This is a genomic window from Pantoea sp. ARC270 (genome assembly GCF_003236725.1).
In the GTDB taxonomy this organism is placed as follows: domain Bacteria; phylum Pseudomonadota; class Gammaproteobacteria; order Enterobacterales; family Enterobacteriaceae; genus Pantoea; species Pantoea anthophila.
The window spans coordinates 1-57671 of sequence record NZ_PUGA01000030.1 but is presented as its reverse complement, the minus strand read 5'-3'; the positions used below and the strand labels follow the sequence as shown (position 1 = coordinate 57671).

Genomic DNA, 57671 nt, shown 5'->3' with positions numbered 1-57671 from the left:
AACGCCAGCGTCAGATGCAGGCTGGCGGCGGCCACCGGCTGGCCCGCCTCCGCAGGGAAGGTGTCGGCCCGCCAGCGCACCAGCTGTTGCTGCATCGCGTCAGGCAGGCTGATGGCAAAAAATAAGCGTTGTGTCGCCATGGCGCTCTCCGGCAAATATCACGGATGGATGCTACAATGCGCGCCATCTTAGCACAGGCAGAAGCGGAGTTTGCTGTGAGCGATTTACCGGTCAGCGCGGTGCTGCCTGACATTCTGGCGGCGCTGAGCCACGCCCCTCAAATCCTGCTGGCCGCACCGACGGGGGCGGGCAAATCGACCTGGCTGCCGCTGCAGCTATTACAGCAGGCGGCGCTGCCGGGGCGAATCATTATGCTGGAACCACGGCGGCTGGCGGCGCGCAACGTAGCGCAACGGCTGGCGGAGCAGCTCGGCGAGCAGCCGGGGGCGACGGTAGGATTCAGGATGCGCGGCGAAAGCTGCGTCGGACCAGAGACGCGACTGGAAGTGGTGACCGAAGGCATGCTGACGCGCATGCTTCAGCACGACCCGATGCTGGAGGGTGTGTCGCTGGTGATCCTGGATGAGTTTCACGAGCGCAGCCTGCAGGCCGATCTGGCGCTGGCGCTGCTGCTTGATGTGCAGCAGGGGCTGCGCGACGACCTCAGAATCCTGCTGATGTCCGCCACGCTGGACAATGCCCGGCTGGCGGCGCTGCTGCCCGACGCCCCGCTGATCGTCTCAGAAGGACGCAGCTTTCCGGTGGAGCGGCGCTATGCGTCGCTGAACCAGACGGTGCGTTTCGAAGAGGCGGTAGCGCGTGAAGTTGCCCAGCTGCTGCGGGAGGAGAGCGGTTCGCTGCTGCTGTTTCTGCCGGGCGTGGCGGAGATCGAACGGGTGAAGCGCGAACTGGAAGCGCGCATCAGCGACGACGTGGATCTGACGCCGCTCTACGGTGCGCTGCCGCTGGCGGCACAGCGCCGGGCAATTCAGCCCGCCCCGGCCGGACGCCGCAAAGTGGTGCTCGCCACCAATATTGCCGAAACCAGTCTGACCATTGAGGGGATCCGGCTGGTGGTCGACAGCGCACTGGAACGCAGCGCCCTGTTCGATGCCCGCAGTGGCGTGACGCGTCTGCAGACCCAGCGCATCAGCCAGGCGTCGATGATCCAGCGTGCGGGCCGCGCCGGGCGCCTGATGCCGGGGATCTGCCTGCATTTACTGCCGCAGGAGCAGGCCGCCCGCGCGGCCGCGCAGATCGAGCCGGAGATCATGAACAGCGATCTCTCCTCGCTGTGGCTGGATCTGCTGCAGTGGGGCTGCACCCAGCCGCAACAGCTGCAGTGGCTGGATCAGCCACCGGTGAAAAACCTGGCGGCGGCCCGGCAGCAGTTAACCCGTCTGGGGGCACTGGATGACCATGGCCTGCTGAATACCCTGGGGCGACGCATGGCACAGCTGGGCAGCGATCCGCGCCTGGCGGCGATGCTCTGTGCGGCGGGCGACGAGGCGGATGCGGTCGCCAGCGCCGCACTGCTGGTGGCGATTCTGGAAGAGCCACCCCGCAGCGGCAGCGCCGATCTGCGCGATGCGCTGCACCGGCCTCAGGCACACTGGCAGCGGCGGGCGCAGCAGTGGCAGCAGCGACTGAAGGTGCGAGGCGGACGGGTCGATGAGGATCGTTTCGCTGGCTTGCTGGCGGTGGGGTTTGGCGATCGGCTGGCGCGGCGACGCGACCAGAGCGGCCGCTATCAGCTCGCCAACGGGCTGGGGGCCAGGCTGGATGAGCAGGATGGCCTGACGCGTCATGAATGGCTGATCGCGCCTGCCCTGTTACAGAGCAGCGCCGCGCCGGATGCCCGGATGCTGCTGGCTCTGCCGGTCGACATTGAGGCGCTGTGCCAGCAGCGGCCCGCCCTGGTTGAGCGCCGCACCGAGGTTGAGTGGGATGAAGAGAAGGGCACGCTGCGCGCCCTGAAGCGTGAGCAGATTGGCGCACTGATACTCCGGACGCAGCCGATGGCAAAGCCGGAACCGGCGGTGCTGCACGCGGCGATGCTGCGCTGGATTGCGGAAAAGGGGCTATCCGTGCTCGGCTGGACGTCAGAGGCAGAGCAGCTGCGGGTGCGTATCCAGTGTGCGGCGCAGTGGCTGCCGGAAGAGGGCTGGCCTGGTGTCGATGATGCGGCACTGCTTGAACGTCTGCCGGAGTGGCTGCTGCCGCAGATGACCACGGTGCGCGATCTCCGCAGCCTGCAGGCGGTAAACCTGACCTCCGCACTCTTACATTTACTCACATGGTCACAACGTCAGCGGCTGGATAGTGCGCTGCCAACTCATTACACTGTGCCGACCGGAAGCCGGCTGCCGATTCGCTACGATGCGGAGAAGCCGCCCGCGCTGGCGGTACGGATTCAGGAGATGTTTGGCGAAGCGCAGAACCCCACCGTAGCGGAAGGCCGCATCCCGCTGGTGCTGGAGCTGTTATCGCCCGCCCAGCGGCCGTTGCAGATTACCCGCGATCTGGCGGCGTTCTGGCGCGGTGCCTGGCCGGAGGTCAGGAAAGAGATGAAGGGACGGTATCCGAAACACCTCTGGCCCGACGATCCGGCTACCGCCTTGCCAACAAGGCGAACCAAAAAAATGTCCCCGCAGGGTTGAGTCCACTGGATCGAATTCAGAGGGTTCTGCCATGCGTTATGCGAGAAAGCAGTTAGAGTAGCGGCGCTGCCGTAAGCACTGCCTGGAGAAGAAAAGTAATGTCTGGGAACGATCGCGAACCAATAGGGCGCAAAGGTAAAGCGTTGCCGCCGCGCAGCAGTGCGGGGCGGGGACGACGCAGGGATATCGAACAGGATATCGACCAGGACGATTTTAATGATGACGAGGAGGAAGCGCCGGTGCCACGTAAAGGTAAAGGTGGAAAACCGCCGCGCGGCAAACGCCGTTGGCTGGGATGGGTAATTAAACTGTTCCTGGTGTTTGTGGTGGTTATGGCCGCGTGGGGCATCTACCTCGACTCGGAAATTCGCAGCCGTATCGACGGTAAAGTGTGGCAACTGCCCGCCACCGTCTATGGCCGCATGGTCAGCCTCGAACCGGGCATGGCCTACAACAAAAGTGAAATGGTCGCCCTGCTGGAAGGCACCCAGTATCGCGAAGTGTCGCGCATTACCCGTCCCGGCGAGTTCTCGGTGAAGGGCAACACGATTGAGCTGCTGCGTCGTCCGTTTGATTTCCCCGACAGTAAAGAGGGGCAGATCCATGCACGCATGAGCTTCAGCAAGGATGAGCTGAGCGAGATCAAAAACCTCGAAACCGGTCGCGATTTTGGCTTCTTCCGCCTCGATCCCCGGCTGATCACCATGCTGCAGTCGCCTAATGGCGAACAGCGACTCTTCGTGCCCCGCGCCGGTTTCCCGGATCTGCTGGTCGATACGCTGATTGCCACCGAAGATCGCCATTTCTATGAGCATGACGGCATCAGCCCTTACTCGATTGGCCGTGCCTTCCTGGCGAACATCACCGCCGGCAAAGCGGTGCAGGGCGGCAGTACGCTGACGCAGCAGCTGGTGAAGAACCTGTTCCTCACCAACGAGCGTTCGCTGTGGCGAAAAGCGCGTGAAGCCTACATGGCGGTGATCATGGATGCGCGCTACAGCAAAGATCGCATCCTGGAGCTCTACCTGAACGAGGTCTATCTCGGCCAGGCGGGCAGCGATCAGATCCGCGGTTTCCCGCTGGCGAGCCTCTACTACTTTGGCCGTCCGGTCGATGAGCTGAGTCTGGATCAGCAGGCGATGCTGGTCGGCATGGTAAAAGGTGCCTCGCTCTACAACCCATGGCGCAACCCGAAACTGGCGCTGGAGCGACGCAACCTGGTGCTGCGCCTGCTGCAGCAGCAGAAGGTGATCGATCAGGAGCTGTATGACATGTTGTCGGCGCGTCCGCTGGGCGTGCAGCCAAAAGGCGGCGTGATCACGCCGCAGCCTGCCTTTATGCAGATGGTGCGTAACGAACTGCAGGCGAAACTGGGTGATAAGATCAAAGATCTCTCCGGGGTGAAAATCTTCACCACGCTGGATCCGGTGTCGCAGGATGCGGCGGAAAAAGCGGTGGTTGACGGGATTCCGACGCTGAAAAAACAGCGCGGCCTGAAGGATCTGGAAACGGCGATGGTGGTGGTTGACCGCTTCAGTGGCGAAGTGCGCGCCATGGTCGGCGGTGCCGATCCGCAGTACGCCGGGTACAACCGTGCGCTGCAGGCGCGCCGTTCGATTGGCTCACTGGCGAAGCCGGCGACCTATCTGACCGCGCTGAGCCAGCCTAACAGCTACCGTCTCAACAGCTGGATCGCCGATGAGCCGATTGCGCTGAAACAGCCCAACGGCAGCCTCTGGAAACCGATGAACGACGATCGTCGCTTCAGCGGCAAAGTGATGCTGGTGGATGCGCTCACCAACTCCATGAACGTGCCGACGGTGAACCTCGGTATGACGCTGGGGCTGGATGCGGTGGTGGACACCTGGACGAAGCTGGGCGTGGCGAAGGATCAGCTCAATCCGGTACCAGCCATGCTGCTGGGTGCACTGAACCTGACGCCGGTTGAAGTGGCGCAGGCGTTCCAGTCGATTGCCAGCGGCGGTAACCGCGCTGAGCTCTCGGCGGTACGGTCGGTGATCGCCGAAGATGGCAGCGTGCTCTATCAGAGCTATCCGCAGGCGCAGCGCGTGGAACCGGCTCAGGCCGCCTATCTGACGCTCTATACCCTGCAGCAGGTCGCCGATCATGGCACCGCCCGTGCGCTGGGTGCGCGTTTCCCGAATGCGCATCTGGCCGGGAAAACCGGGACCACCAACGATCTGATCGACAGCTGGTTTGCCGGTATTGATGGCAAAGAAGTGGCGATCACCTGGGTGGGACGCGACAACAACCAGCCGACCAAACTCTACGGTGCCAGCGGTGCGATGCAGATCTACCGTCGCTACCTCGATAATCAGGCGCCAATGCCGCTGCAGCTGACGCCGCCGGAAGATGTCTCGCTGATGAACATCGACTCTGCCGGTAACTTTGTCTGCGGCACGGGCAGCAGTACCTGGCGCGCGCTGCCGGTCTGGGCGCTGGATCCAAATGCGCTGTGTCAGCAACAGCAGCAACAGGTTCAGCAGCAGCAACAGCTGTTCGATCAGCAGCAGCAGCAGCAGCAGCAACAGCAGCAGCCGACCCAGCAACCGCAGGAGCAGAAAGAGAGCGACGGCGTAGCAGGGTGGATAAAAGATATGTTTGGCAAATAAATCGGCCAGATGGGTTAAAAAGGGCGCTTCGGCGCCCTTTTTTTGTGGTCTTTTATTACTCTTCAATCGCCCCGCAAACGGCGTCAACGCTGGGATTTGTTCTTGCAGTGCCCGCTGCAGTTCGCATATTATCTAATCCGTTATAATAATCATTATCGTTTCGATTCGCTCGCCTGAGCCTATTTTAAGAGACACTTTTATGAATGCGCGAACGCGTTTTGCCGACAACACCAAAAAAACATTTTCCCGACCGCTTCTGGGCGTCATGATCTCGCTCAGCCTGAGCACCTCGCTGTATGCCGCGCAGACGGAGACGATGGTCGTCTCGGCAGAAGGCGGCAGTGGGGTCGAAGCCGAAAGCCCCTGGGGCCCGGCGCCGACGATCGCCGCGAAGCGCAGCGCTACCGGCACCAAAACCGATACCCCAATCGAAAAAAATCCGCAGTCCGTCTCCGTGGTGACCCGCGAAGAGATGGAGATGCGCAACGTGACCAGCGTCAAAGGGGCGTTTAACTACACGCCTGGCGTGCTGACCGGCAACCGGGGCAGCTCAGACGTGATCGATGCGTTGTCGATCCGCGGCTTCAGCGAAACCAACACCAACCAGTATCTGGATGGCCTGAAACTGCAGGGGGATAGCTTCTCCGAGTTTGCCCTCGACCCTTACTTCCTGGAGCGCGCCGAACTGCTGCGCGGTCCGGTTTCGGTGCTCTACGGTAAAAGCAATCCCGGCGGCGTAGTCGCGCTGGTGAGTAAGCGCCCGACGCAGGAGACCCTGCGTGAAGTCCAGTTCCAGATGGGTAACGATAACCTCTTCTCAACCGGCTTTGATTTCGGCGGCGCGCTGGATGATGACGGCGTTTATAGCTATCGACTGACCGGCCAGGCGCGCAGTCAGGATGCGCAGCAGGCGATGAACAAAGAGAAGCGCTACACCATCGCGCCCGCATTCAGCTGGCGTCCCGATGAGCGGACCCGCATTGACCTGCTGACCTATTTCCAGAACGAGCCGGAAACCGGCTATTACGGCTGGCTGCCGCGGCAGGGCACGGTCGTGCCGATCACCCGCGCGGATGGCCGTGGATATAAGCTGCCGACCAACTTCGATGAAGGCGAGCAGAGCAACAAGATCTCCCGCACCACCAAAATGGTGGGCTACAGCGCCGAGCACAGCGTTGACGACACCTGGACGCTGCGTCAGAACCTGCGCTACGCCGATCTGCGCACCGACTACCGCAGTATTTATGGCAATGGTCTTATCCCGGGGACGCAGATAATATCCCGTGGCTCTGCGCTTTCCCATGAGAAGCTGAACCAGTTCGCGGTGGATAACCAGGCGCAGGCAAAATTTGCTACCGGGCGGGTGGATCATACGCTGTTGCTGGGCGTGGACTTCCAGCGTACCCGCAACGATATCGACGCACAGTATGGTGCTGCATCCAGCCTGGATGCCGTCAATCCGCAATATGGCAATGACAGTGTGACATCCTACGGCCCTTATCAGCACCTTAATAAGCAGCGTCAGACTGGCCTTTATACGCAGGATCAAATGGAGTGGAACCGCTGGGTGCTGACGCTGGGTGGACGCTACGACTACGCCATGACCTCGGTTTACGATCGGGTGAAGAATAGCGTTGATCGCCAGAACGACCAGGCCTTCACCTGGCGGGGCGGTCTGAACTATGTGTTTGATAACGGTATCGCGCCTTACTTCAGCTACAGCGAAGCCTTTATTCCTAATGCGGGTGGGACCTATGACGGTCAGGCTTTTGATCCGTCACGTGCGAAGCAGTATGAAGCGGGCGTGAAGTATGTGCCGAAAGATCGTCCGGTAGTGCTCACCGCCGCGCTGTATCAACTGACCAAAACTAAAAACCTGACCGCCGATCCGGACACGAAAAATCATCCCAATGCCAGCGTACAGAGCGGTGAGATTCGTTCACGCGGCGTTGAGCTGGAAGCCAAAGCGGCGCTGAATGCCAACGTCAACCTGACCGCCTCATATACCTACACCGATGCGGAATATACCGAAGACACGCTGCTGAAAGGCAAAACGCCGGTGCAGGTGCCGAAGCATATGGCCTCACTCTGGAGCGACTACACCTTCCATGAAACTGCGCTGTCAGGCGTGACGCTGGGCGCCGGGGTACGGTATGTAGGCGAAAGTCAGGGGCTTTACAGCAGCGGCGCTGAGCAGAACCAGAACTTTAAGGTTGCCGGTTACACCACGGTGGATGCGGCGCTGAAATATGATCTGGGCCGTTTCGGATTGCCAGGCTCGTCGGTGGGCGTTAACGTCAACAACCTGTTTAACCGCGAGTATGTCGCCAGTTGCTATCGTGAATACGCCTGCTACTGGGGTGCAGAGCGCCAGATTGTCGGTACCGCCACCTTCAGATTCTGATTTAACCGGGCGCTGCGGCGCCCGTTCACAGGGATTATCATGCCGTATCCGCACGCAGAAGAGGCCACCTTTACGCTGGATAACGCCAGCTTTGAGGTCCCGGGCCGAACCCTCCTCCAGCCACTTTCACTGACTTTTCCACCAGGCAAAATGACTGCGCTGATTGGTCACAACGGTTCAGGTAAGTCGACGCTATTGAAAATGCTGGGTCGTCATCATGGTGCCAGCCACGGCGAGGTACGTCTGAATCAGCAGCCGGTCGGGCGCTGGAACAGTAAAGCCTTTGCCCGTCAGGTCGCCTATCTGCCGCAGCAGCTACCGGCAGCCGAAGGCATGACGGTTCGTGAGCTGGTGGCGATTGGCCGCTATCCCTGGCACGGCGCGCTGGGCCGCTTTGGTCAGGAAGATCGCGACCGGGTGGAGGATGCGATTACGCAGGTGGGGCTTAAACCCTTTGCCGGTCGGCTGGTGGACAGCCTATCGGGCGGTGAACGCCAGCGCGCCTGGCTGGCCATGATGGTGGCGCAGAACAGCCGCTGCCTGCTGCTCGATGAACCCACCTCGGCGCTGGATATTGCTCATCAGGTTGAGGTGCTGGCGCTGATCAAAAATCTCAGTGAGCAGCGCGGCTTGACCGTGATTGCGGTGCTGCATGATATCAATATGGCAGCACGCTATTGCGATCATCTGGTGGCGCTGCGTCAGGGAACAATGATTGCCGAAGGTGACGCAGAGGCCATTATGCAGGCTGAGGTGCTGGGTGCGATTTATGGCATCCCGATGGGGATTTTACCGCACCCGCAGGGTGGCGCACCGGTCAGTTTTGTCTGTTAAGGAAAGGATGATGCCCGATCTTTCTCGCCGCCGCCTGATGCTGGCACTGGCGGCCTCGCCACTCTTTTGTGCGCTTCCCCTGCGTGCCGCGACGCCGAACCTTAGCCGGATTATCGCGCTGGAGTGGTTACCCACCGAATTGCTGATGGCGCTGGGTATCACACCTTACGGCGTGGCCGATCTGCATAACTACAACATCTGGGTCGGGGAGCCGCCGCTGCCGGCGGGCGTGACGGATGTCGGTCTGCGCACGGAACCCAATCTTGAGCTGATGGTACAGATGCAGCCGTCGCTGATCCTCTGCTCCAACGGCTACGGCCCCTCGAAAGAAAAACTGATGCGCATCGCGCCGATCATGGGCTTTGACCTGCAAAGCGGCGACGGCAAACCCCTGACCGCCGCCCGGGCATCGCTGCGCCAGCTGGCTGCGCGGCTTGGGGTCAGCGAGCGGGCGGAGCAGCATCTGCGCGAGGTCGACGCTCAGCTTGCGGCAGCGCGGCAGCGTCTGGCACCCTATGCCGGACGCACCCTCCTGCTGATGTCGCTGCTCGACAGCCGTCATGCCATCACCTTCGGCAAAAACAGTCTGTTTCTGGAAGTGATGACGCTGCTGGGCCTGAAAAATGGCTGGCAGGGCGAAACCAACTTCTGGGGCAGCGCGGTGGTGGGCATCGAACAGCTGGCGCAGGCCGGGGATGTGCAGGCAATCTGCTTCGATCACGACAACGATGCCGATATGGCACAGCTGATGCGCAGCCCGCTGTGGCAGTCGCTGCCGTTTGTGCGCGCCGGACGTTTTCAGCGCGTTCCGGCGGTCTGGTATTACGGTGCGACGCTCTCGGCGCTGCACTTTGTTCGCGTGCTGGAACGCGCGCTGGAGACGCAATGATGCGCCATGCCCTGTTTCCTCTCCTGCTGCTTAGCCTGCTGTTTCTGCTGGCGCTCAGCCTGACGCTGGTCAATCTGCAACAGGCCCTGCCGCCCGCCGACTGGGCGCAGGCGCTCTGGTCACCGGCTGCCGATAACCTGTCGCAGATGGTGTTTCACTACAGCCTGCTGCCGCGCACCGTACTGGCGCTGCTGGTCGGTGCCGGACTGGGGCTGGCCGGTCTGCTGTTTCAGCAGATCCTGCGCAATCCGCTGGCGGAGCCGACCACGCTGGGCGTCTCGTCCGGGGCGCAGCTTGGGATCACCGTGGCGACGCTCTGGCATCTGCCCGGCGGCGCGCTGACCCAGCAGTTTGCCGCGCTCAGCGGCGCGGTGCTGGTGGGGGCGCTGGTGCTGGGTGTGGCCTGGGGCAAGCGTCTGTCGCCGGTCACGCTGATTCTGGCCGGCCTGGTGCTGAGTCTCTACAGCGGCTCGGTCAATCAAATCTTCGCTATCTTCAATCACGATCAGCTGCAGAACATGTTTCTGTGGAGCACCGGCGCACTGAATCAGATGAGCTGGGACAATGTGCAGCAACTCTGGCCGCGCCTGCTGCTGGCCTTTGTGCTGGCCCTGGCGCTGCTGCGTCCGCTGACGCTGATGGGGCTGGATGATAGTGTGGCGAAGAATCTGGGCCTCGCGCTCTCTGTGGCGCGCATTGGCGGCCTTGCGCTGGCCATCCTGCTCAGCGCCCAGCTGGTGGATGTGGCCGGGGTCATCGGTTTTATCGGGCTGTTCGCTCCTCTGCTGGCGAAGCTGCTGGGGGGACGACGGCTAATCACCCGGATGGTGCTGGCTCCCCTGACGGGCGCGCTGCTGCTCTGGCTGGCGGACAGCGGCGTGCTGTGGCTCAGCACGCACTGGCGTGATATTCCGACCGGTACAGCCACCGCGCTGCTGGGCGTGCCCATCCTGCTGTGGCTGCTACCGCGTCTGCGAACCGGCTCCGTGCCGCCCGCCCTGAATCAGGGTGACAACGTGCCCGCCGAGCGGCAGAACCTGCTGCACTGGGCGCTGATCGGCATCGCCGTGCTGGCCCTGCTGGCCTGGGTCGGCCTGGCCGGGGGACGGGATGCGCAGGGCTGGAGCTGGTCAGCGGGTGAGATGCTGCATTCACTGCTGCCGTGGCGTGCGCCGCGGGTGCTGGCTGCGCTGGTGACCGGCCTGATGCTGGGCGTGGCGGGCAGCCTGATCCAGCGGCTGACCGGCAATCCGATGGCCAGCCCGGAAGTGCTGGGCATCAGTTCCGGTGCCGCCTGTGGTGTGGTCGTCATGATGTTTCTCGTGCCGGGGGATGCACTGGCGTGGCTGCTGCCTGCCGGTGCGCTGGGGGCGGCGCTGACGCTGCTGGTGATTATGCTGGTCGCCAGCCGGGGGGGATTCTCGCCGGAGCGGATGCTGCTGGCAGGTATGGCGCTGAACAGCGCCTTTGTCACGCTGCTGATGCTGCTGCTGGCCAGTGGCGATCCGCGCATGGGCGACCTGCTGAGCTGGATCTCCGGCTCGACCTATAACATCAGCGGCCGTCAGGCGATGCAGAGCGCGCTCTGCGCGCTGGTGCTGGTCGCGCTGGCACCGCTCGCCAGTCGCTGGCTGACCCTGCTGCCGCTGGGCAGTGTCACCGCGCGCTCGGCCGGCATCGCATTAACACCGGTGCGGCTGAGTCTGCTGCTGCTGGCGGCCGCGCTGACTGCCAGCGCGACGCTGACTATCGGTCCGCTGAGCTTTGTCGGGCTGATGGCTCCGCATATGGCGCGGATGCTGGGCTTCCGGCGGGCTCTGCCGCAGATGGTGCTGTCAGGATTGCTGGGAGCGGGGTTGATGGTGCTGGCGGACTGGTGCGGGCGGATGCTGGCCTTTCCGGATCAGATCCCAGCCGGGCTGATGGCGACGTTTTTAGGCGCGCCTTACTTTATCTGGCTGTTGCGGCGTTCAGTTTAATAAGACCGGCGCCGCCGCCGGTCTGAGAGTATTGACAAAATCTGGTCCGACTCGCTGTCAGACCGAGCCTGCGCAGGGAACACAGTCAGATCGGAAAGACGCAAAAGCCGTCATCCCTGACACGCTCGGCCCGCGCCATCCCTGGCGCGGGACGCTTTCCTCCTCTGCCTGTGTTCCCTGCGCATTGAGTTTCGTGTTGCTGTGAGATCCTGGATCGGATGCTACTGCCGATCTGCATCTCTACTGCAGCCTGTTACAGCTTCGCGAAACAACGACGCGCGGCATCGATGGTGTGCTGAATATCCACTTCGCTGTGTGCCAGCGACATAAAGCCCGCTTCATAAGCCGATGGAGCAAAGTAAACGCCTTCCTCCAGCATCAGGTGGAAGAAGGTTTTAAAGCGCTCCACATCGCAACGGGTCACGTCCGCGTAACAGGTCACGCTGTCAGCGTCGGTGAAGAAAAAGCCGAACATGCCGCCAACGTGGTTCACCACCAGCGGGATATTCTGCTCTTTCGCCACGTCACGCAGACCTTCAGCCAGCTGACGGGTCAGCGCATCCAGTTTCTCATGGGTGCCCGGCTGTGCAAGCTGAGTCAGACAGGCGTAGCCCGCCGCCATCGCGATCGGGTTACCGGAGAGCGTACCCGCCTGATAAACCGGACCGGTCGGGGCCAGCGCCGCCATCACTTCGCGACGGCCACCGAATGCGCCTACCGGCATACCGCCACCGATGATTTTACCCAGGCAGGTAAGATCGGGACGGACATTGTAGTGAGCCTGCGCGCCGCCCAGCGCAACGCGGAAACCGGTCATCACTTCGTCAATAATCAGCAGCGCACCAAACTCGTCGCACAGGGCGCGCAGGCCCGGCAGAAACTCAGGCTGTGGCGGAATGCAGTTCATGTTGCCCGCGACCGGCTCAACGATAATGGCGGCAATCGCCTCAGGGTATTGCTCAAACGCGCTGCGCACCGAGTCGAGGTCGTTAAAGGTGCAGGTCAGGGTATGTTTGGCGAAATCGGCCGGGACACCCGGCGAGTTTGGCTGACCGAGGGTCAGGGCACCGGAACCCGCTTTCACCAGCAGATGATCGGCGTGGCCGTGATAGCAGCCTTCAAACTTGATGATTTTGTCGCGGCCGGTAAAGCCACGCGCCAGACGAATCGCGCTCATGGTCGCTTCGGTGCCGGAGTTCACCATCCGCACCATCTCCATGCTCGGCACCAGATCGCACACCAGCTGCGCCATGGTCACTTCCATGCCGGTCGGTGCGCCAAAGCTCAGGCCACGCCCGGCCGCTTCAATCACCGCATCGCGGATCGCCGCGTTGTTGTGACCCAGTACCATCGGGCCCCATGAGCCGACATAATCGATATAGGCTTTGCCATCGGCGTCATAGAGACAGGCTCCGTCAGCGTGATCGATAAACAGCGGAACGCCGCCCACACCGGTAAATGCGCGTACTGGCGAGTTTACGCCACCCGGGATCAGGCGTTGTGCCTCGGCAAACAGTTGTTCGGACTTACTCATTTTCGGCTCCAGCGGTTCAGAAAAATAGGGTGCCATTCTACGGAAGAGGGGCAGCCGGCGAAAGGTGGTTTCACCCGCAGCGCCCCTTACAGAGGGGAAAGCGGCACAGAGTGCGAAGGGCAGAGCTTGATTGCGCTGAGGTGCTGACTGATAATAGCGTAATTAAGGTCGTTTTCTGACCTGGACGTTTAGCGGAGTAAAACATGAGTGATGAAGTAGTAGCACTGCCGTTGCAGTTTACCGACGCCGCAGCCAACAAGGTCAAGAACCTCATTGCCGATGAAGAGAACCCGGCGCTGAAACTGCGTGTCTATATCACCGGTGGCGGTTGCAGCGGTTTCCAGTATGGCTTCACCTTTGATGACCAGCTGAACGATGGCGACATGACGATTGAAAAGCAGGGCGTCTCGCTGGTGGTTGACCCGATGAGCCTGCAATATCTGGTGGGGGGATCGGTGGATTACACCGAAGGGCTGGAAGGTTCGCGCTTCATCGTGACCAACCCGAATGCGAAAACCACCTGTGGCTGTGGCTCCTCTTTCAGTATCTGATGATGCAGGCCGTCACGCTGACGGCCTCGTTTACCACTCTACCGTTACCAGACGGATTCCCTGCTTCTGACTTCCCTCTGTCCGGCTCTGGCTCTCTGTAATGCGCGGCTGCGCACTGGCCTGTCTGCCACAATCAACCTGCGGTGCGGGCTGACCACGTGCCGTGTTGATTTCACAGCGTGAATAGATGACAAGCCTGGCGCCTATAGAGCCAGTGATCGATCCCGCACAGGCAGATCCGGCGATCGTCAGCCCTATGGCCAGCAGCAGTGCTCTGGTCATGTGAAGTTCCTGGTGTTTAAAAAGGCGCCGGGGCGCTAAAAGGAGGGCGAGCATACGTGGCTCGCCCGTCTCTGTTATTGATTAACGGCAAAAAGTGTGGCGGCTTTAATCAATTCGCTGATTTATCGATCGGGATGCAGGGCCGCACAGAGTTGCTGCGCCGCCAGCAGCAGTCGCGGGCCAGGGCGGCTAAGCCAGTCCTCGTTGATGGCGATCACCGGCACCCTGAGCTGCGGCTGCCAGAATGTCCGGATATTCTCCGCCTGCTGCGCATCGCCGCCCGTCACTATCGCCTGAGGATGGCGCATCAAAACCTGCTCGCGGCTCACCTGCGGCCAGCTGACGCGGCTGTCAGCAAAGATATTCCTGCCCCCGCAGAGGGTAACCATCTCATTCTGCATCGTCTCTCTGGCGGCGGTGAACAGCGGCTGCTGGCCAAACTGCAAAAAAAGCGGAACCGCAGCCAGGTGAGTATAGCGCTGGCGCAGCGCCGCCGCCTGCTGATGTAACTGCCGGGCCGCGCGGGCCGCCTGCTCCGGCCTGGGGCTCCAGTGCCCCAGATCGGCCAGCGCCGCGATCATCTCATCCAGCGTCCGCGGATCGATCCACTTAACCGATACACCGAGCTGCTGTAACTGGGCGATCTGCCGCTGCGGATTGCCGCCCCGCCAGGCCAGAACCAGATCGGGTTTAAGCTGCAGGATCCGTTCTGTTCTGATGCCCTGCCAGTCGGCAACCTGTTCAATCTGTTTTGCCTGTGGCGGATAGTCGGACCAGGCGCTGACCGCAATCGGGGTGATCCCGGCGGCAAAGGCGAGTTCGGTGAGATGGGGAGCAAGGGTAATAACGCGAGGTGGGGAAGCCAGCAGGCTGCCGCTCAACAGCAGCAGCCAGCAGAAGAGCAGGGTTTTAGCCACGCGCCAGATGCGCCAGCAGGTTCTCCACCATCAGTGAAGATTGCTTTGCTGCCACGCTGAGGAACTCATCAAAACTGAGGTGCGACGCTTTGTCGGCCACGTCAGAGATGGCACGCACCACCACAAATGGCACCTGGAACTGATGGCAGACGTGACCGATGGCGGTCGCTTCCATCTCAACCGCAATCGCCTGCGGGAACTGACTGCGAATGCGCGCCAGCGGTTCGGCGCCATTAATAAAGGCATCTCCGCTGACCACCAGGCCGCGCACGGCATTCAGATCAAGCTGTTTAATGCAGGCTTCCGCTGCGGCGATGAGGGTGCTGTCTGCCACGAACGCGGCCGGACACCCCGCCATCTGACCCGGCTCGTAGCCAAAGGCCGTGACGTCCGCATCGTGATAACGCACTTCTTCAGAGACCACGATATCGCCCACGCTGAGCGACGGCGCTAATCCACCCGCAGAGCCGGTGTTGATCACGACGTCAGGCTTGCAGAGTTGCAGCAGCAGCGTGGTACCCAGCGCGGCAGAGGTTTTACCAATGCCCGATTTCAGCAGTGCCACCTCAACGCCCTGCAGGGTGCCGGTATAAATTTCACAACCCGCCAGCGACAGCGTTTGACGGTTTTCAATTTTGTCGCGCAGCAGTGTGACTTCCTGCTCCATCGCGCCAATAATGCCTGCTTTCATAGTGAGTCCCGCTAATGTAAAAAATGAAAAATTAGGGCATAGTTTAGCATGGCATTCAGGGGATTAATTCACGAAAAAATAAGGGGTAATCCATGTCGGCGATCAATTTCAGGAAGAAGATCAGCTTCTCGCGCCCTTATACCAGTCGAAAAGATCCGGAAGGCGAATATTACATTACCCGCCATTTTGAGAGCGACCGCGGGCGGATTATCAACTCCGCCGCTATCCGTCGCCTGCAGCAGAAAACCCAGGTGTTCCCGCTGGAGCGCAACGCCGCCGTCCGCTCCCGCTTGACGCACTCGCTGGAGGTTCAGCAGACCGGCCGCTACATCACCAAAGAGATCCTGCAGACGCTGAAGATGCAGGGCGGGCTGGCGCAGTATGGTCTGGATGAGTTAGAGGGAGCGTTTGAAAGCCTGATAGAGATGGCGTGTCTGCTGCACGACGTCGGCAATCCGCCGTTTGGCCACTTTGGCGAGGCGGCGATCAACGACTGGTTTGAAGAAAATCTGCCTGCCGAACTGGTTGATCCGCTGGTGGCCGGTGTGGAAGGGGAGGCGCAGCGTCAGGCTTTTGATCAGCTCAACGCCACCATCCGCCAGGATCTCTGCCATTTTGAAGGCAACGCCCAGGCCATTCGCATGGTGCATACGCTGCTGCAACTCAATCTCAGCTATTCTCAGGTTGCCTGCATCCTGAAATATACAGCCCCCGCCTGGTGGCAGGGTGAAAAACCCGCCGAATTTAGCGTATTGATGAAGAAACCGGGTTTTTATCTCTCTGAACAGGATTATATTACCGAGCTGCGTGCTGCCACTAATATGAAAGAGCACCACCGCTTTCCGCTCACCTATATAATGGAAGCCGCGGATGATATCTCCTATTGTATTGCCGATTTGGACGACGCTGTAGAAAAAGATATCTTCAATGTTGAGAGTTTGTATGAATTTCTCAATAAAGCTTGGGGGCCGGTTAAAAATAATGACGCTTTCAGCCGGACGATTGGCGAAGCCTGGCGTGAAGCCTGTAATAAAAAACGCCGCAGCCGCAGCGATCAATTTTTTATGTCATTACGCGTAAATGTTCAGAGTGTATTGGTCAGCTATGCGGTCAAGCGTTTTGTTGATAATCTGCCTGCCATATTCGACGGTAGTTTCAACCATGCGCTGCTGGAAGATGAGGGTGAAGAGGGGCGTTTGCTGCAGCTGTTTAAGACCGTCGCCCGTCAGCAGGTCTTTAACCATTCTGAAGTGGAACAGCTGGAACTGCAGGGTTATCGGGTCATCAGGGGCCTGCTGGAGATCTATCAGCCGCTGATGCGCCTCAACTACGAAGCCTTTACCACGCTGATAAATGAAGATTTCCTGCGTCAGCATCCCATCGAAACCCGGCTTTTTCATAAGCTCTCCGGTAAACACCGCAAAGCGTATTTACATAAGATGCGTAACCTGGTGGTGGAGCATAAATATCAGCGGCTGTTGTGGGAGCGTTATTATCGCTTCCGCCTTATTCAGGATTATATCAGCGGCATGACCGATCTCTATGCCTGGGATGAGTACCGGCGGCTGATGGCCGTAGAATAAGCCGCCAATTGTAAAGAGCGCGAATAAATTTTTACTTTTGCCTGAAACTTTTTAAGGAACTTCGCGCTAAAACATTTATCTCACCTTTCGACCACAGCAATGGTCTGAACAGTAATCTTACAGAGAAATGAAAAATGAAAAAAAAGACCTTAGTATTAAGTGCGCTGGCGTTAAGCCTGAGCATGGCGCTCGCCCCTGTTACTGTTTCTGCTGCGCAAACGGCCTCTTCAGATAGCCAGCAACTGCCAAGTCTGGCTCCAATGCTGGAGAAGGTCATGCCGTCTGTGGTCAGTATCAGCGTCGAGGGTACCACCACGGTTAAAACTCCCCGCATGCCACAACAGTTTCAGCAATTCTTTGGCGACAATTCGCCTTTCTGCCAGGACGGCTCTCCGTTCCAGGGCTCACCAATGTGCCAGGACGGTGGTAACGGCGGAGCGCCAGGCCCGGATACCCAGCAGGAGAAATTCCGCGCGCTGGGATCGGGCGTCATCATTAACGCCGAAAAAGGCTATGTGGTCACCAACAACCATGTAGTGAACAACGCCACCAAAATTCAGGTGCAGCTGAGCGATGGCCGTCGCTATGACGCCAAAGTCATTGGCAAAGATCCGAGCTCCGATATTGCGCTGGTACAGCTGCAGGACGCTAAAAACCTGACCGCGGTGAAGATCGCCGACTCTGACAGCCTGCGGGTAGGTGACTACACCGTGGCCATCGGTAACCCTTACGGACTGGGCGAAACCGTGACGTCAGGTATCGTCTCTGCGCTGGGACGCAGCGGCCTGAACGTGGAAAATTATGAGAACTTTATTCAGACCGATGCGGCGATCAACCGGGGTAACTCCGGCGGCGCGCTGGTTAACCTCAACGGTGAGCTGATCGGAATTAACACCGCGATTCTGGCACCGGATGGCGGCAACATCGGTATCGGCTTTGCTATCCCCAGCAACATGGTGAAAAACCTGACGGCGCAGATGGTGGAGTTTGGTCAGGTGAAACGGGGTGAGCTGGGCGTGCAGGGGACAGAGCTGAACTCCGAGCTGGCTAAAGCGATGAAGGTGGACGCGCAGCGCGGTGCCTTTGTCAGCCAGGTGCTGCCGGGCTCGGCTGCTGCGAAAGCGGGTATCAAAGCCGGTGACGTAATCGTCTCCATGAACGGTAAACCGCTGAGCAGCTTTGCTTCGCTGCGTGCGGAAGTGGGCTCACTGCCGGTAGGCACCACCCTGAAGCTGGGCCTGCTGCGTGACGGCAAGCCGCTTGACGTCTCTGTCCAGCTGCAGCAGAGCAGCCAGGCGAAAGTTCAGTCGGCAACCATCTATACCGGCATTGAAGGTGCCGACCTCAGCAATATCGAAACGGGCACCAAAGGTGTGCGGGTGGATAACGTCAAACCGGGCAGTGCCGCGGCGCGTATCGGCCTGAAGAAGGGCGACGTGATTCAGGGCGTTAACCAGCAGGTGGTGACCAACCTGGGCGAGCTGCGTAAAGTCCTCGACACCAAACCGTCGGTTCTGGCGCTGAACGTGAAGCGTGGTGACAATACGCTCTATCTGCTGATGCAGTAAGCGACGCGTAATAACCTCTCAGGCGGACTGCGGTCCGCCTTTTTTATGCCCGCTCTCTGCCGTGGCAGAGTGTGATAGTGACCGCAAATCCGGGAAATCAGCGCCCGCCTCTGTGCAATTGCACAATGCTCCGCGCGCGACGCCTGCGTATTCTGTTGCTCCCCTATTTTTTCAGGAGTAATGGATGGCTGCCTATCACCTTGATGCCCGGCTGGCGCAGAATATCGTGGCGCGCACCATGAGAATTATCGACAGCAATGTCAACGTGATGGACGCGCGGGGCCGCATCATTGGCAGCGGCGATCCTGAACGCGTTGGAGAGTTGCACGAAGGCGCACTGCTGGTACTCTCTCAGGGACGCGTGGTGGACATTGATGACGCCGTGGCTAAACATCTGCACGGCGTGCGGCCAGGCATCAACCTGCCGCTGCGCCTGGATGGCGATATTGCGGGTGTGATTGGCCTGACCGGCGAACCGCTGTCGCTGCGTCATTATGGCGAGCTGGTCTGTATGGCGGCAGAGATGATGCTGGAGCAGGCGCGACTGCTACACATGCTGGCCCAGGATAGCCGCCTGCGCGAAGAGTTGGTGCTGAATCTGATCCGCAGTGACACGCTGTCGCCGCAGCTGACCGAGTGGGCGCAGCGGCTCGGCATCGACCTCAATCAGCCTCGCGTTGCCGCTGTCATCGAGGTGGACAGCGGCCAGCTCGGCGTAGACAGCGCCATGTCAGAGTTGCAGCAGCTGCAGACACTGCTGACCACGCCGGAGCGCGATAATCTGATCGCCATTGTTTCGCTGACCGAAATGGTGGTGCTGAAACCCGCCCTGAATGCGCATGGACGCCACGATCAGGAGGATCATCGCCGCCGCATCGAGCAGTTGCTACAGCGGATGAAAGAGCGTGGGCATCTGCGGATGCGTATTGCACTCGGCAATGTTTTTACCGGGCCTGGCAGCATTGCGCGCTCCTATCGCACTGCCCGCACCACCATGATGGTCGGCAAGCAGCGGATGCCGGGATTACGCAGCTACTTCTATCAGGATCTGGTGCTGCCGGTGCTGCTCGACAGCCTGCGAGGCGGCTGGCAGGCGAATGAGCTGGCGCGGCCACTGGCAAAGCTTAAAAGCATGGATAACAACGGCCTGCTGCGTCGTACGCTGATGGCCTGGTTTACCCACAACGTGCAGCCGGGCGCCACTGCGCGCGCGCTGTTTATCCATCGCAACACGCTGGAGTACCGGCTGAACCGGATTTCTGAACTGACCGGGCTTAACCTGGGGCAGTTTGATGACAGGCTGCTGCTCTATGTGGCGCTGCAGCTGGATGAGCAGGGATAACACGCAAACAGCGGGCATAAAAAAGGCCAGCAGTGCTGGCCTTTCCGATCGGGCAGGGAATTAACGACCGTTACGGGTTAATTTTTCCAGGTCCGATTCAATCTCACTGATTTTGTGAGAAACCACGCTTTCCAGATGACGCAGGTCATCCAGAATTTTGCGTTTCAGATCCACTTCAACCTGGTCACGCTGGCAAATCTGGTCCAGTTCGTCGATGACATAACGCAGATTCGGGCTGATCTCCTGAACTTCTTTATAGCCCTGGGTCGCGTGATCGGCCACGACGGTTTTGCGCTGACGCGGATATTTGAATTTGACGCTTTTCGCGAAAAATTCACCTTTATCTTTGCGGAAGTAGATTTTCAGAATGTCGTTATTCGCTTCCTGACGCAGGCTGTAGCGATCGATGTCGTCCGGATTACTGATTCCTAAGCTTTTCAGATTGTCATACATGGCGTTGTTTCCATCAAAAGTGAGAAGCGCGCAGTCTTGTTCATGACGTCAGACAACTGTAGACATAAATCAGCGGGATGAACATTGCGCGATAGGATTTAACTGGCGCGGATTATGACCTGGATGAAATCTAAACGCACCCGTTCCTTCGCGGCGCGAATCAGGTTGATTTGGAATGGCTGTAAAGAAAAGATGACGGGCTGGTTTCCAGCCCGTCACTGACATCAGTCGATGGTGCGCAGCAGTTCGTTGATACCGGTTTTGCTCAGGGTTTTCGCGTCAACCTTCTTCACGATCACCGCACAGTAGAGGCTGTAGCTGCCATCTTTAGACGGCAGGTTACCGGAAACGACGACCGAACCGGCAGGAACGCGGCCATAATGGACTTCGCCGGTTTCGCGGTCATAAATTTTGGTGCTCTGACCGATATAGACGCCCATTGAGATCACGGAGCCTTCTTCAACAATCACGCCTTCAACGATTTCAGAGCGTGCGCCAATGAAGCAGTTGTCTTCGATAATGGTCGGGTTTGCCTGCAGCGGTTCCAGCACGCCACCGATTCCCACGCCACCTGAGAGGTGAACGTTTTTGCCGATCTGCGCACAGGAGCCGACGGTCGCCCAGGTGTCCACCATGGTGCCTTCATCCACGAAAGCGCCGATGTTGACATAAGAGGGCATCAGCACCGTGTTACGGGCAATGAACGCGCCCTGACGCACTGCCGCAGGCGGCACCACGCGGAAACCGGCGGCTTTAAAACGCGCCTCATCCCAGCCAGCAAACTTCATCGGGACCTTGTCGTAAAAACGGGTTTCTGCCCCTTCCATGACCTGATTGTCGTTGATGCGGAAAGAGAGCAGCACTGCTTTTTTCAGCCACTGATGCGTTACCCACTCGCCGTCGATCTTTTCAGAAACGCGCAGTTCGCCGCTATCCAGCAGGGCAATCACCTGGTTGATGGCATCACGGGTTTCGCTGTCAACGCTGACGGGGGTAATGTCCGCGCGACGTTCAAAGGCGGATTCGATAACGCTCTGTAACTGTTGCATATTTTTTTCCTGATCGGTCATGTGCAATGCCGGGCACTCTCCCGGCACAAATAAAAATAGAGGATGATAAATCGTGTCTGGTCACACTTTATCGTTTGGATTAAGGGCCTCTGTCAACCGTTGTTGCAATGCTTTGCGCATTTCTTCGTCCAGCGCCTGCCGCTCACTGTTAGCCAGAATAAAGAGATCTTCGACCCGCTCGCCGATGGTGCTGATGCGCGCGCCGTGCAGTGAAACGCCGAGATCGGCAAAGACTTCACCAACCCGGGCCAGCAGACCTGGCTGGTCCAGCGCCACCAGTTCCAGGTAGCTGCGCCGGTCGGTGTGGGTCGGCAGGAAATTGACCTCGGTGTCCACACTGAAGTGCCGGAGTTTGGCTGACGGTCGGCGGGTGCGCGGCGGCACCCACTGCGACTGGGTTATCGCCTGCTCCAGCGCCTGAATAATCATCGGATGGCGATCCGGGGAGAGCGGACTGCCATCGGGTTCCAGCACAATAAAGGTATCCATGGCCATGCCGTCGCGGCTGGTGAAGATCTGAGCGTCATGGACGCTGAGATTGCGGCGGTCCAGTTCACCGGCGACAGCGGCAAACAGGTGGGGGCGATCAGGGCTCCAGATAAAAATCTCCGTTCCGCCGCGCGTGGCCTGCGGGCTGACCAGCACCAGCGGCTTCTTCAGGTCATGCACCAGCAGATGGCGGGCATGCCAGGCGATCTGATTGGGCGTATGGCGCAGGAAGTAGTCAGCGCGGCAGCGATTCCAGATCTGATGCAGGCGCTCCTCATCTATATTGTCCATCCGCAGCAGCGCCAGCGCCTGCAGACGATGATGGCGCACCCGCTCGCGCAGATCCGGACTGTTCTCCATGCCACGACGCAGCTGCTTCTCCGTGGCGAAAAAGAGTTCGCGCAGCAGGCTCTGCTTCCAGCTGTTCCAGAGGCTCTCGTTGGTGGCGCAGATATCGGCCACCGTCAGGCAGACCAGATAGCGCAGCCGGTTTTCGTTCTGCATCACCTCCGCGAACTGCTGGATGACCGTCGGATCCTGAATATCGCGCCGCTGAGCCGTGACCGACATCAGCAGATGATGGCGCACCAGCCAGGCCACCAGTTGTGTTTCCCGCGAGTTGAGGCCGTGCATTTCCGCGAAGTCGAGCGCGTCCTGTGCGCCGAGAATCGAGTGGTCACCGCCGCGCCCCTTGGCGATGTCATGCAGCAGCGCGGCCATCAGCAGCAGCTCCTGCTGAGGCAGGCGCGGCCACAGCTCGACGCACAGCGGATGCTGCGGACGGGTAGACTCGCTGGCGAAGCTCTCCAGCTTCTGCAGGACGCGAATGGTGTGCTCATCCACGGTGTAGGCGTGGAACAGATCAAACTGCATCTGGCCGACAATATGGCCCCACAACGGCGTATAGGCCCACAGCACGCTGTGGCGATGCATCGGCACCAGCGCCCGGCTGACCGCGCCAGGGTGGCGCAGAATCGACATAAACGTGCGGCGCGCCTCCGGGATCTGACACAGCGGCTGTTTCAGATGGCGGCGGGCATGGCGCAGGTGACGCAGGGTGGTGGAGTAGATGCCTTTGATGTTCTCGTTGCGCACCATGACATAGAACATGCGCAGGATCGCCTGCGGCTCACGGGTGAACAGCGTTTCATCACGCAGGTCGATCAGGTCGCCACGCAGCTGAAAATCGTCATCGACAGGTCTGGGCTTCTCATTGGTGGAGAGCGCCAGAATCGCCTCATCAAACAGCTGTAACAGCATCTGGTTCAGTTCACCGATGCGTCGCGTGCCCCTGTAGAAATCCTTCATCATCCGCTCGACCGGCTCGTTGCCTTCGCCCTGATAGTTCAGGCGCTGCGCCACGCTGAGCTGGCGATCAAACAGCAGGCGGTTATCGTAGCGGGGCAGGGAGAGGTGCAGCGCAAAGCGGATGCGCCAGAGAAACGCCTGGCATTCGTTGAGTTCGCTGCGCTCTGCCTCAGTGAGAAAGCCAAAGCCGACCATCTCATCCAGCGTGGTGGCACCGAAATGGCGTCGGGCGACCCATTGCAGCGTATGAATGTCACGCAGGCCGCCGGGGCTGCTTTTAATATCCGGCTCAAGGTTGTAGCTGGTGCCGTGATAACGTTTGTGGCGCTCCTGCTGCTCTTCGATTTTGGCGGCAAAAAAGCGGGATGAGGGCCAGAAGCCGTCGCTGAAGACGTTCTTCTGCAACTCCAGGAACAGCGCCACGTCGCCGGTCAGCATGCGTGACTCAATCAGATTGGTGGCGACGGTGAGGTCAGATAACCCCTCCAGCAGACACTCCTCCAGCGTGCGCACGCTGTGGCCCACTTCCAGCCGGAGATCCCACATCAGGGTCAGCAGTTCGCTGGTGCGCTGCGCCGCCTGGTCATCCAGCGGCTGACGGCTGAGGATCAGCACATCGATGTCAGAGAGCGGGTGGAGTTCGGCCCGCCCATAGCCGCCCACGGCCACCAGCGCGATGGCGGGCATCGCATCGAAGCCAAAGAAGCGCCACAGGCGGCGCAGCAGCCGATCGATAAACAGCGTGCGGGCATCAATCAGCTGTTCCACGGCTTCACCGGCGTCGAACGCTGCAGCCAGATGCTGCTGAAACTGCTCCAGCCGCGGCTTCAGCAGCTCGCGCGTCAGCTGATCGTCACCCCATTCGGCCGGTGAATCGACCAGACCGTTTTTTACCTCTTCCGACAGGCTCACGCTCATGCTGCTCTTCTCTTTTTTAGCCAAAAAAAAGCCGGCACATGGCCGGCTTGATCTCTATCCGGGGAATTACCCCTCGGCGACGAGCACAGCAGGCAGCGTGTCGTCTTTGCGCAGGGTTAAAATCTCGCAGCCGTTTTCCGTCACCACAATAGTATGCTCATACTGCGCGGACAAGCTGCGATCTTTGGTTTTTACCGTCCAGCCATCTTTCATGGTGCGGATGCGGTAATCACCGGCATTGACCATCGGTTCAACGGTAAAGGTCATGCCCGCCTGCAGCACGACGCCGCTGTCATCCGCATCGTAATGCAGCACCTGCGGCTCTTCGTGGAACCCTTTACCGATGCCGTGACCGCAATATTCACGCACCACGGAGAAGTCATTCGCTTCCACATACTTCTGGATAGCCCGGCCCAGCTCGCGCAGACGGATGCCTGGCTTGATCAGACGCAGTGAAAGATAGAGGCTCTCCTGGGTCACGCGGCAGAGGCGCTCGCCCTGAATGGTCGGTTTGCCGACAATAAACATCTTCGAGGTATCGCCGTGGTACTCATCTTTGATAACGGTGACGTCAATGTTGACGATATCGCCATCCTTTAACGGGCGATCGTCGCTCGGGATACCGTGGCACACCACTTCGTTCACCGAAATGCAGACCGACTTTGGAAAGCCGTGATAGCCGAGGCAGGCAGAAACAGCCTGCTGCTTTTGGGTAATGTGATCGTGGCAGATGCGGTCCAGTTCACCGGTGGTCACACCCGGTTTAACGTGCGGTTCGATCATCTCCAGCACTTCGGCGGCCAGGCGGCCCGCGACGCGCATTTTTTCGATTTCTTCAGCTGTTTTGATTGAAATTGGCATTAAATTAATCCGCATTTGTCGAAATTTTCGACAATAATAAGTTCTGTGCTGTCATGTTAGCAGCCAGAAAATGGGCTGCCAAATAGAGAACGCGCTGGCTTCCGTCAGCGATCATTTATTGGCGTCCCCCGGCGGTTTGTGGTATAAAGCGCGCCGACGATTCTCTGTATGGCCGTTTTGGTCAGCAGGAAACGCATAACTCTCATTATGTGTAATAAAACACACATGTATCGACACATACGCCGGGGTGCCTTGAAAGAGGTCGGTCGTATGGGATACATGGAGGCCCAACCCCAAATCAAATTTCAGAGGTAATCATGGCAACTGTTTCCATGCGCGACATGCTCCAGGCTGGTGTTCACTTCGGTCACCAGACCCGTTACTGGAACCCAAAAATGAAGCCATTCATTTTTGGTGCACGTAACAAGGTTCACATCATCAACCTGGAAAAAACCGTTCCTATGTTCAACGAAGCTCTGGCTGAACTGAACAAGATCGCTTCCCGTAAAGGTAAGATCCTGATCGTAGGTACCAAGCGCGCTGCTGCTGAAGCGGTAAAAGAGTCTGCACTGAGCTGCGACCAGTTCTTCGTAAACCACCGCTGGTTAGGTGGCATGCTGACTAACTGGAAAACCGTGCGTCAGTCAATCAAGCGTCTGAAAGATCTGGAGACTCAGTCTCAGGATGGTACTTTCGACAAACTGACCAAAAAAGAAGCGCTGATGCGTGCGCGTGAGCTGGCCAAGCTGGAAAACAGCCTGGGCGGTATCAAAGACATGGGCGGTCTGCCAGACGCGCTGTTTGTTGTTGATGCTGACCACGAACACATCGCAATCAAAGAAGCAAACAACCTGGGTATCCCGGTATTTGCTATCGTTGATACCAACTCTGATCCAGATGGCGTTGATTTCGTTATCCCAGGTAACGACGACGCAATCCGTGCTGTAAGCCTGTACCTGAATGCCGTTGCGACCACCGTTCGCGAAGGCCGTTCTCAGGATCTGGCTGAGCAAGCTGAAGAAGCGTCTTTAGAAAACGCTTAATAAGGTTTGCTCTGCATAAGAGCCCTTAGTATTCAGATGTGATCTGTAAGGGGCCTGTACTGGCCCCTTTATTTTATCTAAGTCTGTAACGCCCCCCTGTCGGACGGCGGGACAGAGTAAATTTTCCGCAAATAAGTGTCTGCTGGTGCACATGTACTCAGGCACGAACCGAGGATTCTGGAATGGCTGACATTACCGCTGCATTGGTAAAAGAACTGCGCGAGCGTACTGGCGCTGGCATGATGGACTGCAAAAAAGCGCTGACCGAAGCGAACGGCGACATTGAGCTGGCGATTGAGAACATGCGTAAGTCTGGCGCAATCAAAGCAGCGAAAAAAGCAGGTAACGTTGCGGCTGATGGCGTGATCAAAACCAAGATCGTTGGCGACTACGGCGTGATTCTGGAAGTAAACTGCCAGACTGACTTCGTCGCAAAAGATGGCGGTTTCCAGGCATTCGCAGACAAAGTTCTGGACGCGGCTGCAGCCGATCGCGTAACCGATGTAGAAGTTCTGAAAGCGCAGTTCGAAGAAGAGCGCGTTGCACTGGTTGCTAAAATCGGTGAGAACATCAACATCCGTCGCGTAGCAATCCTGGAAGGCGCAGAGCTGGGCAGCTACCTGCACGGCGCACGTATCGGCGTACTGGTTTCAGCGAAAGGCGCTAACGAAGATCTGATCAAACAGATCGCTATGCACGTTGCGGCAAGCAAGCCTGAATTCGTTAAGCCAGAAGACGTTTCTGCTGACGTGGTTGAGAAAGAGTACCAGGTTCAGCTGGACATCGCGATGCAGTCTGGCAAGCCAAAAGAGATCGCAGAGAAGATGGTTGAAGGCCGCATGAAGAAATTCACCGGCGAAGTCTCTCTGACTGGTCAGGCTTTCGTTATCGACCCAAGCAAAACCGTTGGCCAGGCTCTGAAAGAGCAGGGCGCTGACGTCATCAACTTCATCCGCTTCGAAGTGGGCGAAGGCATCGAGAAAGTTGAGTCTGACTTCGCTGCAGAAGTTGCAGCCATGTCCAAGCAGTCTTAATGCTCTGAAAGAACCGCCAGATGGCGGTTCTTTTTTGTCTGTGAACCGCAACAGACACATTTTCAGTTTCATCCCAATAGCAATTTCATTGCGGTAAGCGGATGATCGATCACAATTTACTTCTCCTTTACACCCTATCTTCCAGGAAGAACTGACCATGGCGACCAACGCAAAACCTGTTTATCAACGTATCCTGCTTAAACTCAGCGGTGAAGCCCTGCAAGGCGCTGAAGGTTTTGGTATCGACGCGAGTGTGCTGGACCGTATGGCACAAGAGGTAAAAGAGCTGGTTGAGCTGGGCATCCAGGTTGGCGTTGTGATCGGCGGGGGTAACCTGTTCCGCGGAGCGGGCCTGGCGCAGGCCGGGATGAACCGCGTTGTGGGTGACCACATGGGTATGCTGGCTACCGTAATGAACGGCCTGGCGATGCGTGATGCGCTGCACCGCGCCTATGTGAATGCCCGCCTGATGTCAGCGATTCCACTGAATGGCGTCTGCGATAACTACAGCTGGGCAGAGGCGATCAGCCTGCTGCGTAACAACCGCGTGGTGATCTTCTCCGCCGGTACCGGCAATCCGTTCTTCACTACCGATTCTGCGGCCTGCCTGCGCGGCATTGAGATCGAAGCGGATGTGGTCCTGAAAGCGACCAAAGTGGATGGCGTCTATTCCGCCGATCCGGTGAAAAACCCGGATGCGACCCTGTATGAGCAACTGACCTATACTGAAGTGCTGGATCAGGAGCTGAAAGTGATGGATCTTGCGGCCTTTACCCTGGCGCGTGACCACAAACTGCCTATCCGTGTTTTCAACATGAATAAGCCAGGCGCGCTGCGTCGCGTAGTGATGGGTGAAAAAGAAGGCACCCTGATTACGCATTAATACCCGAGGCGAGATAAAATAAGGTATATTCTGTCAGCGCGATGATGACGCATCGCGCACCAGTCAGGATTATCGATGATTATCGATCCCGCTTCCGGCCAGGCCGGAACTGGCCAGGTCAAACCGAATCCAAGGGTTTCAACGTGATTAACGACATCAAAAAAGATGCTGACACGCGCATGGAAAAATGCGTTGAAGCATTCAAAAACACCATCAGCAAAGTGCGCACGGGTCGTGCTTCCCCTTCGCTGCTTGACGGCATCGTCGTCGAATATTACGGCACGCCGACGCCACTGCGTCAGCTGGCTTCCGTCACTGTGGAAGACTCACGCACGCTGAAAATCAACGTGTTTGATCGCACCCTGAGTGCGGCAGTTGAAAAAGCGATCATGAAGTCCGATCTCGGTCTGAACCCAAGTTCAGCCGGCAGCGACATCCGTGTTCCGCTGCCTGCGCTGACCGAAGAGCGTCGTAAAGATCTGATTAAAATCGTGCGCGGCGAAGCCGAGCAGGGCCGTGTGTCGGTACGTAACGTCCGTCGTGATGCCAACGATAAAATCAAAGCGCTGCTGAAAGATAAAGAGATCAGCGAAGACGACGAACGTCGTGCGCAGGATGAAATCCAGAAAATGACGGATGCTTACATCAAGAAAGTGGATGCTGCACTGTCAGAAAAAGAGACGGAGCTGATGGATTTCTAATCCCATCGCTGCCGGAAAAAACGCCGTACAGAGAGGTATTCGTATGAATGCGACATCTGGCGGCGTTTTACATTGTGCCACTGTGCACGCTGACTTCACACGGATAGCTTCATGAAGCGATTAACTCTGCTGGGATCAACCGGCTCAATCGGCACCAGCACGCTGGCGGTGGTTCGCGCCAATCCGGCGCTCTATCAGATTACAGCACTGGTGGCCGGTCATAACGTGGCGCTGATGGCCGAACAGTGTGCAGCCTTTACCCCGCGCTACGCCTGCATGGCAGACGAAGCCTCCGCTGCTGCGTTGCGTGAGCGACTGAGAGCAATCAGGGTCAATACTGAAGTGCTCTCCGGCGTTCAGGCAGCCTGTGAGCTGGCCGCGCTGGATGAAGTGGATCAGGTGATGGCGGCGATCGTTGGCGCCTCCGGCCTGCTGCCGACGCTGGCAGCCATCCGTGCCGGAAAAACCGTGCTGCTGGCGAACAAAGAGTCCCTTGTCACCTGCGGCCGTTTGTTTATGGAGGCCGTGCGTCATCATCACGCACAGTTACTACCGGTCGACAGCGAGCATAACGCCATTTTTCAGAGTTTACCGGCTACCATCCAGCATCAGTTAGGTTACGCTGACCTGCGGGATAATGGCATCGAGTCGATTATCCTTACGGGATCAGGTGGTCCTTTTCGTGACACAGATTTAGCCGATCTCAGCGCCATGTCGCCCGATCAGGCCTGTGCTCATCCGAACTGGTCGATGGGGAGAAAAATCTCTGTCGACTCGGCCACCATGATGAATAAAGGTCTTGAGTACATTGAAGCCCGTTGGTTGTTCAACGCCAGCGCAGCGCAGATGGAAGTGATACTCCACCCGCAGTCGGTGATTCACTCCATGGTGCGATACTGCGATGGCAGCGTGCTGGCTCAGTTAGGTTCACCGGATATGCGTACGCCCATTGCTCACAGCATGGCCTGGCCTTCGCGCATCAATGCAGGCGTGACGCCGCTGGATTTCACCCGCATGTCGGCGCTGACGTTTGCTGAACCTGACTTTAATCGCTACCCCTGTCTGAAGCTGGCCATTGATGCCTGCGAAGCAGGGCAGGCGGCCACCACCACGCTCAATGCAGCCAACGAGGTTGCCGTTGCGGCTTTCCTGAATCACCAGATCCGCTTTACCGACATCGCTGCGCTGAACAGTGCGGTGCTGGCGGCACAGGTGTGTGCGGAACCGGATTCGGTGGACGCTGTCCTTGAAATCGATCGCTCTGCGCGCGCGCGGGCAACAGAAATGTTGTCGCGCTTCACGTCGTGACGCCGATCGATATGAGGCCATTTGTTCGCTTCAGGTGAAAATGGTATAGTCGCTGGCTCGCGTTTCACGGTCTGTCACCGAATTCGGTGTGGCCCGACACTGAGAATCTGTCGGGATTTGAATCGGGCGCAATGTATTCAGAAACCACAGCATTTCTGATGAAAGGAATTGGTTAAGCGTTATGTCGTCTCACAATCACAACAACACTGATGACCAGCAGGGAAACGGTCCGCGCCACGTCGCTATCATCATGGATGGCAACGGTCGCTGGGCCAAAAATCAGGGAAAATTGCGCATTTCAGGCCACAAAGCGGGCGTCAAATCGGTACGTCGTGCCGTCAGCTTTGCTGTCAGCAACAATCTCGAAGCCCTGACGCTTTACGCCTTCAGCAGTGAAAACTGGAGCCGTCCGGCGCAGGAAGTCACCGCGTTAATGGAACTGTTTGTCTGGGCACTCGACAGTGAAGTGAAGAGCCTGCACAAACACAACGTCCGGTTACGCGTCATTGGCGATACCAGCCGTTTCAGCCCGCGTATTCAGGAACGTATTCGCCGTTCTGAGACGCTGACTGCAAATAATAGTGGCCTGACGCTCAACATTGCTGCCAACTATGGCGGCCGTTGGGATATTATCGAAGGCGTGAAAAAACTGGCTGAACAGGTTCAGGAAGGCTTACTGCGTCCTGACCAGATTACCGAAGAGAGCCTGACGTCGCAGCTCTGTATGCAGGAGCTGGCGCCAGTGGATTTAGTGATAAGGACCGGGGGAGAGCATCGGATTAGCAACTTCCTGCTGTGGCAGATTGCCTATGCTGAATTCTATTTTACCGATGTGCTCTGGCCGGATTTCGATGAACACGTTTTTGAAGGTGCACTGAATGCATTCTCTCTGCGGGAGCGTCGTTTTGGCGGCGCTGCACCAGGCGGCGCCTGAGCAATCTGGGGGTAACCTTTGCTGAAGTCTCGTCTGATTACCGCGTTAATTTTAATTCCGCTGGTAATAGCTGCACTGTTCTGGTTACCACCTGTGGGTTTCGCAATTACCACCATCATTATCTGTATGCTGGCCGCCTGGGAATGGGGTCAGCTGGCAGGGATGGCATCCCGTCAGCAGCGCGTCTGGCTGGCGGTTCTTTGTGGTCTCTTACTGGCCCTGATGCAGTTTACCCTGCCTCCTTATCAGCATGATGTGCATCTGCCGCAGGTGGCGACATCGCTCTGGGCGTCGCTGGTGTGGTGGGTCGTTGCGCTGCTGCTGGTTCTCTCCTATCCCGCTTCGGCCGCCTTCTGGCGCCATTCACGTCCGCTTCGCCTGCTGTTTGGTCTCTTAACCCTGGTGCCTTTTTTCTGGGGCATGATGGCGCTGCGTCAGTATCACTATGAAACCGATCACTTCGCCGGGGCCTGGTGGCTGCTGTTTGTCATGCTGCTGGTGTGGGGCGCGGATTCAGGGGCCTACATGTTTGGCAAGATGTTCGGCAAACACAAGCTGGCGCCAAAGGTCTCACCGGGTAAAACCTGGGAAGGTTTTCTGGGCGGTCTGGTCTCTTCCGCGCTGATTGCGCTGCTGTTCGCAACGCTGGCCCCTCTGACGGTGTCAGCTGGCACGCTGGTGGTCTGCGCGGTGATTGCGACGCTGGCGTCGGTGCTGGGTGATCTCACCGAAAGTATGTTCAAACGCGAAGCGGGCATCAAAGACAGCGGTAATCTGATCCCCGGTCACGGCGGGATTCTGGATCGCATTGATAGTCTGACTGCGGCAGTGCCGGTGTTTGCCTGTTTATTGCTGCTGGTGTTTCGCACCCTTTAAGGACAGGCAAAGATGTTGAGCATAATCTGGAGTTTTGTCGCCTTTATCGTTGCGCTGGGCGTGCTGATTACCGTCCATGAATTTGGCCATTTCTGGGTCGCCCGTCGCTGCGGCGTCAAAATTGAACGCTTTTCCATCGGTTTCGGTAAATCACTCTGGCGGCGTCGTGACCGCCAGGGCACCGAGTTTGTCATCGCGCTGATTCCCCTTGGCGGCTACGTGAAAATGCTCGACGAGCGTGTCGAGAGCGTGCCCGCCGAACTGCGTCATCAGGCTTTCAACAACAAAGCCGTCTGGCAGCGCGCTTCCATCATTGCGGCGGGTCCTGTCGCTAACTTCCTCTTTGCCATCTTTGCCTACTGGGTTGTGTTTATTCACGGCGTGCCGGGTGTGCGTCCGGTAATCGGTGAAATTTTAAACGGTTCGGTCGCGGCGGAAGCGCAAATTGCACCCGGTATGGAACTTAAGGCGGTTGACGGTATCGAAACGCCTGACTGGGATGCTGTGCGGATGGCGCTGGTGGGTAAAATCGGTGACAGCAGCACAACCCTGACGGTGGCACGATTTGGCGAGGACGCGACCCAGGAGAAACAGCTGGATTTGCGTAACTGGCAGTTTGAGCCAGACAAGCAGGATCCGGTTGTCGCGCTGGGCATCCGGCCACGTGGTCCGCAGATTGAGACCACACTGGCAGAAGTGCAGGCGAACTCGCCAGCCAGTGAAGCCGGTTTGCAAGCTGGCGACAGGATCGTTAAAGTCGATGGTCAGCCATTATCGCAGTGGCAGACTTTTGTCACGCAGGTCCGGGATAACCCGGGCAAAAGCATGGCGCTTGAGGTGGATCGCGGCGGTGATGCAATTACGCTGACCATGACGCCAGAAGCCAGATCGGGCAGCAAAGGCGAAGGATTTGCGGGTGTTATCCCGCGCATTGTCCCGCTGCCGGAAGAGTACAGAACGGTAAGACAGTATGGCGCGTTTGCGGCTATCGGTGAGGCCAGTGTAAAAACCTGGCAGCTGATGAAGCTTACCGTTTCTATGCTGGGCAAGTTAATCACGGGTGATGTGAAGCTGAACAACCTGAGCGGGCCAATCTCGATTGCGCAGGGTGCAGGGTTGTCAGCAGAGTATGGGTTGATTTACTACCTGATGTTCCTGGCGCTGATCAGCGTCAACCTGGGCATCATCAACCTGTTCCCATTGCCGGTTTTAGATGGTGGGCATCTGCTCTTCCTGGCGATCGAAAAGATCAAAGGTGGACCGGTGTCCGAGCGAGTTCAGGACTTTAGTTATCGCATCGGTTCGATTTTGCTGGTGCTGTTAATGGGGCTTGCACTTTTCAATGATTTCTCCCGTTTGTAACCGCTGGAACGCGAACATTCAGGGGATGTGTTAGGAAAACGCATAATAACGATGGCGATGAAAAAGTTGCTCATAGCGTCGCTGCTGTTTAGCAGCGCCACCGTTTACGGTGCAGACGATTTCGTGGTGAAGGATATTCATTTCGAAGGGCTGCAGCGAGTCGCCGTCGGCGCGGCTCTGCTGAGCATGCCAGTTCGGGTTGGCGATACGGTGAATGACGATGATGTCAGAAACACCATTCGCTCACTGTTCGCGACTGGCAACTTTGAGGATGTTCAGGTCCTGCGAGACGGTACAACGCTGATTGTCCAGGTCAAAGAACGTCCTACCATTGCCAGCATTACCTTCACCGGTAACAAAGCGGTGAAAGAGGATCAGCTGAAACAGAATCTGGAAGCCTCCGGTGTGCGTGTCGGCGAAGCGCTTGACCGCACCACGCTCTCTTCTATCGAAAAGGGCCTGGAGGATTTCTACTACAGCGTCGGTAAATATACGGCCAACGTGAAAGCGGTGGTCACGCCACTGCCGCGTAACCGTGTCGATCTGAAGCTGGTCTTTACGGAGGGTGTCTCTGCCAAAATTCAGCAGATCAACATCGTTGGTAACAAGGCGTTCAGTTCTGATGAACTGATCTCCCGCTTCCAGCTGCGCGATGAAGTGCCATGGTGGAACGTGGTCGGCGACCGTAAATACCAGAAACAGAAACTGGCCGGTGACCTCGAAACCCTGCGCAGCTTCTATCTGGATCGCGGCTATGCCCGCTTTAATATCGATTCGACCCAGGTCAGCCTGACGCCGGATAAAAAAGGCATCTACATCACGGTCAACATCACTGAAGGCGATCAGTACAAAATCGCCGGCGTGATCGTGAATGGCAGCATGGCAGGCCACTCAGCAGAGATTGAACATCTGACCAAAATTCCGGCAGGCGAGCTCTATAACGGCGCCAAAGTCACGAAGATGGAAGATGACATCAAGAAACTGCTGGGCCGCTACGGCTACGCCTATCCGCGCGTCGTGACACAGCCTGAAATCAACGATGCTGATAAGACTGTCAAACTGCACATCAACGTCGATGCCGGTAACCGCTACTACGTGCGTCACGTTCGCTTTGAAGGTAACGACACCTCAAAAGATGCGGTGCTGCGTCGTGAAATGCGTCAGATGGAAGGGGCCTGGCTGGGCAGCGACCTGGTCGAGCAGGGCAAAGAGCGTCTGAACCGCACCGGTTACTTTGAAAACGTCGATGTGGATACCCAGCGCGTGCCGGGTTCACCGGATCAGGTTGATGTGGTCTACAAGGTTAAAGAGCGCAACACCGGGACCTTCAACTTCGGCGTCGGTTACGGCACCGAGAGTGGCGTAAGCTTCCAGGTCGGGGTCACGCAGGATAACTGGCTGGGCACCGGTAATACCGTCGGCATCAGCGGTACCAAAAATGACTATCAGACCTATGCTGAGTTCTCGCTGACTGACCCTTACTTCACCGTAGATGGGGTGAGTCTGGGTGGTCGTCTGTTCTATAACGACTTTAAAGCGGACAATGCCGACCTCTCTGACTATACCAACAAGAGTTATGGTCTGGATGGCACGCTGGGCTTCCCGGTTAACGAAAACAACACACTGCGTGTCGGTCTGGGCTATGTCCACAACGACCTCTCCAACATGCAGCCGCAGGTGGCGATGTGGCGTTATCTGGATTCAGTCGGCAAGCCGCAGCAGCTGGATGATAAAGGCGAATTCTCTGCTGATGACTTCACCTTCAACTACGGCTGGACCTACAACACGCTGGACCGTGGCTTCTTCCCGACGGCGGGTAACCGCACCAACCTGAACGGTAAGGTGACGATTCCTGGCTCAGACAACAGCTTCTACAAGGCCACGCTGGATACCCAGCAGTATGTGCCGATTAACCAGGATCACACCTGGGTGCTGCTGGGTCGCGGCCGTGTGGGTTACGGCGATGGTCTCGGCGGCAAAGAGATGCCGTTCTATGAGAACTTCTACGCTGGTGGTTCCAGTACCGTTCGTGGCTTCCAGTCCAATACCATTGGTCCGAAGGCTGCCTACTACAATAACAACTCGTCGAATTGCCGCCTGGCCGATCCGGATGGCATCTGTAAGTCTGACGATGCGGTCGGCGGAAACGCCATGGCGATTGCCAGCCTTGAGCTGATCACGCCAACGCCGTTCCTGAGCGAGAAGTATGCCAACTCGGTACGTACCTCGGTGTTTGTCGATACCGGTACCGCATGGGATACCCACTGGGAAAACACGGCCGAAACTCGTGCGGCGGGCATTCCAGACTACAGCGATCCTAACAATATCCGCGTTTCAAGCGGTGTTGCGCTGCAGTGGATGTCACCGCTCGGCCCGTTGGTGTTCTCTTACGCCCAGCCGATAAAGAAAGTGGATGGAGACAAGTCAGAGCAGTTCCAGTTTAACATTGGTAAAACCTGGTAATGTTCTGAGCATGGATGCATAGCTGAAGTCTTGCTGCCGGACAGCGCAGGCTGTTCCGGGGCAAACACTGTGTCGCTGACACAAACGTTGATGGTAAGGAGTTTATAGTGAAAAAGTTGTTGTGTGCCGCAGGTCTGGGTCTTGCTTTAGCGGTTTCCGCTGGTGTTCAGGCTGCTGACAAAATTGCAGTGGTAAACGTGTCCAGCATTTTCCAACAGTTACCGCAACGTGCGACTGTTGCTAAACAGCTGGAAAATGAGTTCAAAGGCCGTGCAACTGAGCTGCAGAGCCAGGAACGCGATCTGCAAACTAAAATGCAGCGTTTACAGCGTGACGGCTCTACCATGAAGGCCAGCGAACGCAGCCGTATGGAAAAAGATGTCATGTCTCAGCGTGAAGCTTTCTCTTCAAAAGCCCAGGCCTTTGAGCAGGATAACCGCCGTCGTCAGATGGAAGAGCGTAACAAGCTGCTGAGCCGCATTCAGGACGCCGTGAAGAAAGTCGCTGACAGCGATGGTTACGATGTCGTGATCGACGCGAACGCGGTGGCTTATGCATCAAACGCAAAAGACATTACTGCTGACGTGCTGAAACAGGTTAAATAATTCATGGCATCTATTCGACTGGCTGATTTAGCCCAGCAGTTGGATGCAGAATTGCACGGAGATGGCGATATCGTCATCTCCGGCATTGCTTCTATGCAATCCGCCACAACTGGCCAAATCACATTTCTTGCAAACAGCCGTTACCGCGAGCAACTCGCCCTGATAAAGGCTTCAGCCGTGGTGCTGACGGAAGCGGATCTGGAGTGGTGCAATACGGCAGCGCTGGTGGTGAAAAATCCCTACCTGACCTATGCGCGTATGGCACAGATACTCGATACCACCCCCCAGCCCGCGCAGAATATCGCGCCCAGCGCGGTGATCGACCCTTCAGCCCGACTCGGCAATAACGTCGCGATTGGCGCTAACGCCGTAATCGAAGCGGATGTGGAGCTGGGCGACAACGTGGTGATCGGCGCAGGCTGCTTTGTGGGCAAAAAAACCCGCATCGGTCGCGGCACCCGTCTCTGGGCCAACGTCTCCGTTTATCATGAGATTCAGATCGGCCAGGATTGTCTGATTCAGTCAGGCACCGTCATCGGTTCTGATGGCTTCGGCTATGCCAACGATCGCGGTAACTGGGTGAAAATCCCGCAGTTAGGCGCGGTAATTATCGGCGATCGGGTGGAAATTGGTGCCTGCACTACCATCGATCGCGGTGCGCTGGATAACACTCTGATAGGCAATGGTGTTATCATAGACAACCAGTGCCAGATCGCTCACAACGTAGTTATTGGCGACAATACTGCGGTTGCAGGCGGTGTGATCATGGCGGGTAGTTTGAAAATTGGACGTTACTGTATGATTGGCGGTGCCAGCGTCATTAACGGCCATATGGAAATCTGTGACAAAGTCACCGTGACCGGTATGGGCATGGTCATGCGTCCTATCACAGAGCCTGGCGTCTATTCCTCAGGCATTCCGCTGCAACCCAACAAAACCTGGCGCAAAACTGCAGCGCTGGTGATGAACATCGATGACATGAGCAAACGCTTAAAAGCCATCGAGCGCAAGGTCGGCAAAGACGACTGACCGCCATCCCAAAACTGACCGGCTTTCATAATAAAAATGTTAAGCAGGGAAGCCCGGCGCCACAGAACCTATTTGCGGCCTGCGGAAGATCATTTTGATCTGTGCAGGCCGTGTTATTGATGTCATCAGATTTTTAGGACAGGAAGAGTATTTTGACTACTGAAACTCATACTCTGAAAATTGAAGAGATTTTAGAGCTGCTGCCGCACCGCTATCCGTTTCTGCTGGTAGACCGCGTGCTGGAATTTGAAGAGCACAAATACCTGCGTGCAGTGAAGAACGTTTCTGTTAACGAACCGTTTTTCCAGGGGCATTTCCCTGGTAAACCGATTTTTCCTGGCGTTCTTATCCTGGAAGCGATGGCGCAGGCCACCGGTATTCTGGCGTTTAAAAGCGTAGGTAAACTGGAGCCAGGTGAACTCTATTATTTTGCCGGTATCGACAACGCCCGCTTCAAGCGCCCTGTGGTACCAGGCGACCAGATGATCATGGAAGTCACTTTCGAGAAAACCCGCCGTGGTCTGACCCGCTTCAAAGGCGTGGCGACTGTCGACGGTAAAATCGTTTGTGAAGCGACCATGATGTGTGCCCGCAGCCGGGAGGCATAATTCGTGATTGATCCAACCGCCACTATCCATCCCAGTTCTGTCATCGAAGAGGGCGCGGTTATCGGCGCCCGCGTTCACATTGGCCCGTTTTGCTTTATTGGCGCGAATGTGGAGATCGGTGAAGGAACGGTACTGAAGTCACACGTTGTGGTGAACGGCCACACGCGTATCGGTAAAGATAACCAGATCTATCAGTTCGCCTCTATCGGCGAAGTGAACCAGGATCTGAAATATGCCGGTGAGCCAACACGGGTTGAAATCGGCGATCGCAACCGCATCCGTGAAAGCGTGACGATTCATCGCGGCACCACTCAGGGTGGCCATGTCACCACGGTGGGCAGCGATAATCTGCTGATGGTCAACGTTCATATTGCGCATGACTGCGTGATCGGCAACCGCTGTATCTTCGCCAACAACGCGACCCTGGGTGGTCACGTCACGGTCGATGATTTCGCCATTATTGGCGGCATGACAGCGGTGCATCAGTGGTGCACTATTGGTGCGCACGTGATGGTGGGTGGCTGTTCCGGCGTGGCGCAGGATGTGCCGCCTTACGTTATTGCGCAGGGCAACCATGCCACGCCGTTCGGGATCAACATTGAAGGCCTCAAGCGTCGCGGCTTCAGCAAAGAGTCGTTGCACGCGATCCGCAACGCCTACAAGTTGCTCTATCGCAGCGGCAGAACGCTGGAGGAAGTGAAGCCGGAGATTGAAGCGCTTGCGCAGCAGCATAGCGAAGTGCAGCCTTTCTACGATTTCTTTGCCCGTTCAACCCGTGGATTAATTCGTTAATTCATGTCAGCGCGTCCTCTAACGATTGCCCTGGTCGCCGGAGAAACCTCCGGCGATATTCTTGGTGCAGGTCTGATTCGAGCCCTGAAAGCGCGCCATCCCGACGCGCGTTTTGTCGGCGTAGCCGGTCCGCTGATGCAGGCGGAAGGGTGTGAAGCCTGGTATGAGATGGAAGAGCTGGCGGTCATGGGCATTGTGGAGGTGCTGGGACGTCTGCGCCGTCTGCTGACGATCCGCCGCGATCTCACCCGGCGCTTTACCGAACTCCAGCCCGATGTGTTTGTCGGGATCGATGCGCCTGACTTCAATATTACGCTGGAAGGTAACCTGAAACGCGCCGGTATCCGTACTATTCACTACGTCAGTCCCTCAGTCTGGGCCTGGCGTCAGAAGCGCGTCTTCAAGATTGGTCGTAACACCAATCTGGTGCTGGCCTTCCTGCCGTTTGAAAAAGCGTTCTACGATCGCTTCAATGTTCCCTGCCGTTTTATCGGTCACACCATGGCGGATGCGATGCCGCTGCACCCTGACAAACAGGCTGCGCGTCGTCACCTGGGGATTGCCGATGATGCGCTCTGTCTGGCCCTGCTGCCCGGCAGTCGTGGCGCAGAAGTTGACATGCTCAGCGCCGATTTTCTCAAAACGGCCCGGTTACTGCGCCGTCACTATCCGGCGCTGGAAATCGTCGTTCCGCTGGTAAACGCCCGCCGGCGCGAACAGTTTGAGAAGATAAAAGCCGAAACGGCTCCCGACCTTCCTGTGCATCTGCTGGATGGTCAGGGACGCGAGGCGATGATCGCGAGTGATGCCGCACTTCTGGCATCGGGCACTGCTGCGCTGGAGTGCATGCTGGCAAAATGCCCGATGGTGGTGGGGTATCGTATGAAACCGGCGACCTTCTGGCTGGCAAAACGGCTGGTGAAGACCCCCTATGTTTCGCTGCCCAACCTGCTGGCAGGGCGGGAACTGGTGAAAGAGTTACTGCAGGATGAGTGTCAGCCCGAAGCCCTGGCCGCGGCGTTAGATCCGCTGCTGCATGCCGGGCCTGAGCGCGAAACCCTGCTGCAGACGTTCAATGAATTACATCAACAGATCCGCTGGAACGCCGATGAACAGGCGGCGGATGCGGTACTGGAGCTGGTGAATGCCTGATTTTATCTATCCTGCCGCCACGCTGATTGCCGGTGTGGATGAAGTCGGGCGCGGCCCGCTGGTTGGCGCGGTCGTTACGGCGGCGGTGATCCTCGATCCGGCCAACCCGATTACCGGGCTGGCGGACTCGAAGAAGCTGTCGGAAAAACGCCGGCTGGCCCTGTTTGACGAAATTAAAGAGAAGGCGCTGGCGTGGAGCCTGGGCCGGGCAGAACCGGAAGAGATTGACCAGCTGAATATCCTGCATGCGACTATGCTGGCGATGCAGCGTGCGGTTGCTGGCCTCTGCGTTCAGCCTGACTATGTGCTGATCGACGGTAATCGCTGCCCGGCGCTGCCGATGCCGTCGCAGGCGGTAGTCAAAGGGGACAGTCTGGTCGCTGAGATCAGCGCCGCTTCTATCATTGCCAAGGTCTCCCGCGACCGTGAAATGGCTGAACTCGATCTGCTGTTCCCGCAATATGGCTTTGCACAGCACAAAGGCTATCCGACGGCGCTGCACATGGAAAAACTGACGCAGTATGGCGCGACCCCGCACCACCGTCGCAGTTTTGCTCCTGTCCGCAACGCGCTGATCGATGCGGACGTACTGGCCGCCAGCCAGCCCCATACGCTTTAATAGCCTGACGCTGTTTTAACCGGAAACTGATATGGCTGAACCCCGTTTTATACATCTGCGCGTCCACAGTGACTATTCGATGGTTGATGGCCTGGCGAAAACCGGGCCGCTGATCAAAAAGGCGGCTGCGCTCGGCATGCCCGCGATTGCGATCACCGACTTCACTAACCTGTGTGGCCTGGTGAAATTCTACGGTGGGGCGCACGGCGCAGGGATAAAACCGGTTATTGGTGCCGATTTTAAGGTCGCCAGCGAGCTGATGGGGGATGAACTCACGCAGCTGACCGTGCTGGCGGCGAACAATACCGGCTATCAGAACCTGACGCTGCTGATCTCCCGCGCCTATCAGCGTGGCTATGGCGTGGACGGGCCGATTATCGATCGCGACTGGCTGATGGAATTGCAGGAAGGGTTAATCCTGCTGTCAGGCGGACGCCGCGGAGATGTCGGCCGCAGCCTGCTGCGTGGTAACAGCGCGCTGGTTTCACAGTGCCTCTCTTTTTATCAGCAGCATTTCCCTGACAGATACTATCTGGAACTGATTCGCACCGGCCGGCCGGATGAAGAGAGCTACCTGCACGCGGCGGTGGAGCTGGCGATTGCCGAAGGCATTCCGGTGGTCGCGACCAACGAAGTCTGCTTTATCAATGAAGAGGATTTCGACGCGCATGAAATCCGCGTGGCCATCCATGACGGCTATACGCTGGATGACCCCAAGCGTCCGCGCAACTACAGTCCTCAGCAATATATGCGCAGCGAAGCGGAGATGTGCGAGCTCTTCTCGGACATCCCGGAAGCGCTGGAAAACAGCGTAGAGATTGCTAAGCGTTGTAACGTCACGGTCCGGCTGGGCGAATACTTCCTGCCGCAGTTCCCGACCGGTGATATGACCACGGAAGATTATCTGGTCGCGAAATCCCGCGAGGGGCTGGAAGAGCGTCTGGTGTTCCTGTTCCCGGACGAAGCTGAGCGGCTGCAGAAACGCCCGGAATATGATGAGCGTCTGGAGGTTGAACTCAACGTAATCAACCAGATGGGCTTCCCGGGCTACTTCCTGATCGTGATGGAGTTCATCCAGTGGTCCAAGGATAATGGCGTGCCGGTCGGGCCGGGTCGTGGTTCCGGTGCCGGTTCGCTGGTGGCCTATGCGCTGAAAATTACCGATATCGATCCGCTGGAGTTTGACCTGCTGTTCGAACGTTTCCTGAACCCGGAACGTGTCTCAATGCCCGACTTTGACGTCGATTTCTGCATGGAGAAGCGTGACCAGGTGATTGAACACGTCGCGGACATGTACGGGCGCGAAGCGGTTTCACAGATCATCACTTTCGGCACCATGGCGGCGAAAGCGGTTATCCGCGACGTTGGCCGCGTGCTGGGTCATCCCTACGGTTTCGTTGATCGCATTTCCAAACTGATCCCGCCCGATCCCGGCATGACGCTGGAAAAAGCCTTTATTGCTGAACCGCAGCTGCCGGCCATGTATGAGGCGGATGAAGAGGTCAAAGCGCTGATCGACATGGCGCGTAAGCTGGAAGGGGTCACGCGTAACGCCGGTAAACATGCGGGTGGCGTAGTCATCGCGCCAACGAAGATCACCGATTTTGCGCCGCTCTACTGCGATGAGCACGGCCAGTTCCCGGTGACCCAGTTCGATAAAAATGATGTGGAATATGCCGGCCTGGTGAAGTTCGACTTCCTGGGGCTGAGAACGCTGACCATCATCGACTGGGCGCTGAAGATGATCAACCCGCGCCGGGAAAAGCAGGGGCTGGAGCCGATCGACATCGCCTCTATCCCGCTGGATGACAAGAAAAGCTTCGATATGCTGCAGCGCTCGGAAACGACCGCGGTATTCCAGCTTGAATCGCGCGGCATGAAGGATCTGATTAAGCGTCTGAAGCCCGACTGCTTTGAAGATATGATCGCACTGGTGGCGCTGTTCCGTCCGGGGCCGCTGCAGTCCGGCATGGTGGATAACTTCATCGACCGTAAGCATGGTCGTGAAGCGATCTCCTATCCCGATATCCAGTGGCAGCATGAAAGCCTGAAACCAGTGCTGGAGCCGACATACGGCATCATTCTCTATCAGGAACAGGTGATGCAGATCGCCCAGGTCCTCTCCGGTTACACCCTGGGTGGCGCAGATATGCTGCGTCGCGCCATGGGGAAAAAGAAACCGGAAGAGATGGCCAAGCAGCGTTCCGTTTTCCGTGACGGTGCAGAAAGCATGGGCATCGACGGCGAACTGTCGATGAAGATCTTCGATCTGGTAGAAAAATTTGCAGGCTATGGCTTTAACAAGTCACACTCTGCGGCCTATGCACTGGTCTCTTACCAGACGCTGTGGCTGAAAGCGCACTATCCGGCAGAGTTTATGGCCGCGGTAATGACCGCCGATATGGATAACACCGAGAAGGTGGTAGGCCTGGTCGATGAGTGCTGGCGGATGGGACTGAAGGTGCTGCCGCCCGATATTAACTCCGGCCTCTATCCCTTCCATGTGAATGACGCAGGTGAAATTGTTTACGGTATCGGTGCGATAAAAGGGGTCGGTGAAGGCCCGATCGAAGCGATCATTGACGCCCGAAACGAAGGCGGTTACTTCCGCGAGCTGTTTGATCTCTGCGCCCGAACCGACACCAAAAAGATCAACCGTCGGGTGATGGAAAAACTGATCATGTCCGGGGCCTTCGATCGCCTGGGGCCGCATCGCGCCGCGCTGATGAGTGCGCTCGGCGACGCGTTAAAAGCGGCCGATCAGCACGCGAAGGCGGAGGCGATTGGCCAGGCAGATATGTTTGGCGTGCTGGCGGAAGAGCCGGAGCAGGTAGAGAAATCGTACGCCAGCGTCACGCGATGGCCGGAGCAGGTGCAGCTGGATGGCGAACGGGAAACCCTGGGGCTCTACCTGACCGGGCACCCGATTAATCAGTATCTGAAAGAAATTGAGCGTTACGTTGGCGGGGTGCGGCTGAAAGATATGCATCCAACCGACCGGGGGAAAATTACCGTGGCGGCCGGTCTGGTGATCGCTGCACGGGTAATGGTCACCAAACGCGGCAACCGAATTGGTATCTGTACTCTGGACGATCGTTCTGGTCGTCTTGAGGTGATGTTATTTACCGATGCGTTAGATAAATACCAGCAGCTGCTGGAGAAAGACCGAATCCTGATCGTCAGTGGACAGGTCAGCTTTGATGACTTCAGTGGTGGCCTTAAAATGACCGCTCGTGAAGTTATGGACATCGACGAAGCTCGCGAAAAATACGCGCGCGGACTTGCTATCTCGCTGACGGACAGGCAAATTGATGACCAGCTATTAAACCGACTCCGTCAGTCCCTGGAACCTCATCGATCAGGGACGATTCCGGTGCATCTCTACTATCAGAGAGCCGACGCGCGAGCGAAGCTGCGCTTTGGAGCAGCGTGGCGAATTTCGCCCAGCGATCGTTTACTTAACGATCTGCGCTCGTTGATCGGATCGGAGCAGGTGGAACTGGAGTTTGACTAGAACAGGAACATTATGAGTCTTAATTACCTGGATTTTGAACAGCCAATTGCAGAACTCGAAGCGAAGATTGATTCGCTGACTTCAATTGGTCGTCAGGATGATAAACACGTTAATCTGGATGAAGAAGTTCAGCGCCTGCGCGAGAAGAGCGTTGAGCTGACCCGTAAAATCTTCGCCGATTTAGGCGCATGGCAGATCGCTCAACTGGCGCGCCATCCTTTGCGTCCTTATACCTTTGACTACGTCCGCAACGCGTTCGACGATTTCGATGAGCTGGCGGGCGACCGTGCTTATGCGGATGACAAAGCGATTGTTGGCGGTATTGCGCGTCTGGATGGACGTCCGGTGATGATCATCGGGCACCAGAAAGGCCGTGAAACCAAAGAGAAAATTCGCCGTAACTTCGGCATGCCAGCACCGGAAGGCTATCGCAAAGCGCTGCGCCTGATGGAGATGGCTGAGCGCTTCAAAATGCCTGTCATCACCTTCATCGACACCCCGGGTGCTTATCCGGGTGTGGGCGCGGAAGAGCGCGGGCAGTCTGAAGCGATTGCGCGCAACCTGCGTGAAATGTCTGGCCTGAAAGTACCGGTCATCTGTACGGTCATCGGTGAAGGCGGTTCAGGTGGTGCACTGGCCATCGGCGTGGGCGATAAAGTGAATATGCTGCAGTACAGCACCTATTCCGTTATCTCGCCGGAAGGCTGTGCCTCTATTCTGTGGAAAAGTGCAGATAAAGCGCCGCTGGCTGCGGAAGCGATGGGCATTACCGCTCACCGTCTGAAAGAGCTGAAGCTGATTGACTCCGTAATCCCGGAGCCGCTGGGTGGCGCGCATCGCCGTCCGGTCGACATGGCGCAGTCTCTGAAGCAGCAGCTGCTGGCCGATCTGGCCGAACTCGATGGGTTAAGCACTGAAGAGTTGCTGGACCGTCGTTATCAGCGCCTGATGAGCTACGGCTACGCCTGATAAGTGCACTTCCATAAAAGCGGACTCCGGTCCGCTTTTTTTATGCCTGTACTTTCCCTCCCCATGCTCACTCGCCGCTTTCAGTTTCCTCCTGGCTCCGCCTCGCTACACCTTACGGGGGTTAGCGGTTATGCTTGACCGGTTCCACCACAATCAGGGAGACAGGCATTGAATATTCTGGCGATCATGGGCGCGCACGGCGTGTTTTACAAAGATGAACCGTTACGCGAACTCGACGCGGCGTTAAATCTGCAGGGCTTCCAGCTGCTTTACCCGAAAAACAGTGACGATCTGCTGAAACTGATCGAACACAACCCGCGTATCAGCGGCGTTATCTTCGACTGGGATGCGCACAACAGTCCCGAACTGTGCGGAGAGATTAATCAGCTAAACGAATACCTGCCTCTGTATGCCTTTATCAATACCCACTCGCAGATGGATATCAGTATCAATGAGATGCGTATGCCGCTGCACTTTTTTGAGTATGCGCTGAATGCCGCCGAGGATATCGCGCTGCACATCCGGCAATACACGGATGACTATCTTGACCACATTACGCCGCCGCTGACCAAGGCGCTGTTCACCTATGTGAAAGAGGGCAAGTACACCTTCTGCACGCCGGGACATATGGCGGGCACCGCGTTTCAGAAGAGCCCGGTCGGCTGTCTGTTCTACGACTTCTTCGGGGCTAACACCCTGAAATCAGACATCTCGATTTCGGTAACCGAGCTGGGTTCGCTGCTTGACCACACCGGGCCGCACCTGGAAGCGGAAGAGTATATCGCGCGCACCTTCGGCGCCGAGCAGAGTTACATGGTGACCAACGGCACCTCGACCTCGAATAAGATTGTCGGGATGTATGCCGCTCCGGCGGGCAGCACCGTGCTGATCGATCGCAACTGCCACAAATCGCTGACTCATCTGCTGATGATGAGCGATCTGATCCCGATCTGGCTGAAGCCGACCCGCAATGCGCTGGGGATCCTTGGCGGCATCCCGAAGCAGGAGTTCACCCGCGACGCGATAGCGCATAAAGTGGCATCGACTGACAGAGCCACCTGGCCGGTGCATGCGGTCATTACTAACTCCACCTATGACGGGCTGCTCTACAACACCCAGTACATTAAAGAGACGCTGGCTGTGCCGTCGATTCATTTCGACTCCGCCTGGGTGCCTTACACCAATTTCCACCCGATTTATGCGGGCAAAAGCGGCATGAGCGGAGACCGCATTCCGGGCAAGGTGGTCTATGAAACGCAGTCGACCCATAAACTGCTGGCGGCGTTCTCTCAGGCATCCATGATCCACATTAAAGGCGACTACGACGAGCAGACGTTTAACGAAGCCTACATGATGCACACCACCACCTCGCCTAACTACGCCATCGTCTCCTCTATTGAAACCGCTGCCGCCATGCTGCGCGGCAATCCGGGTAAGCGTTTGATCAATCGCTCGGTCGAACGCGCGCTTCATTTCCGCCGCGAGATCCAGCGGCTGCGCGAAGAGTCTGACAGCTGGTTCTTTGATATCTGGCAGCCGGAACAGGTTGATGAAGCGCAGTGCTGGCCGATCCAGCCGGGCGACGAAGCGTGGCATGGATTCACGCAGGCCGATCGCGATCACATGTATCTCGATCCGATCAAGGTGACGATCCTGACGCCGGGCATGAGCGAGCTGGGGGAGATGGCGGAAGAGGGGATCCCGGCGGCGCTGGTGGCGAAGTTTCTGGATGAGCGCGGCATCGTGGTGGAGAAAACCGGCCCCTATAACCTGCTGTTCCTGTTCAGTATCGGCATCGATAAAACCAAGGCGATGAGCGTGCTGCGCGGGCTGACCGAATTTAAACGCGCCTACGATCTGAATCTGCGGGTGAAAAACATGCTGCCGGATCTCTACGCAGAGGATCCCGACTTCTATCGCAACATGCGTATTCAGACCCTGGCGCAGGGGATCCATCAGCTGATCCGCCATCATGATCTGCCGCGTCTGATGCTGCAGGCATTCGACGTGCTGCCTGAAATGAAGATGACACCGCATCAGGCGTTTCAGCAGCAGGTGAAGGGCAACATCGAAACGGTGGATATCAGTGAGCTGGTCGGGCGGGTTTCGGCCAACATGATCCTGCCCTATCCGCCGGGTGTTCCCCTGGTGATGCCGGGAGAGATGATCACTGAGAAGAGTCGTGCGGTGCTCGATTTCCTGCTGATGCTTTGCAGCATTGGCCGGCACTATCCGGGGTTTGAAACCGACATTCACGGTGCCAGCCTGACGGAAGAGGGCGAATACCGTGTGCGCGTGCTGAAAAACGACCCGGCATAAAATTTTAAATCTTATCAGCGGCAGGATGCCTGACTCAGGCATCCTGCCCGAATCAGGATATTCAACATGTTGCAGTTAAACGCTATTCACCACATCGCCATCATCGCCTCTGACTATCCGCGCAGCAAAGCCTTCTATTGCGATGTGCTGGGCTTTCGACTGATGGGCGAAGTTTACCGCGAAGCGCGCGACTCCTGGAAAGGCGATCTCGCATTAGGAGACCGCTATACCATTGAGCTTTTCTCGTTTCCCGAACCCCCTGCACGGGTCAGTCACCCTGAGGCGTGCGGCCTGCGCCATCTGGCCTTTACCGTGCCGGATGTGGCCGCAGCGGTGGCGACGCTGGCTGAGAAAGGTGTGATCTGCGAGCCGATTCGCATTGATGAACTCACCGGTAAAGCCTGTACTTTCTTTGCCGACCCGGATGGTTTGCCGCTGGAGCTCTATCAGGCGTAAACTAGCGCGCTCGGCGGGCGACATTCAGTGGCCCGATATTCTGGATTCTGCGATGTCTTTGCCCGCTTTTGACTCACTGCTGCAACCGGACGCTGCCCTGGTGGTCGCGTTCAGCGGCGGACTTGACTCCACCGTGCTGCTGCATCAGCTTCGTGACTGGCAGCAGCAGCATCCTCAGTCGCGTCTGCGGGCGCTGCATGTTCACCACGGACTCAGCCCGAATGCTGACCGCTGGGCGGCCCACTGCCAGGCGATATGCGAACAGTGGCAGCTGACGTGTGGCGTGCTGCACGTCACCGTTGACGGCAGTGAAAAGGGCATTGAAGCGGCGGCACGCACCGCCCGTTATCAGGCGCTGGGCGCGGCGCTGCAGCCGGGCGAACAACTACTGACGGCGCAGCATCTCGACGATCAGTGTGAAACCTTTATGCTGGCGCTGAAGCGCGGCAGCGGTCCGGCCGGGCTGGCAGCCATGCCCGCAGTGCGCAGGCTGGGTTCCCATCGGCTGTTACGTCCTCTGCTTAATCAGTCACGACAGTCGCTTGAAGCCTATGCTCATGCCCATCAGCTGGTGTGGATCGAAGACGAGAGTAATCAGGATCTGCGCTACGACCGTAACTTTCTGCGTCAGCGGCTGCTGCCTGAACTCTCTCAGCGCTGGCCCCACTTTGCCGAGGCGACCGCCCGAAGCGCAGCCCTGTGCAGTGAGCAGGAGCAGCTGCTGGATGAACTTCTTGCCGGAGAGCTGGCTGAGCGCGTCCAGCCGGATGGCAGTCTGCACTTTCCGCCGCTGATGACGATGAGTGAGCCGCGCGCTAACGCCTTACTGCGTCGCTGGATCGCCGGGCAGGGCGGAGCGATGCCCTCCCGCGACGCGCTGCAGCGCATCCGCTATGAGGTGATGGCGAGTCGTGAGGATGCGCAGCCTCGTCTGCGATTCGGACAGGCGGAACTGCGGCGATACCGGCAGCAGCTCTACTGGCTGCCGGTGCGCAGTTCGCTGCGCGATACGGTGCTGACGTGGCCCGAACGCTGCCAGCCGCTGACGCTGCCGCAAAGCCTCGGCACGCTGCGTGCCAGCCAGGCGCAGAGCCTGTTGCGCCATCCGCAGCCCGATGAGCAGGTCAGCGTGCGATTTCACGCGCAGGGCCAGGTGCATCTGGTGGGGCGGGAAGGCGGACGGGAGATGAAGAAGCTCTGGCAGGCACTGCATATTCCTCCATGGCAGCGCGAGCGGCTGCCGCTAATTTTTTATAATCAGACGCTGGTCTGTGTTCCGGATCTCTTTATCACCCGGGAGGGTGCGGCATGCGATGAGCAGGGCTGGCAGATTGTCTGGGACAGGGCCACCTGCACAGGAGCTGAACAATGAAAACGTGGCTGATCGGCGCCCTGATGGCCGCTTTATTACCGGCCTGGGCCGCTGGCGATGCGCAGCGTGGCGCAGAGAAAGCGGGCAGCTGTATGGCCTGTCATGGCGCGGAAGGCAAAGCGACCGTGCCGCTTTATCCCAGTCTGGCCGGGCAGCACGCCCCATATCTTGAACATGCGCTGCAGGCTTATAAAAAGGGCGAGCGCAGTGGCGGTCAGGCTGAGGTCATGAAGGCGTTTGTTGCGGGATTAAGTGATGACGATATGGCGGATCTGGCGGCGTATTACAGTTCGCTGCAGCCCTGAGTGTGACAGGGGCGGGGATGTCCCGCCCGGAAGGAGTGAATTACTCTGCGCTGACAACCACCGTGCCCAGCTCAGGATGGGTAAAGCTGGCGATGTGGTCGAGACGTAACTCGCGATGTTCACCAGAGAGATCGATAGCCAGATATTCCACGTTCTTACGTGAAAAAATCTCTTTCGCCTTTGCCTTCAGCTGCTCGCCATCTTTCATGTCCAGTGACAGCATCCAGTTTTTCTGACAGGCGAGTTCCAGGTTATCGTAATCATCGCAATTGATGGGGTGGTACGCTTCATTAATCAACATAGTCGCTCACCAATAAGTTAGCAGCGGCGTAGGCCGCCTGTTCCCTGACAGAAGAGTTTAGCTCACTATTTGCGGCAATATCATCAAGTGCCTTCAATGCGCAGCCAATCGCATCCGGTATGTAACCTAAATCTCCGCTACCGATTTCGGCATATTTGCGGCGAACTAACTCACAATAATTTTGCACATGATCCTCCTCGGCAGAGCGTAGATACTCTGATTAACTGGCGACTATACCATAGCCATTTACAGGAAATCAGCCTGCGTAAAGCAGGAACAGCACGTAAAACACTGCTAAAGTGACAGATTCCGCTGGCTGCCGCGCAACGCGGGATCGCACAAAAGGTTAAGTTGATGAACAGGTTATCAGAGGTAAAGGTCATGAAGCAGGGGAGAGGAGAGCGATGATTATGCTGTCCCGTTCGGTTGAGATCCCGGACAGTGAGATTGAGCTGACGGCGATACGCGCTCAGGGAGCGGGTGGGCAACATGTCAATAAAGCCAGCACGGCTATCCATCTGCGTTTTGACATTGCCGCCTCTTCACTGCCTGCCTTCTATAAAGAGCGGCTGCTTACCGCCAGCCATCATCTGATCACTGCTGAAGGTGTCGTGGTGATCAAGGCGCAGGAGTACCGCAGTCAGGAGATGAATCGCGAAGCCGCGCTGCAACGGCTGCTCAATCTGATCCGCGAACTGAGCACGGTCGAAAAAGTGCGTCGCGCCACGCGGCCGACCCGCGCGTCAAAAGAGCGACGACTGGAAGGAAAAGCGCGCCGCAGCAGTACCAAAGCGATGCGCGGCAGAGTGCAATAAAAAACGCCCCGCAGGCGGGGCGTTTGAGTGCTTATACCTTGAGGGGCGGGCCGCGAAGAGTTCCAGCCCGCGCTGAGAGCTTACTTATTCAGCGCCTTCAGCAGGAAATCGACGATCTCATCCTGCTTAATCATCTGCTTCTCACCGGCACGACGTGATTTGTACTCAATCTCCTGATTATCGAGATTGCGATCGCCAATGACGATGGTGTGTGGCACACCGATCAGTTCCATATCAGCGAACATCACGCCCGGACGCTCTTTACGGTCATCCAGAATCACGTCGACGCCTTTCGCGCGCAGTGTGGCATACAGCTCTTCCGCCAGCTCTTTCACCCGGAAGGATTTCTGCATATTCATGGGCAGAATCGCGACCTCAAACGGAGCCAGTGCCGCCGGCCAGATGATGCCGCGCTCGTCATGGTTCTGCTCGATCGCCGCGGCGACAACACGGGTGATGCCGATACCGTAGCAGCCCATGCTCATTATCTGGTTGCGGCCATCTTCGCCCTGAACAGAGGCTTTCAGCGCGTCCGAATATTTCGTGCCGAGCTGGAAAATGTGACCCACTTCGATGCCGCGCTTAATCTGCAGCGTGCCTTTGCCATCCGGGCTCAGATCGCCTTCAACCACGTTACGGATATCCGCAACGCTGGCCAGCGGCAGATCGCGCTCCCAGTTAATGCCGAAGTAGTGCTTACCATCGACGTTAGCACCGGCGCTGAAGTCACTCATCTTCGCGACGGTACGGTCTGCGATGATCGGCATCTGCAGGCCGACCGGCCCGATTGAACCCGGACCTGCACCCACTGCCGCGCGAATCTCTTCTTCAGTCGCGAAGACCAGCGGTGACGCCACGATAGCTGACTTCTCTGCTTTGATTTCGTTCAGCTGATGATCGCCACGAACCAGCAGGGCAACCAGCGCATGACCGCTCTCTTCCGCGCCTTTAACAATCAGCGTTTTCACGGTTTTCTCAACCGGCACATCAAATTGCTCAACCAGCTCCGCGATGGTTTTTGCGTCTGGCGTCTCAACCAGCTGCATTGCCTGCGACGGCGCAGCGCGTTCACCGGCCGGTGCGACGGCTTCGGCCAGCTCGATGTTGGCGGCGTAATCAGAATCGGTTGAGAAGATCACATCGTCTTCACCACTCTGGGCCAGCACCTGGAACTCGTGTGATGCACTGCCACCAATAGAGCCGGTGTCGGCCTGTACGGCACGGAAATCCAGGCCCATACGGCTGAAGATCTGGCTGTAGGCGCGGTACATCGCATCATAGGTTTCCTGCAGCGATTCCTGCGACACGTGGAAAGAGTAGGCATCTTTCATGGTGAATTCGCGCGAACGCATCACGCCAAAGCGCGGACGCACTTCGTCACGGAATTTGGTCTGGATCTGATAGAGGTTCAGTGGCAGCTGCTTATAAGAGCTCAGCTCATTACGGATCAGGTCGGTGACCACCTCTTCATGCGTCGGACCCAGCACAAACGGACGTTCGTGGCGGTCGGCAATACGTAACAGCTCCGGGCCATACTCCTCCCAGCGACCGCTCTCCTGCCACAGGTCGGCAGGCTGCACGACCGGCATTAAAATCTCAACCGCACCCGCGTTGTTCATCTCTTCGCGCACGATGTTTTCGACTTTTTTCAGCACGCGAACCCCGGTCGGCAACCAGGTGTACAAGCCAGAAGCCAGTTTGCGGATCATACCGGCGCGCAGCATCAGCTGGTGGCTGATCACTTCGGCGTCGGAAGGCGTCTCTTTCTGAGTAGAGAGCAGATATTGAGTAGTACGCATTGATTACGGTTCCAGTTGATCGGAAAGTCACAGACAGAAATTTGCTGGCGGCTAGTGTACCAGTGAGATCACTGGCTCAAAAGCGGGTTTTAACGCGGGTCGATAGCGATCACTTCTGTCCCGGCATCGTCAATGCGCCAGCGTACATTAAAATCCATCAGCCAGGCCGCATATTCCCGCTCCTCTGCCTGGCCCTGACGGTAAGCGGGACGGGGATCCTGCGCCAGCACGTCACGGATAAAACGCGCCAGATGGGGATAGCGGGCATGCTGTTGCAGCTGCTCCTGCGCCAGCGCGGAGAAGCGCACCGGCATCGTGGCCGCCGGTGCTGCCTGGGCAAATCCCGCCCGGGCTTCGGGCAGCGCTTCGGCAAAAGGCAGATAGGGTTTGATATCCACGATGGGGGTGCCATCGACCAGATCCAGACTGCCAAGCTGCAGGATCACCTGCTGCTTCTCAAGCCTGATCTCTTTCAGCTCGACCAGCGACATGCCAATCGGGTTGGGACGAAACGTTGAACGGGTTGCAAAGACACCCATGCGCGCATTGCCGCCCAGTCGGGGAGGGCGAACCGTGGGACGCCAGCCGCCTGCCATCGTCTGATGAAAGACAAACAGCAGCCAGAGGTGACTGAACGCTTCCAGTCCGCGAACCGCTTCCGGCTGATTGTACGGGGGCAGCAGGTGCAGTTCTCCGCCGCCATCCTGCACCAGGCCTGGCTGACGCGGCACGGCAAACTTCTCTTTCCACGGCGAGCGGATGACCCCAATCTGCGCAAAGGTGAATTCACTCATTGATTGCTGACTTTCAATGCCGAGCCCTGACACACTGCCTGACGGTAGCACCCTGGCGTACCCGTCACGATTTCACACTTGTGCAGCAGCACCGCATTGGCTTTCATCTGTGACGCCCGGATCTGCAGACGTTTACGGGCCGTGGCGATGTTAGCGGGCGAGTTCTGATTGCTGATCTGGCAATCTTCAGCAGAGACCTCACCCAGATCGCGGAACGGTTTGCTGACCAGATCGGCAGCATCCGTGTAGAGCTTAACCGGTGCGGGGCGGGCAGCGGGTTTGCGGGTCGGTTCAGTGGAGTGCTGCGGCCTGGACGGTGCGCTGGTTATCGGGTGATACTCATGAACACACCCTGTCAGCATCAATGCTAACAAGCCGAGCGGTAAAAAACGCATGGCAACATCCTCAGGTTTCCAAAAGTGGCGTTATTGAAACAAGGACAGGAATAAATAACAAGTCGGGCAGGGCAGGCTGTAACAGAAAGGGCGGCATAGCGCCGCCCCCGGGGAGAATGTCGGCTGACTTACCAGCCTTTAACTGCACCGCCGTTAAAGACTTTGTTGGCGGCTTCGTTAACTTCGTCAGACTGGTAAGCCTGAACGAACTTCTTCACGTTTTCCGCATCTTTGTTATCTTCGCGCGCGACAATCAGGTTCACATAAGGTGAATCTTTATCTTCGACGAAAATCCCATCTTTAGTCGGGGTCAGGCCGATCTGGCTGGCATAGGTGGTATTGATGACCGCCAGGGCGATCTGCTGATCGTCCAGTGAGCGGGGCAGCTGTGGCGCTTCCAGCTCAACAATTTTCAGATGCTTTGGATTCTCAGTGATATCCAGCGAGGTTGGCAGCAGGCCTGTGCCCTCTTTCAGTTTAATCAGGCCGGCTTTCTGCAGCAGCAGCAGCGAACGTCCCAGGTTAGTCGGATCGTTTGGAATCGCGATCTGAGCGCCATCCTGTAACTCATCCAGCGATTTGATCTTTTTCGAGTAGCCTGCAATCGGGTAAACGAAAGAGTTGCCGACGGAAACCAGTTTGTAGCCACGATCTTTGATCTGCTGATCCAGATAAGGTTTGTGCTGGAAGGCGTTAACGTCGATATCGCCTTTGCTCAGTGCCTCATTCGGCAGAACGTAATCGTTGAAGGTAACCAGCTCAACGTCCAGACCATACTTCTCTTTCGCGACTTTCTGCGCGGCTTCAGCAACCTGCTGTTCAGCGCCGACAATCACGCCCACTTTGATGTGGTTCGCATCTTTCTCTTTTTGATCGCATCCTGCCAGCGCAATCGCGCCAATCAGTGCACCCACAGCGGCAATTTTTTTGAATTTGAAAGACATATCCTTTCCTTAATAATGTGATATTGCTGGCTTACTTATGGGACACAGCACGTACGATGCGGTCGCCACAGAACTGAATGAGATACACCAAAACCACTAACAACACCAATACCGTATTCATCACGGTGGCGTTATATCCGATATAACCATACTGATAACCGATCTGGCCCAGACCACCGGCACCGACCGCGCCACCCATGGCAGAGTAACCTACCAGGGTAATCAGGGTGATCGTCGCGGCGTTTACCAGACCCGGCATCGCTTCCGGCAGCAGCACCTTGCGAACGATCTGCATCGGCGTGGCACCCATGGCACGTGACGCTTCAATCAGACCGGTAGGCAGTTCCAGCAGGGCATTTTCCACCATACGGGCGATAAAGGGGGCGGCGCCAACGGTCAGCGGGACGATTGCCGCCTGCAGTCCGATGGAGGTGCCGACGATCACGCGGGTAAAAGGAATCATCCAGACCAGTAAGATAATGAATGGAATGGAGCGGAAGATATTCACCAGCGCGGAGAGCACGCGATAGAGCCCCTGATTCTGCAGAATCTGTCCCGGACGGGTGACATAAAGCAGAACGCCGACTGGCAGACCCAGTACAAAACCAAAAAAGCCGGAGACAAAGGTCATCATCAGCGTTTCCCACACGCCCCGTCCCAGCAACCACATCATCGCTTCAGACATAACCCAGCACCTCTACTTTCACATGATTCTCCTGCAGCCAGGCTATCGCCTCGCGGGTATCGCTTTCAGTGCCGTGCATTTCGGCCAGCATAATGCCGAACTTCACGCCGCCGGCGTAATCCATCTGCGCACTGATAATGTTGTTATTCACGTTATAACGCCGTGCGGCTTCGGAAAGCAGCGGCGCGTCAACCGATTTGCCGGTAAATTCCAGTCGCAGCAAGGGCACGCTGTTCTCAGCGGCAGTGGCTGACAGGCGCTGCTGATAATCATCCGGGATATCCAGATGCAGGGTAGACTGAATGAACTGCTGAGCCAGCGGCGTCTTAGGATGCGAGAAGACCTCACTGACGCTATCTTTCTCAATCAGCTCACCCTGACTGATGACAGCCACCTGGTCGCAGATGCGCTTCACCACATCCATTTCATGGGTGATGAGCAGAATCGTCAGGCCAAGCCGGCGGTTAATGTCCTTCAGCAGCTCCAGAATAGAACGGGTTGTCGCCGGGTCCAGAGCGCTGGTGGCTTCATCACACAGCAGCACTTTTGGATTGCTGGCCAGCGCACGGGCAATCGCAACGCGCTGCTTCTGTCCACCCGACAGGTTCGCAGGCCAGGCATCGTGCTTATCGGCTAATCCCACCAGTTCCAGCAGTTCAGTCACGCGAGCGTTGATCTGTTCACGGGAGAGATTTCCCAGCTCCAGCGGCAGGGAGACATTGCCCGCGACGGTCCGGGAGGTCATCAGGTTGAAGTGCTGGAAGATCATGCCAATCTGACGACGGGCCTGAGTCAGCTGACGTTCGCTGAGTGCGGTCAGGTCAGCACCGTCGACCAGCACACGGCCTGATGTCGGACGCTCCAGCAGGTTAACGCACCGAATCAGCGTACTTTTACCGGCACCGGAAGCACCGATAACGCCATAAATCTGTCCGGCAGGCACGTGCAGGCTGACGTCCTTCAACGCCGAAATGGTGCGCGTACCCTGCTGGAACACTTTGGTGATATTTTCGAGTTTAATCATTAGGTTATTTATTATCGTGTTGCGTTGTCCGTGGTGTGGGAAGCCTCGTTGCTTTTATTAAGGGTAAAAGCTGGATGGATGGTAAGGCATCCAGACGTCTGAATCAATGGAAGTGATTCAATCTGACATTCTCCCTTTCACAGCAATCATGCGATACTGATCGGCAATTTTTACAGCAGGAGTTTCTACGTGGCGAATAAAGTCCCCGCTATTTTTCTTGATCGTGATGGCACCCTTAATGTCGATAATGGCTATGTCCATGAGATCGATAACTTTCAGTTTATTGACGGCACCATTGAAGCGCTGCAGCAACTGAAGGCGATGGGGTATGCGCTGGTGGTCGTGACCAATCAGTCTGGCATCGCGCGCGGTATGTTTACTGAAGACACCTTTATGCAGCTCACCGAATGGATGGACTGGTCGCTGGCCGATCGCGACGTTGATCTGGACGGCATCTATTTCTGCCCGCACCACCCCGATGCCGCCGTTGCAGAGTATCGTCAGGCGTGCGACTGCCGTAAACCTCAGCCGGGTATGCTCGTGATGGCTCAGCAAGAGCTGAATATTGATATGGCGGCTTCTTATATGGTGGGTGACAAGCTGGAGGATATGCTGGCAGGGCAGGCTGCCGGTGTCGGTACCAAAGTCCTGGTGCGTAGCGGTAAACCGGTGACCGCGGAAGGGGAAGCCGCCGCTGACTGGGTCATCGATAGCCTGGCCGCACTGCCAGCGCGCATTAAACAGGCATAAAAGGGCGCTTTTGTGCAAATTTCAGACGAACGGAAAAAAAGTCTTAATTTGTACTTGCGCTATCTGAACCGCTCCCTATAATGCGCCTCCATCGACACGGCACACCGGCAACGGGAAACGGGTTGAAGGTTCAGGAGACTGAGCCGCCGGAGAAAAACTTCTGAAAAAGAGGTTGACTCTGAAGGAGGGAAGCGTAATATACGCCACCTCGCGACAGGACGCTAACGCACTGTTCGCACTGCTCTTTAACAATTTATCAGACAATCTGTGTGGGCACTCGCAGGATTGATATCAGCGTCTTCGGACGCACAAAAATATCAAAGCCTCACGAGTGAACACATAATGAAATTCATTATGACGTTTTACAGATGAGCACCGCTGAACTGGTTTCAGCAAATCAAACTTTAAATTGAAGAGTTTGATCATGGCTCAGATTGAACGCTGGCGGCAGGCCTAACACATGCAAGTCGGACGGTAGCACAGAGAGCTTGCTCTTGGGTGACGAGTGGCGGACGGGTGAGTAATGTCTGGGGATCTGCCCGATAGAGGGGGATAACCACTGGAAACGGTGGCTAATACCGCATAACGTCGCAAGACCAAAGAGGGGGACCTTCGGGCCTCTCACTATCGGATGAACCCAGATGGGATTAGCTAGTAGGCGGGGTAATGGCCCACCTAGGCGACGATCCCTAGCTGGTCTGAGAGGATGACCAGCCACACTGGAACTGAGACACGGTCCAGACTCCTACGGGAGGCAGCAGTGGGGAATATTGCACAATGGGCGCAAGCCTGATGCAGCCATGCCGCGTGTATGAAGAAGGCCTTCGGGTTGTAAAGTACTTTCAGCGGGGAGG

Annotated in this window: 50 protein-coding genes and 1 rRNA gene (1 of these 51 running past the window's edge); 34 read left to right on the top strand and 17 right to left on the bottom strand. The window is 57.4% G+C overall.

Annotated elements, in window-relative coordinates; all coding sequences use genetic code 11:
- Nucleotides 1-140: the start of an RNA 2',3'-cyclic phosphodiesterase gene (gene thpR, locus CKF42_RS14715; RefSeq protein ID WP_111208509.1), read on the bottom strand. Its footprint begins 418 nt before the window's first position; only the first 140 of its 558 coding nucleotides appear in the window; its start codon is at nucleotides 138-140; the stop codon falls past the left edge of the window.
- 36 nt (nucleotides 141-176) lie between these two features.
- Between thpR and hrpB the strand changes: the two genes are divergently transcribed.
- The 6 genes from hrpB (at nucleotide 177) to fhuB (ending at nucleotide 11399) form a co-directional block, all read left to right on the top strand.
- On the top strand, nucleotides 177-2660 hold the full coding sequence (hrpB, locus tag CKF42_RS14710) for an ATP-dependent helicase HrpB (protein ID WP_111208508.1): 2484 nt from the start codon (nucleotides 177-179) through the stop codon (nucleotides 2658-2660).
- A 98-nt stretch (nucleotides 2661-2758) separates the two neighbouring features.
- Entirely contained in the window at nucleotides 2759-5293 is a 2535-nt protein-coding gene (gene mrcB, locus CKF42_RS14705) for a bifunctional glycosyl transferase/transpeptidase (RefSeq protein WP_111208507.1), read from the top strand.
- 199 nt (nucleotides 5294-5492) lie between these two features.
- The gene (fhuA, locus tag CKF42_RS14700) at nucleotides 5493-7697 is read left to right on the top strand and encodes a ferrichrome porin FhuA (protein ID WP_111208506.1); all 2205 of its coding nucleotides are present in this window, start codon (nucleotides 5493-5495) and stop codon (nucleotides 7695-7697) included.
- A 39-nt stretch (nucleotides 7698-7736) separates the two neighbouring features.
- Nucleotides 7737-8531, top strand: a complete 795-nt coding sequence (fhuC, locus tag CKF42_RS14695; RefSeq protein ID WP_111208505.1) for a Fe3+-hydroxamate ABC transporter ATP-binding protein FhuC — start codon at nucleotides 7737-7739, stop codon at nucleotides 8529-8531.
- Nucleotides 8532-8541: 10 nt separating this feature from the next.
- A complete protein-coding gene (gene fhuD, locus CKF42_RS14690; RefSeq protein WP_009092023.1) occupies nucleotides 8542-9420 on the top strand; it encodes a Fe(3+)-hydroxamate ABC transporter substrate-binding protein FhuD in 879 nt (292 codons plus the stop codon).
- Nucleotides 9420-11399, top strand: a complete 1980-nt coding sequence (fhuB, locus tag CKF42_RS14685) for a Fe(3+)-hydroxamate ABC transporter permease FhuB (protein WP_111208516.1) — start codon at nucleotides 9420-9422, stop codon at nucleotides 11397-11399. Before fhuD ends, fhuB begins: the two co-directional genes overlap by 1 nt.
- A 253-nt stretch (nucleotides 11400-11652) precedes the next feature.
- Here fhuB and hemL read toward each other — a convergent pair whose 3' ends face one another.
- Nucleotides 11653-12933, bottom strand: a complete 1281-nt coding sequence (gene hemL, locus CKF42_RS14680; RefSeq protein ID WP_111208504.1) for a glutamate-1-semialdehyde 2,1-aminomutase — start codon at nucleotides 12931-12933, stop codon at nucleotides 11653-11655.
- Nucleotides 12934-13136: 203 nt separating this feature from the next.
- On the opposite strand from hemL, the gene erpA reads away from it, so the two are divergent.
- Nucleotides 13137-13484, top strand: a complete 348-nt coding sequence (gene erpA / locus CKF42_RS14675) for an iron-sulfur cluster insertion protein ErpA (RefSeq protein WP_009092018.1) — start codon at nucleotides 13137-13139, stop codon at nucleotides 13482-13484.
- Nucleotides 13485-13514: 30 nt separating this feature from the next.
- On the opposite strand, the gene CKF42_RS14670 is transcribed toward erpA, so the two are convergent.
- The 3 genes from CKF42_RS14670 to mtnN all read right to left on the bottom strand — a co-directional run bounded on the left by CKF42_RS14670 (nucleotide 13515) and on the right by mtnN (nucleotide 15374).
- Nucleotides 13515-13766, bottom strand: coding sequence for a hypothetical protein (locus CKF42_RS14670; protein ID WP_009092016.1), 252 nt, complete (start codon nucleotides 13764-13766; stop codon nucleotides 13515-13517).
- A gap of 122 nt (nucleotides 13767-13888) precedes the next feature.
- Entirely contained in the window at nucleotides 13889-14683 is a 795-nt protein-coding gene (gene btuF, locus CKF42_RS14665) for a vitamin B12 ABC transporter substrate-binding protein BtuF (RefSeq protein WP_111208503.1), read from the bottom strand.
- Nucleotides 14676-15374 (bottom strand): 5'-methylthioadenosine/S-adenosylhomocysteine nucleosidase, encoded by a 699-nt coding sequence (gene mtnN, locus CKF42_RS14660; RefSeq protein ID WP_046101257.1) that lies wholly within the window; start codon nucleotides 15372-15374, stop codon nucleotides 14676-14678. The genes btuF and mtnN overlap by 8 nt, the downstream gene beginning before the upstream one ends.
- 92 nt (nucleotides 15375-15466) lie before the next feature.
- On the opposite strand from mtnN, the gene dgt reads away from it, so the two are divergent.
- From dgt to CKF42_RS14645, 3 genes are all read left to right on the top strand, one after another.
- Complete coding sequence (gene dgt / locus CKF42_RS14655) at nucleotides 15467-16957, top strand: dGTPase (RefSeq protein WP_009092011.1); 1491 nt, start codon at nucleotides 15467-15469, stop codon at nucleotides 16955-16957.
- Nucleotides 16958-17091: 134 nt separating this feature from the next.
- Nucleotides 17092-18525: a serine endoprotease DegP gene (degP, locus tag CKF42_RS14650; RefSeq protein ID WP_111208502.1), complete on the top strand. Its 1434-nt coding sequence runs from the start codon at nucleotides 17092-17094 to the stop codon at nucleotides 18523-18525.
- Between the two features lie 184 nt (nucleotides 18526-18709).
- The gene (locus tag CKF42_RS14645; RefSeq protein ID WP_111208501.1) at nucleotides 18710-19867 is read left to right on the top strand and encodes a CdaR family transcriptional regulator; all 1158 of its coding nucleotides are present in this window, start codon (nucleotides 18710-18712) and stop codon (nucleotides 19865-19867) included.
- Nucleotides 19868-19927: 60 nt separating this feature from the next.
- On the opposite strand, the gene CKF42_RS14640 is transcribed toward CKF42_RS14645, so the two are convergent.
- The 4 genes from CKF42_RS14640 to map all read right to left on the bottom strand — a co-directional run bounded on the left by CKF42_RS14640 (nucleotide 19928) and on the right by map (nucleotide 24966).
- Entirely contained in the window at nucleotides 19928-20320 is a 393-nt protein-coding gene (locus CKF42_RS14640; RefSeq protein WP_009092005.1) for a DUF3461 family protein, read from the bottom strand.
- Nucleotides 20321-20544: 224 nt separating this feature from the next.
- Nucleotides 20545-21369, bottom strand: coding sequence for a 2,3,4,5-tetrahydropyridine-2,6-dicarboxylate N-succinyltransferase (gene dapD, locus CKF42_RS14635; RefSeq protein ID WP_009092003.1), 825 nt, complete (start codon nucleotides 21367-21369; stop codon nucleotides 20545-20547).
- A gap of 81 nt (nucleotides 21370-21450) precedes the next feature.
- Nucleotides 21451-24105, bottom strand: a complete 2655-nt coding sequence (glnD, locus tag CKF42_RS14630; protein WP_111208500.1) for a bifunctional uridylyltransferase/uridylyl-removing protein GlnD — start codon at nucleotides 24103-24105, stop codon at nucleotides 21451-21453.
- A gap of 66 nt (nucleotides 24106-24171) precedes the next feature.
- Nucleotides 24172-24966, bottom strand: coding sequence for a type I methionyl aminopeptidase (gene map / locus CKF42_RS14625; protein WP_009091999.1), 795 nt, complete (start codon nucleotides 24964-24966; stop codon nucleotides 24172-24174).
- 317 nt (nucleotides 24967-25283) lie between these two features.
- On the opposite strand from map, the gene rpsB reads away from it, so the two are divergent.
- From rpsB to CKF42_RS14520, 21 genes are all read left to right on the top strand, one after another.
- Entirely contained in the window at nucleotides 25284-26009 is a 726-nt protein-coding gene (gene rpsB, locus CKF42_RS14620) for a 30S ribosomal protein S2 (protein WP_009091997.1), read from the top strand.
- Between the two features lie 182 nt (nucleotides 26010-26191).
- On the top strand, nucleotides 26192-27043 hold the full coding sequence (gene tsf, locus CKF42_RS14615; protein WP_009091996.1) for a translation elongation factor Ts: 852 nt from the start codon (nucleotides 26192-26194) through the stop codon (nucleotides 27041-27043).
- 157 nt (nucleotides 27044-27200) lie between these two features.
- Entirely contained in the window at nucleotides 27201-27926 is a 726-nt protein-coding gene (gene pyrH, locus CKF42_RS14610) for a UMP kinase (protein ID WP_009091994.1), read from the top strand.
- Nucleotides 27927-28069: 143 nt separating this feature from the next.
- Entirely contained in the window at nucleotides 28070-28627 is a 558-nt protein-coding gene (gene frr / locus CKF42_RS14605) for a ribosome recycling factor (protein WP_009091992.1), read from the top strand.
- A gap of 111 nt (nucleotides 28628-28738) precedes the next feature.
- Nucleotides 28739-29935: a 1-deoxy-D-xylulose-5-phosphate reductoisomerase gene (gene ispC, locus CKF42_RS14600; RefSeq protein WP_046101259.1), complete on the top strand. Its 1197-nt coding sequence runs from the start codon at nucleotides 28739-28741 to the stop codon at nucleotides 29933-29935.
- Nucleotides 29936-30116: 181 nt separating this feature from the next.
- The gene (ispU, locus tag CKF42_RS14595; RefSeq protein ID WP_111208499.1) at nucleotides 30117-30869 is read left to right on the top strand and encodes a (2E,6E)-farnesyl-diphosphate-specific ditrans,polycis-undecaprenyl-diphosphate synthase; all 753 of its coding nucleotides are present in this window, start codon (nucleotides 30117-30119) and stop codon (nucleotides 30867-30869) included.
- A gap of 18 nt (nucleotides 30870-30887) precedes the next feature.
- Nucleotides 30888-31745, top strand: coding sequence for a phosphatidate cytidylyltransferase (gene cdsA, locus CKF42_RS14590; protein WP_009091988.1), 858 nt, complete (start codon nucleotides 30888-30890; stop codon nucleotides 31743-31745).
- Nucleotides 31746-31757: 12 nt separating this feature from the next.
- Nucleotides 31758-33107: a sigma E protease regulator RseP gene (gene rseP / locus CKF42_RS14585; protein WP_111208498.1), complete on the top strand. Its 1350-nt coding sequence runs from the start codon at nucleotides 31758-31760 to the stop codon at nucleotides 33105-33107.
- 51 nt (nucleotides 33108-33158) lie between these two features.
- Nucleotides 33159-35570 (top strand): outer membrane protein assembly factor BamA, encoded by a 2412-nt coding sequence (bamA, locus tag CKF42_RS14580; RefSeq protein WP_009091984.1) that lies wholly within the window; start codon nucleotides 33159-33161, stop codon nucleotides 35568-35570.
- 107 nt (nucleotides 35571-35677) lie between these two features.
- On the top strand, nucleotides 35678-36175 hold the full coding sequence (skp, locus tag CKF42_RS14575; protein WP_003852644.1) for a molecular chaperone Skp: 498 nt from the start codon (nucleotides 35678-35680) through the stop codon (nucleotides 36173-36175).
- Nucleotides 36176-36178: 3 nt separating this feature from the next.
- Nucleotides 36179-37204, top strand: a complete 1026-nt coding sequence (lpxD, locus tag CKF42_RS14570) for a UDP-3-O-(3-hydroxymyristoyl)glucosamine N-acyltransferase (RefSeq protein ID WP_058958057.1) — start codon at nucleotides 36179-36181, stop codon at nucleotides 37202-37204.
- Nucleotides 37205-37356: 152 nt separating this feature from the next.
- Nucleotides 37357-37812, top strand: coding sequence for a 3-hydroxyacyl-ACP dehydratase FabZ (fabZ, locus tag CKF42_RS14565; RefSeq protein WP_009091980.1), 456 nt, complete (start codon nucleotides 37357-37359; stop codon nucleotides 37810-37812).
- Between the two features lie 3 nt (nucleotides 37813-37815).
- The gene (gene lpxA / locus CKF42_RS14560) at nucleotides 37816-38604 is read left to right on the top strand and encodes an acyl-ACP--UDP-N-acetylglucosamine O-acyltransferase (RefSeq protein ID WP_009091978.1); all 789 of its coding nucleotides are present in this window, start codon (nucleotides 37816-37818) and stop codon (nucleotides 38602-38604) included.
- Between the two features lie 3 nt (nucleotides 38605-38607).
- Entirely contained in the window at nucleotides 38608-39756 is a 1149-nt protein-coding gene (gene lpxB, locus CKF42_RS14555; protein WP_046101262.1) for a lipid-A-disaccharide synthase, read from the top strand.
- A complete protein-coding gene (rnhB, locus tag CKF42_RS14550; RefSeq protein WP_111208497.1) occupies nucleotides 39749-40375 on the top strand; it encodes a ribonuclease HII in 627 nt (208 codons plus the stop codon). Before lpxB ends, rnhB begins: the two co-directional genes overlap by 8 nt.
- Before the next feature lie 31 nt (nucleotides 40376-40406).
- On the top strand, nucleotides 40407-43889 hold the full coding sequence (gene dnaE / locus CKF42_RS14545; RefSeq protein WP_009091973.1) for a DNA polymerase III subunit alpha: 3483 nt from the start codon (nucleotides 40407-40409) through the stop codon (nucleotides 43887-43889).
- Nucleotides 43890-43901: 12 nt separating this feature from the next.
- Complete coding sequence (accA, locus tag CKF42_RS14540; RefSeq protein WP_009091971.1) at nucleotides 43902-44858, top strand: acetyl-CoA carboxylase carboxyl transferase subunit alpha; 957 nt, start codon at nucleotides 43902-43904, stop codon at nucleotides 44856-44858.
- 168 nt (nucleotides 44859-45026) lie between these two features.
- Nucleotides 45027-47177 carry a lysine decarboxylase LdcC gene (locus tag CKF42_RS14535; protein ID WP_046101264.1) on the top strand — a complete coding sequence of 717 codons (2151 nt, stop codon included), beginning with the start codon at nucleotides 45027-45029 and terminating at the stop codon, nucleotides 47175-47177.
- 66 nt (nucleotides 47178-47243) lie between these two features.
- On the top strand, nucleotides 47244-47633 hold the full coding sequence (locus tag CKF42_RS14530; RefSeq protein ID WP_009091968.1) for a VOC family protein: 390 nt from the start codon (nucleotides 47244-47246) through the stop codon (nucleotides 47631-47633).
- A 52-nt stretch (nucleotides 47634-47685) separates the two neighbouring features.
- Nucleotides 47686-49005 (top strand): tRNA lysidine(34) synthetase TilS, encoded by a 1320-nt coding sequence (gene tilS / locus CKF42_RS14525; protein ID WP_111208496.1) that lies wholly within the window; start codon nucleotides 47686-47688, stop codon nucleotides 49003-49005.
- Complete coding sequence (locus tag CKF42_RS14520; protein ID WP_009091966.1) at nucleotides 49002-49310, top strand: cytochrome c; 309 nt, start codon at nucleotides 49002-49004, stop codon at nucleotides 49308-49310. The genes tilS and CKF42_RS14520 overlap by 4 nt, the downstream gene beginning before the upstream one ends.
- 40 nt (nucleotides 49311-49350) lie before the next feature.
- On the opposite strand, the gene rof is transcribed toward CKF42_RS14520, so the two are convergent.
- On the bottom strand, nucleotides 49351-49611 hold the full coding sequence (gene rof / locus CKF42_RS14515) for a Rho-binding antiterminator (RefSeq protein WP_009091965.1): 261 nt from the start codon (nucleotides 49609-49611) through the stop codon (nucleotides 49351-49353).
- Entirely contained in the window at nucleotides 49601-49798 is a 198-nt protein-coding gene (locus CKF42_RS14510) for a YaeP family protein (RefSeq protein WP_009091964.1), read from the bottom strand. The genes rof and CKF42_RS14510 overlap by 11 nt, the downstream gene beginning before the upstream one ends.
- 217 nt (nucleotides 49799-50015) lie before the next feature.
- Between CKF42_RS14510 and arfB the strand changes: the two genes are divergently transcribed.
- Nucleotides 50016-50426: an alternative ribosome rescue aminoacyl-tRNA hydrolase ArfB gene (gene arfB / locus CKF42_RS14505; RefSeq protein WP_009091963.1), complete on the top strand. Its 411-nt coding sequence runs from the start codon at nucleotides 50016-50018 to the stop codon at nucleotides 50424-50426.
- Nucleotides 50427-50506: 80 nt separating this feature from the next.
- Here arfB and proS read toward each other — a convergent pair whose 3' ends face one another.
- The 6 genes from proS to metN all read right to left on the bottom strand — a co-directional run bounded on the left by proS (nucleotide 50507) and on the right by metN (nucleotide 56067).
- Nucleotides 50507-52225: a proline--tRNA ligase gene (gene proS / locus CKF42_RS14500; RefSeq protein WP_009091962.1), complete on the bottom strand. Its 1719-nt coding sequence runs from the start codon at nucleotides 52223-52225 to the stop codon at nucleotides 50507-50509.
- 89 nt (nucleotides 52226-52314) lie between these two features.
- The gene (tsaA, locus tag CKF42_RS14495; RefSeq protein WP_111208495.1) at nucleotides 52315-53019 is read right to left on the bottom strand and encodes a tRNA (N6-threonylcarbamoyladenosine(37)-N6)-methyltransferase TrmO; all 705 of its coding nucleotides are present in this window, start codon (nucleotides 53017-53019) and stop codon (nucleotides 52315-52317) included.
- Entirely contained in the window at nucleotides 53016-53414 is a 399-nt protein-coding gene (rcsF, locus tag CKF42_RS14490; RefSeq protein WP_009091960.1) for an Rcs stress response system protein RcsF, read from the bottom strand. Before rcsF ends, tsaA begins: the two co-directional genes overlap by 4 nt.
- Before the next feature lie 128 nt (nucleotides 53415-53542).
- Nucleotides 53543-54358: a MetQ/NlpA family lipoprotein gene (locus CKF42_RS14485; RefSeq protein WP_009091959.1), complete on the bottom strand. Its 816-nt coding sequence runs from the start codon at nucleotides 54356-54358 to the stop codon at nucleotides 53543-53545.
- Nucleotides 54359-54389: 31 nt separating this feature from the next.
- Nucleotides 54390-55043 carry a methionine ABC transporter permease MetI gene (locus CKF42_RS14480; protein WP_009091958.1) on the bottom strand — a complete coding sequence of 218 codons (654 nt, stop codon included), beginning with the start codon at nucleotides 55041-55043 and terminating at the stop codon, nucleotides 54390-54392.
- Nucleotides 55036-56067 (bottom strand): methionine ABC transporter ATP-binding protein MetN, encoded by a 1032-nt coding sequence (gene metN / locus CKF42_RS14475; protein ID WP_111208494.1) that lies wholly within the window; start codon nucleotides 56065-56067, stop codon nucleotides 55036-55038. Before metN ends, CKF42_RS14480 begins: the two co-directional genes overlap by 8 nt.
- Before the next feature lie 189 nt (nucleotides 56068-56256).
- Between metN and gmhB the strand changes: the two genes are divergently transcribed.
- Nucleotides 56257-56817, top strand: coding sequence for a D-glycero-beta-D-manno-heptose 1,7-bisphosphate 7-phosphatase (gene gmhB / locus CKF42_RS14470; RefSeq protein WP_009091953.1), 561 nt, complete (start codon nucleotides 56257-56259; stop codon nucleotides 56815-56817).
- A gap of 406 nt (nucleotides 56818-57223) precedes the next feature.
- Nucleotides 57224-57671: ribosomal RNA gene (locus CKF42_RS14465) — 16S ribosomal RNA — on the top strand; the annotation flags it as partial.

Coding starts and splice junctions, on each gene's coding strand:
- hrpB (WP_111208508.1), top strand. CDS start 177: ATGCGCGCCATCTTAGCACAGGCAGAAGCGGAGTTTGCTGTGAGCGAT.
- mrcB (WP_111208507.1), top strand. CDS start 2,759: ATGTCTGGGAACGATCGCGAACCAATAGGGCGCAAAGGTAAAGCGTTG.
- fhuA (WP_111208506.1), top strand. CDS start 5,493: ATGAATGCGCGAACGCGTTTTGCCGACAACACCAAAAAAACATTTTCC.
- fhuC (WP_111208505.1), top strand. CDS start 7,737: ATGCCGTATCCGCACGCAGAAGAGGCCACCTTTACGCTGGATAACGCC.
- fhuD (WP_009092023.1), top strand. CDS start 8,542: ATGCCCGATCTTTCTCGCCGCCGCCTGATGCTGGCACTGGCGGCCTCG.
- fhuB (WP_111208516.1), top strand. CDS start 9,420: ATGCGCCATGCCCTGTTTCCTCTCCTGCTGCTTAGCCTGCTGTTTCTG.
- hemL (WP_111208504.1), bottom strand. CDS start 12,933: ATGAGTAAGTCCGAACAACTGTTTGCCGAGGCACAACGCCTGATCCCG.
- erpA (WP_009092018.1), top strand. CDS start 13,137: ATGAGTGATGAAGTAGTAGCACTGCCGTTGCAGTTTACCGACGCCGCA.
- CKF42_RS14670 (WP_009092016.1), bottom strand. CDS start 13,766: ATGACCAGAGCACTGCTGCTGGCCATAGGGCTGACGATCGCCGGATCT.
- mtnN (WP_046101257.1), bottom strand. CDS start 15,374: ATGAAAGCAGGCATTATTGGCGCGATGGAGCAGGAAGTCACACTGCTG.
- dgt (WP_009092011.1), top strand. CDS start 15,467: ATGTCGGCGATCAATTTCAGGAAGAAGATCAGCTTCTCGCGCCCTTAT.
- degP (WP_111208502.1), top strand. CDS start 17,092: ATGAAAAAAAAGACCTTAGTATTAAGTGCGCTGGCGTTAAGCCTGAGC.
- CKF42_RS14645 (WP_111208501.1), top strand. CDS start 18,710: ATGGCTGCCTATCACCTTGATGCCCGGCTGGCGCAGAATATCGTGGCG.
- CKF42_RS14640 (WP_009092005.1), bottom strand. CDS start 20,320: ATGTATGACAATCTGAAAAGCTTAGGAATCAGTAATCCGGACGACATC.
- dapD (WP_009092003.1), bottom strand. CDS start 21,369: ATGCAACAGTTACAGAGCGTTATCGAATCCGCCTTTGAACGTCGCGCG.
- glnD (WP_111208500.1), bottom strand. CDS start 24,105: ATGAGCGTGAGCCTGTCGGAAGAGGTAAAAAACGGTCTGGTCGATTCA.
- map (WP_009091999.1), bottom strand. CDS start 24,966: ATGCCAATTTCAATCAAAACAGCTGAAGAAATCGAAAAAATGCGCGTC.
- rpsB (WP_009091997.1), top strand. CDS start 25,284: ATGGCAACTGTTTCCATGCGCGACATGCTCCAGGCTGGTGTTCACTTC.
- tsf (WP_009091996.1), top strand. CDS start 26,192: ATGGCTGACATTACCGCTGCATTGGTAAAAGAACTGCGCGAGCGTACT.
- pyrH (WP_009091994.1), top strand. CDS start 27,201: ATGGCGACCAACGCAAAACCTGTTTATCAACGTATCCTGCTTAAACTC.
- ispC (WP_046101259.1), top strand. CDS start 28,739: ATGAAGCGATTAACTCTGCTGGGATCAACCGGCTCAATCGGCACCAGC.
- ispU (WP_111208499.1), top strand. CDS start 30,117: ATGTCGTCTCACAATCACAACAACACTGATGACCAGCAGGGAAACGGT.
- rseP (WP_111208498.1), top strand. CDS start 31,758: ATGTTGAGCATAATCTGGAGTTTTGTCGCCTTTATCGTTGCGCTGGGC.
- bamA (WP_009091984.1), top strand. CDS start 33,159: ATGGCGATGAAAAAGTTGCTCATAGCGTCGCTGCTGTTTAGCAGCGCC.
- lpxD (WP_058958057.1), top strand. CDS start 36,179: ATGGCATCTATTCGACTGGCTGATTTAGCCCAGCAGTTGGATGCAGAA.
- lpxB (WP_046101262.1), top strand. CDS start 38,608: ATGTCAGCGCGTCCTCTAACGATTGCCCTGGTCGCCGGAGAAACCTCC.
- rnhB (WP_111208497.1), top strand. CDS start 39,749: ATGCCTGATTTTATCTATCCTGCCGCCACGCTGATTGCCGGTGTGGAT.
- dnaE (WP_009091973.1), top strand. CDS start 40,407: ATGGCTGAACCCCGTTTTATACATCTGCGCGTCCACAGTGACTATTCG.
- accA (WP_009091971.1), top strand. CDS start 43,902: ATGAGTCTTAATTACCTGGATTTTGAACAGCCAATTGCAGAACTCGAA.
- CKF42_RS14530 (WP_009091968.1), top strand. CDS start 47,244: ATGTTGCAGTTAAACGCTATTCACCACATCGCCATCATCGCCTCTGAC.
- tilS (WP_111208496.1), top strand. CDS start 47,686: ATGTCTTTGCCCGCTTTTGACTCACTGCTGCAACCGGACGCTGCCCTG.
- CKF42_RS14520 (WP_009091966.1), top strand. CDS start 49,002: ATGAAAACGTGGCTGATCGGCGCCCTGATGGCCGCTTTATTACCGGCC.
- rof (WP_009091965.1), bottom strand. CDS start 49,611: ATGTTGATTAATGAAGCGTACCACCCCATCAATTGCGATGATTACGAT.
- arfB (WP_009091963.1), top strand. CDS start 50,016: ATGATTATGCTGTCCCGTTCGGTTGAGATCCCGGACAGTGAGATTGAG.
- proS (WP_009091962.1), bottom strand. CDS start 52,225: ATGCGTACTACTCAATATCTGCTCTCTACTCAGAAAGAGACGCCTTCC.
- tsaA (WP_111208495.1), bottom strand. CDS start 53,019: ATGAGTGAATTCACCTTTGCGCAGATTGGGGTCATCCGCTCGCCGTGG.
- rcsF (WP_009091960.1), bottom strand. CDS start 53,414: ATGCGTTTTTTACCGCTCGGCTTGTTAGCATTGATGCTGACAGGGTGT.
- CKF42_RS14485 (WP_009091959.1), bottom strand. CDS start 54,358: ATGTCTTTCAAATTCAAAAAAATTGCCGCTGTGGGTGCACTGATTGGC.
- CKF42_RS14480 (WP_009091958.1), bottom strand. CDS start 55,043: ATGTCTGAAGCGATGATGTGGTTGCTGGGACGGGGCGTGTGGGAAACG.
- metN (WP_111208494.1), bottom strand. CDS start 56,067: ATGATTAAACTCGAAAATATCACCAAAGTGTTCCAGCAGGGTACGCGC.